The sequence below is a fragment of the Paenisporosarcina sp. genome, assembly GCF_057785155.1.
This window is the reverse complement of sequence record NZ_JBYNRN010000001.1, coordinates 57,672-115,342: the sequence shown is the minus strand read 5'-3', so window position 1 is coordinate 115,342 and position 57,671 is coordinate 57,672. Positions and strand designations below refer to the sequence as shown.

Annotated in this window: 59 protein-coding genes and 1 pseudogene; 50 read left to right on the top strand and 10 right to left on the bottom strand. The window is 36.9% G+C overall.

Features of this window, described 5'->3' with window-relative positions; genetic code table 11:
* Positions 1-143: 143 nt before the first annotated feature.
* Together AC3EA5_RS00630 and AC3EA5_RS00625 are read left to right on the top strand one after the other, a co-directional pair.
* Complete coding sequence (locus AC3EA5_RS00630) at positions 144-1,193, top strand: LLM class flavin-dependent oxidoreductase (RefSeq protein WP_488606628.1); 1,050 nt, start codon at positions 144-146, stop codon at positions 1,191-1,193.
* 193 nt (positions 1,194-1,386) lie between these two features.
* Positions 1,387-1,827: an SRPBCC family protein gene (locus AC3EA5_RS00625; RefSeq protein ID WP_488606627.1), complete on the top strand. Its 441-nt coding sequence runs from the start codon at positions 1,387-1,389 to the stop codon at positions 1,825-1,827.
* 64 nt (positions 1,828-1,891) lie between these two features.
* On the opposite strand, the gene AC3EA5_RS00620 is transcribed toward AC3EA5_RS00625, so the two are convergent.
* Complete coding sequence (locus tag AC3EA5_RS00620; RefSeq protein WP_488606626.1) at positions 1,892-2,383, bottom strand: hypothetical protein; 492 nt, start codon at positions 2,381-2,383, stop codon at positions 1,892-1,894.
* A gap of 154 nt (positions 2,384-2,537) precedes the next feature.
* On the opposite strand from AC3EA5_RS00620, the gene AC3EA5_RS00615 reads away from it, so the two are divergent.
* From AC3EA5_RS00615 to AC3EA5_RS00590, 6 genes are all read left to right on the top strand, one after another.
* Positions 2,538-3,935 (top strand): MATE family efflux transporter, encoded by a 1,398-nt coding sequence (locus AC3EA5_RS00615; RefSeq protein WP_488606625.1) that lies wholly within the window; start codon positions 2,538-2,540, stop codon positions 3,933-3,935.
* Positions 3,936-4,004: 69 nt separating this feature from the next.
* Positions 4,005-5,207: an ATP-binding protein gene (locus tag AC3EA5_RS00610; RefSeq protein ID WP_488606624.1), complete on the top strand. Its 1,203-nt coding sequence runs from the start codon at positions 4,005-4,007 to the stop codon at positions 5,205-5,207.
* A 164-nt stretch (positions 5,208-5,371) separates the two neighbouring features.
* Positions 5,372-6,091 (top strand): sulfite exporter TauE/SafE family protein, encoded by a 720-nt coding sequence (locus AC3EA5_RS00605; protein ID WP_488606623.1) that lies wholly within the window; start codon positions 5,372-5,374, stop codon positions 6,089-6,091.
* Between the two features lie 80 nt (positions 6,092-6,171).
* Positions 6,172-6,747: a bifunctional transcriptional activator/DNA repair enzyme AdaA gene (locus tag AC3EA5_RS00600; RefSeq protein ID WP_488606622.1), complete on the top strand. Its 576-nt coding sequence runs from the start codon at positions 6,172-6,174 to the stop codon at positions 6,745-6,747.
* Positions 6,744-7,661 carry a DNA-3-methyladenine glycosylase family protein gene (locus AC3EA5_RS00595; RefSeq protein WP_488606621.1) on the top strand — a complete coding sequence of 306 codons (918 nt, stop codon included), beginning with the start codon at positions 6,744-6,746 and terminating at the stop codon, positions 7,659-7,661. Before AC3EA5_RS00600 ends, AC3EA5_RS00595 begins: the two co-directional genes overlap by 4 nt.
* A complete protein-coding gene (locus AC3EA5_RS00590; RefSeq protein ID WP_488606620.1) occupies positions 7,645-8,130 on the top strand; it encodes a methylated-DNA--[protein]-cysteine S-methyltransferase in 486 nt (161 codons plus the stop codon). Before AC3EA5_RS00595 ends, AC3EA5_RS00590 begins: the two co-directional genes overlap by 17 nt.
* Positions 8,131-8,197: 67 nt before the next feature.
* Here AC3EA5_RS00590 and AC3EA5_RS00585 read toward each other — a convergent pair whose 3' ends face one another.
* Together AC3EA5_RS00585 and AC3EA5_RS00580 are read right to left on the bottom strand one after the other, a co-directional pair.
* Positions 8,198-8,605 (bottom strand): NUDIX hydrolase, encoded by a 408-nt coding sequence (locus AC3EA5_RS00585; RefSeq protein ID WP_488606619.1) that lies wholly within the window; start codon positions 8,603-8,605, stop codon positions 8,198-8,200.
* Positions 8,606-8,682: 77 nt separating this feature from the next.
* Positions 8,683-9,252, bottom strand: a complete 570-nt coding sequence (locus AC3EA5_RS00580; RefSeq protein WP_488606618.1) for a GNAT family N-acetyltransferase — start codon at positions 9,250-9,252, stop codon at positions 8,683-8,685.
* Positions 9,253-9,409: 157 nt separating this feature from the next.
* On the opposite strand from AC3EA5_RS00580, the gene AC3EA5_RS00575 reads away from it, so the two are divergent.
* The 5 genes from AC3EA5_RS00575 to AC3EA5_RS00555 all read left to right on the top strand — a co-directional run bounded on the left by AC3EA5_RS00575 (position 9,410) and on the right by AC3EA5_RS00555 (position 16,805).
* The gene (locus AC3EA5_RS00575; protein ID WP_394189972.1) at positions 9,410-10,105 is read left to right on the top strand and encodes an ABC transporter ATP-binding protein; all 696 of its coding nucleotides are present in this window, start codon (positions 9,410-9,412) and stop codon (positions 10,103-10,105) included.
* Entirely contained in the window at positions 10,098-14,612 is a 4,515-nt protein-coding gene (locus AC3EA5_RS00570) for an FtsX-like permease family protein (RefSeq protein ID WP_488606617.1), read from the top strand. The genes AC3EA5_RS00575 and AC3EA5_RS00570 overlap by 8 nt, the downstream gene beginning before the upstream one ends.
* Positions 14,613-14,678: 66 nt before the next feature.
* Positions 14,679-15,065, top strand: a complete 387-nt coding sequence (locus AC3EA5_RS00565) for a DUF4181 domain-containing protein (RefSeq protein WP_488606616.1) — start codon at positions 14,679-14,681, stop codon at positions 15,063-15,065.
* A 40-nt stretch (positions 15,066-15,105) separates the two neighbouring features.
* The gene (locus tag AC3EA5_RS00560) at positions 15,106-15,894 is read left to right on the top strand and encodes a hypothetical protein (RefSeq protein WP_488606615.1); all 789 of its coding nucleotides are present in this window, start codon (positions 15,106-15,108) and stop codon (positions 15,892-15,894) included.
* A 38-nt stretch (positions 15,895-15,932) separates the two neighbouring features.
* Positions 15,933-16,805, top strand: a complete 873-nt coding sequence (locus tag AC3EA5_RS00555; protein WP_488606692.1) for a proline iminopeptidase-family hydrolase — start codon at positions 15,933-15,935, stop codon at positions 16,803-16,805.
* A gap of 299 nt (positions 16,806-17,104) precedes the next feature.
* On the opposite strand, the gene AC3EA5_RS00550 is transcribed toward AC3EA5_RS00555, so the two are convergent.
* Entirely contained in the window at positions 17,105-18,082 is a 978-nt protein-coding gene (locus AC3EA5_RS00550) for a c-type cytochrome (RefSeq protein ID WP_488606614.1), read from the bottom strand.
* 159 nt (positions 18,083-18,241) lie between these two features.
* On the opposite strand from AC3EA5_RS00550, the gene AC3EA5_RS00545 reads away from it, so the two are divergent.
* The 9 genes from AC3EA5_RS00545 to AC3EA5_RS00505 all read left to right on the top strand — a co-directional run bounded on the left by AC3EA5_RS00545 (position 18,242) and on the right by AC3EA5_RS00505 (position 25,699).
* A complete protein-coding gene (locus AC3EA5_RS00545) occupies positions 18,242-19,456 on the top strand; it encodes an MFS transporter (RefSeq protein ID WP_488606613.1) in 1,215 nt (404 codons plus the stop codon).
* A 179-nt stretch (positions 19,457-19,635) separates the two neighbouring features.
* On the top strand, positions 19,636-20,655 hold the full coding sequence (locus AC3EA5_RS00540; RefSeq protein WP_488606612.1) for a phosphotransferase enzyme family protein: 1,020 nt from the start codon (positions 19,636-19,638) through the stop codon (positions 20,653-20,655).
* On the top strand, positions 20,648-21,199 hold the full coding sequence (locus tag AC3EA5_RS00535; protein WP_488606611.1) for a nucleotidyltransferase family protein: 552 nt from the start codon (positions 20,648-20,650) through the stop codon (positions 21,197-21,199). Before AC3EA5_RS00540 ends, AC3EA5_RS00535 begins: the two co-directional genes overlap by 8 nt.
* A gap of 296 nt (positions 21,200-21,495) precedes the next feature.
* Positions 21,496-21,843, top strand: a complete 348-nt coding sequence (locus AC3EA5_RS00530) for a PadR family transcriptional regulator (RefSeq protein WP_488606610.1) — start codon at positions 21,496-21,498, stop codon at positions 21,841-21,843.
* A complete protein-coding gene (locus AC3EA5_RS00525) occupies positions 21,830-22,831 on the top strand; it encodes an HAAS signaling domain-containing protein (protein WP_488606609.1) in 1,002 nt (333 codons plus the stop codon). Before AC3EA5_RS00530 ends, AC3EA5_RS00525 begins: the two co-directional genes overlap by 14 nt.
* A gap of 213 nt (positions 22,832-23,044) precedes the next feature.
* The gene (locus AC3EA5_RS00520; protein WP_488606608.1) at positions 23,045-23,290 is read left to right on the top strand and encodes a hypothetical protein; all 246 of its coding nucleotides are present in this window, start codon (positions 23,045-23,047) and stop codon (positions 23,288-23,290) included.
* 533 nt (positions 23,291-23,823) lie between these two features.
* A complete protein-coding gene (locus AC3EA5_RS00515) occupies positions 23,824-24,408 on the top strand; it encodes a GNAT family N-acetyltransferase (RefSeq protein WP_488606607.1) in 585 nt (194 codons plus the stop codon).
* Positions 24,409-24,553: 145 nt separating this feature from the next.
* Complete coding sequence (locus tag AC3EA5_RS00510) at positions 24,554-25,117, top strand: DEAD/DEAH box helicase family protein (protein WP_488606606.1); 564 nt, start codon at positions 24,554-24,556, stop codon at positions 25,115-25,117.
* A 12-nt stretch (positions 25,118-25,129) separates the two neighbouring features.
* Complete coding sequence (locus AC3EA5_RS00505; RefSeq protein WP_488606605.1) at positions 25,130-25,699, top strand: sugar O-acetyltransferase; 570 nt, start codon at positions 25,130-25,132, stop codon at positions 25,697-25,699.
* Between the two features lie 61 nt (positions 25,700-25,760).
* Here AC3EA5_RS00505 and AC3EA5_RS00500 read toward each other — a convergent pair whose 3' ends face one another.
* Positions 25,761-26,207 carry a GDYXXLXY domain-containing protein gene (locus AC3EA5_RS00500; protein ID WP_488606604.1) on the bottom strand — a complete coding sequence of 149 codons (447 nt, stop codon included), beginning with the start codon at positions 26,205-26,207 and terminating at the stop codon, positions 25,761-25,763.
* A complete protein-coding gene (locus tag AC3EA5_RS00495) occupies positions 26,204-27,376 on the bottom strand; it encodes a DUF2157 domain-containing protein (protein ID WP_488606603.1) in 1,173 nt (390 codons plus the stop codon). The genes AC3EA5_RS00500 and AC3EA5_RS00495 overlap by 4 nt, the downstream gene beginning before the upstream one ends.
* Before the next feature lie 254 nt (positions 27,377-27,630).
* Between AC3EA5_RS00495 and AC3EA5_RS00490 the strand changes: the two genes are divergently transcribed.
* The 10 genes and pseudogenes from AC3EA5_RS00490 (at position 27,631) to AC3EA5_RS00445 (ending at position 35,130) form a co-directional block, all read left to right on the top strand.
* Positions 27,631-28,431, top strand: coding sequence for an STAS domain-containing protein (locus tag AC3EA5_RS00490; protein WP_488606691.1), 801 nt, complete (start codon positions 27,631-27,633; stop codon positions 28,429-28,431).
* Between the two features lie 170 nt (positions 28,432-28,601).
* A complete protein-coding gene (locus AC3EA5_RS00485) occupies positions 28,602-29,870 on the top strand; it encodes an ATP-binding protein (RefSeq protein ID WP_488606602.1) in 1,269 nt (422 codons plus the stop codon).
* Positions 29,871-30,131: 261 nt separating this feature from the next.
* A complete protein-coding gene (locus AC3EA5_RS00480; RefSeq protein WP_394190984.1) occupies positions 30,132-30,326 on the top strand; it encodes a hypothetical protein in 195 nt (64 codons plus the stop codon).
* Positions 30,323-30,565 (top strand): spore coat protein CotJB, encoded by a 243-nt coding sequence (locus AC3EA5_RS00475; protein WP_488606601.1) that lies wholly within the window; start codon positions 30,323-30,325, stop codon positions 30,563-30,565. The genes AC3EA5_RS00480 and AC3EA5_RS00475 overlap by 4 nt, the downstream gene beginning before the upstream one ends.
* Positions 30,566-30,581: 16 nt before the next feature.
* Positions 30,582-31,149, top strand: a pseudogene (locus tag AC3EA5_RS00470) (manganese catalase family protein).
* Between the two features lie 211 nt (positions 31,150-31,360).
* Positions 31,361-31,555 carry a hypothetical protein gene (locus tag AC3EA5_RS00465; protein WP_488606600.1) on the top strand — a complete coding sequence of 65 codons (195 nt, stop codon included), beginning with the start codon at positions 31,361-31,363 and terminating at the stop codon, positions 31,553-31,555.
* The gene (locus tag AC3EA5_RS00460) at positions 31,525-31,956 is read left to right on the top strand and encodes a DUF421 domain-containing protein (RefSeq protein WP_488606599.1); all 432 of its coding nucleotides are present in this window, start codon (positions 31,525-31,527) and stop codon (positions 31,954-31,956) included. Before AC3EA5_RS00465 ends, AC3EA5_RS00460 begins: the two co-directional genes overlap by 31 nt.
* 194 nt (positions 31,957-32,150) lie before the next feature.
* On the top strand, positions 32,151-32,303 hold the full coding sequence (locus AC3EA5_RS00455) for an AbrB/MazE/SpoVT family DNA-binding domain-containing protein (protein WP_488606598.1): 153 nt from the start codon (positions 32,151-32,153) through the stop codon (positions 32,301-32,303).
* A gap of 750 nt (positions 32,304-33,053) precedes the next feature.
* Entirely contained in the window at positions 33,054-34,109 is a 1,056-nt protein-coding gene (locus tag AC3EA5_RS00450; protein WP_488606597.1) for a DNA adenine methylase, read from the top strand.
* Positions 34,096-35,130 carry a DNA methyltransferase gene (locus AC3EA5_RS00445; RefSeq protein WP_488606596.1) on the top strand — a complete coding sequence of 345 codons (1,035 nt, stop codon included), beginning with the start codon at positions 34,096-34,098 and terminating at the stop codon, positions 35,128-35,130. Before AC3EA5_RS00450 ends, AC3EA5_RS00445 begins: the two co-directional genes overlap by 14 nt.
* 995 nt (positions 35,131-36,125) lie before the next feature.
* Here the strand turns inward: AC3EA5_RS00445 and AC3EA5_RS00440 are convergent.
* Genes AC3EA5_RS00440 through AC3EA5_RS00430 form a run of 3 tightly spaced genes read right to left on the bottom strand, consistent with a single transcriptional unit; the run spans position 36,126 to position 40,116 of the window.
* Positions 36,126-37,925, bottom strand: a complete 1,800-nt coding sequence (locus AC3EA5_RS00440; RefSeq protein ID WP_488606595.1) for a DUF2357 domain-containing protein — start codon at positions 37,923-37,925, stop codon at positions 36,126-36,128.
* Complete coding sequence (locus AC3EA5_RS00435) at positions 37,925-39,292, bottom strand: McrB family protein (RefSeq protein WP_488606594.1); 1,368 nt, start codon at positions 39,290-39,292, stop codon at positions 37,925-37,927. The genes AC3EA5_RS00440 and AC3EA5_RS00435 overlap by 1 nt, the downstream gene beginning before the upstream one ends.
* A gap of 17 nt (positions 39,293-39,309) precedes the next feature.
* Positions 39,310-40,116 carry a hypothetical protein gene (locus AC3EA5_RS00430; RefSeq protein ID WP_488606593.1) on the bottom strand — a complete coding sequence of 269 codons (807 nt, stop codon included), beginning with the start codon at positions 40,114-40,116 and terminating at the stop codon, positions 39,310-39,312.
* A gap of 483 nt (positions 40,117-40,599) precedes the next feature.
* Between AC3EA5_RS00430 and AC3EA5_RS00425 the strand changes: the two genes are divergently transcribed.
* From AC3EA5_RS00425 to AC3EA5_RS00410, 4 genes are all read left to right on the top strand, one after another.
* The gene (locus AC3EA5_RS00425; RefSeq protein ID WP_488606592.1) at positions 40,600-41,448 is read left to right on the top strand and encodes a hypothetical protein; all 849 of its coding nucleotides are present in this window, start codon (positions 40,600-40,602) and stop codon (positions 41,446-41,448) included.
* 21 nt (positions 41,449-41,469) lie between these two features.
* Positions 41,470-42,285, top strand: a complete 816-nt coding sequence (locus tag AC3EA5_RS00420) for a nuclease-related domain-containing protein (protein WP_488606591.1) — start codon at positions 41,470-41,472, stop codon at positions 42,283-42,285.
* Positions 42,286-42,345: 60 nt separating this feature from the next.
* Complete coding sequence (locus AC3EA5_RS00415; RefSeq protein ID WP_488606590.1) at positions 42,346-43,359, top strand: tetratricopeptide repeat protein; 1,014 nt, start codon at positions 42,346-42,348, stop codon at positions 43,357-43,359.
* Positions 43,360-43,444: 85 nt separating this feature from the next.
* Complete coding sequence (locus tag AC3EA5_RS00410; protein ID WP_488606589.1) at positions 43,445-44,824, top strand: M20/M25/M40 family metallo-hydrolase; 1,380 nt, start codon at positions 43,445-43,447, stop codon at positions 44,822-44,824.
* 182 nt (positions 44,825-45,006) lie between these two features.
* Here AC3EA5_RS00410 and AC3EA5_RS00405 read toward each other — a convergent pair whose 3' ends face one another.
* Positions 45,007-45,552 (bottom strand): hypothetical protein, encoded by a 546-nt coding sequence (locus tag AC3EA5_RS00405; RefSeq protein WP_488606588.1) that lies wholly within the window; start codon positions 45,550-45,552, stop codon positions 45,007-45,009.
* Between the two features lie 398 nt (positions 45,553-45,950).
* Between AC3EA5_RS00405 and AC3EA5_RS00400 the strand changes: the two genes are divergently transcribed.
* The 14 genes from AC3EA5_RS00400 to AC3EA5_RS00335 all read left to right on the top strand — a co-directional run bounded on the left by AC3EA5_RS00400 (position 45,951) and on the right by AC3EA5_RS00335 (position 57,207).
* A complete protein-coding gene (locus AC3EA5_RS00400) occupies positions 45,951-47,438 on the top strand; it encodes an ATP-dependent nuclease (protein ID WP_488606587.1) in 1,488 nt (495 codons plus the stop codon).
* Between the two features lie 4 nt (positions 47,439-47,442).
* Positions 47,443-47,634 carry a hypothetical protein gene (locus AC3EA5_RS00395; protein ID WP_488606586.1) on the top strand — a complete coding sequence of 64 codons (192 nt, stop codon included), beginning with the start codon at positions 47,443-47,445 and terminating at the stop codon, positions 47,632-47,634.
* A 48-nt stretch (positions 47,635-47,682) separates the two neighbouring features.
* On the top strand, positions 47,683-48,648 hold the full coding sequence (locus AC3EA5_RS00390; protein ID WP_488606690.1) for a DUF3895 domain-containing protein: 966 nt from the start codon (positions 47,683-47,685) through the stop codon (positions 48,646-48,648).
* Between the two features lie 368 nt (positions 48,649-49,016).
* Entirely contained in the window at positions 49,017-50,300 is a 1,284-nt protein-coding gene (locus tag AC3EA5_RS00385; protein ID WP_488606585.1) for a GntP family permease, read from the top strand.
* A gap of 42 nt (positions 50,301-50,342) precedes the next feature.
* Entirely contained in the window at positions 50,343-51,119 is a 777-nt protein-coding gene (locus tag AC3EA5_RS00380; RefSeq protein ID WP_488606584.1) for a 3-hydroxybutyrate dehydrogenase, read from the top strand.
* A 189-nt stretch (positions 51,120-51,308) separates the two neighbouring features.
* Complete coding sequence (locus AC3EA5_RS00375; protein WP_488606583.1) at positions 51,309-51,545, top strand: hypothetical protein; 237 nt, start codon at positions 51,309-51,311, stop codon at positions 51,543-51,545.
* 155 nt (positions 51,546-51,700) lie between these two features.
* On the top strand, positions 51,701-51,835 hold the full coding sequence (locus AC3EA5_RS00370) for a hypothetical protein (protein WP_488606582.1): 135 nt from the start codon (positions 51,701-51,703) through the stop codon (positions 51,833-51,835).
* 367 nt (positions 51,836-52,202) lie between these two features.
* Positions 52,203-52,598 carry a VOC family protein gene (locus tag AC3EA5_RS00365; RefSeq protein ID WP_488606581.1) on the top strand — a complete coding sequence of 132 codons (396 nt, stop codon included), beginning with the start codon at positions 52,203-52,205 and terminating at the stop codon, positions 52,596-52,598.
* A 34-nt stretch (positions 52,599-52,632) separates the two neighbouring features.
* Positions 52,633-52,779, top strand: a complete 147-nt coding sequence (locus AC3EA5_RS00360; protein ID WP_488606580.1) for a zinc ribbon domain-containing protein — start codon at positions 52,633-52,635, stop codon at positions 52,777-52,779.
* 118 nt (positions 52,780-52,897) lie between these two features.
* Entirely contained in the window at positions 52,898-53,854 is a 957-nt protein-coding gene (gene mraY / locus AC3EA5_RS00355; protein WP_488606579.1) for a phospho-N-acetylmuramoyl-pentapeptide-transferase, read from the top strand.
* A gap of 479 nt (positions 53,855-54,333) precedes the next feature.
* Positions 54,334-55,587 (top strand): RNA polymerase sigma factor, encoded by a 1,254-nt coding sequence (locus AC3EA5_RS00350; protein ID WP_488606578.1) that lies wholly within the window; start codon positions 54,334-54,336, stop codon positions 55,585-55,587.
* An 83-nt stretch (positions 55,588-55,670) separates the two neighbouring features.
* Positions 55,671-56,045, top strand: coding sequence for a YciI family protein (locus AC3EA5_RS00345; RefSeq protein ID WP_488606577.1), 375 nt, complete (start codon positions 55,671-55,673; stop codon positions 56,043-56,045).
* Between the two features lie 127 nt (positions 56,046-56,172).
* Positions 56,173-56,613, top strand: a complete 441-nt coding sequence (locus AC3EA5_RS00340) for a YybH family protein (protein ID WP_488606576.1) — start codon at positions 56,173-56,175, stop codon at positions 56,611-56,613.
* A 93-nt stretch (positions 56,614-56,706) separates the two neighbouring features.
* Positions 56,707-57,207: a DinB family protein gene (locus tag AC3EA5_RS00335; RefSeq protein WP_488606575.1), complete on the top strand. Its 501-nt coding sequence runs from the start codon at positions 56,707-56,709 to the stop codon at positions 57,205-57,207.
* Positions 57,208-57,671 lie beyond the last annotated feature (464 nt).

The window sequence follows — 57,671 nt, the reverse complement described above, 5'->3', positions numbered from 1 at the left end:
AAACAGTAACATGATATGACAAAGGGTTTAGAAATATGTTGTTTCATAAAAGGATCTAAATCCTTCGGAATGAAAATATCTCGAATTTGAAGTATATTAGAAAAAATAGCTTTTTTATAGAAGCTTTACAGGAGGTCTTTGAAGTGGAAATTGGAATAAGTACGTTTGTTGAAACAACACCTGATGTTCATACAGGGGAAGTGGTAAGCCACGCCGAACGATTACGTGAAGTGGTAGAGGAGATTGTTCTTGCCGATCAAGTTGGCTTAGATGTATTTGGTGTTGGCGAACATCATCGAGAAGATTTTGCCGCATCTTCACCAGCAATGGTGTTAGCTGCAGCTGCTTCACAGACAAAACGTATTCGACTGACGAGTGCAGTTACGGTTCTTTCTTCGGCCGATCCGGTTCGCGTGTTCCAAGATTTTGCGACGCTTGATGGCATTTCAAATGGACGTGCAGAAATTATGGCAGGACGGGGTTCATTCATCGAATCTTTTCCGCTATTTGGCTATGACTTACAAGACTACAATGAGCTTTTTGATGAGAAATTGGACTTGCTTTTAACGATACAGAAGTCTGAAAAAGTAACTTGGTCAGGGAAGCACCGAGCATCCATTAATAATCTCGGTATTTATCCGCGACCGGTTCAAGATCCGTTACCAATCTGGATTGGGAGCGGGGGAAATAGCGAATCAGTTATCCGCGCTGGAGTACTCGGCTTACCCCTTGTCCTAGCCATTATTGGCGGACGTCCAACTCAATTTGCGCCACTTGTTCAGCTATATAAACGTGCAGCAGCTCAAGCGGGTCACGATGTATCGAATCTACCTATTGCTTCTCACTCGCATGGTTTTATTGCAGAGAATACGGAAACAGCTGCGGACAAGTTCTTCCCTCCTACGCAACAAGTCATGAATGTCCTTGGACGTGAGCGGGGCTGGGGTCACTATGATCGAGCAGCTTTCGATGCCGCTCGTAGTTTTGAAGGAGCCCTTTATGTAGGGGATGCAGAAACAGTAGCGAATAAGATCATTGATCTGCGTAAAAACGTAGGCATCACTCGATTTATGCTTCACGTACCGGTAGGCTCAATGCCACACGCCGACGTTATGAAAGCTATCGAGTTGTTAGGCACAGAAGTGGCACCTCGAGTTCGTGATGAGGTGGCGAAGTGGGAAGCAACTCAGTAAAAATTGGATAGTAGATGTATTTGGTTTCTACCTATTTTGCATGATATGAGCAGTGAGGATATCCTCGCTGTTTTTTTTATTGAAAAATTCTTCAAGAATAAAGTGGGAATACGTGGTATCTTGAATCATAGGATAGAAATTGTCTGAAAAAAGTCTATTTGTCACAAAAATCAAACCGAAGGAGTGAGTAAACATGGCTTTTAAAGAAACCGTCTATATTGATGCACCAGTTGAAAAAGTATTTGCAATCACAACGGATTTTGACCATGCTCCGTTCATTATGGAAAACGTAGTGAAAACAGAAAAGTTAACAGAAGGGCCAATGCAAGTTGGAACAAGAGTAAAAGAAGTTAGAAACATAAGAGGAAAAGAAGCCGAAACAGTCCTAGTTATATCTGAATTTATTCCGAATCAAAAATATACGGTAAAAAGTGAGAATTTCGGCATGACAGTGGAATACCATTATCATTTCATGGCTAAAGAGAATGGAACAACTATTGATTTTAATGGACTGATACACACAAAAGGATTAAAAAACGCACTTATTAAACCACTATTTGAAATGATCTTAAAAAAAGAAGATAAAGATCACTTGGTGAAATTAAAACAGTATATCGAACAACACAAAGAATAGACCTTACCAATTAAAAAACGCGGCCGAGATTCCATCTTCGGTCGCATTTTTTGTTAGAAAGAAATTAACCACACCACACAATAATTCGAAAGGGAGTAGTTTGTGCTGGGATGCTTCTAGTAGTAGGGCCATAGATGACAATTAAATTGCGATTTTCAATACTGTGTGAGAACACTTGCCCATTTTTTAACGTAATGGACGTATACGGGGAAAGATTTAATTTTAATTGTCCATCACTACTTATTAATTGGCTATTGAAAAAGTCTACTTTGACGTTTTGATATGGACTTTCTTTGACCATGATGAGTGCGCGATATTGCGGTGGATAAATGAGGGGTACTGGTGCGTTCCCATCATAATAACCCGTTACTTGATCCCCGACAGCGACCATTGCCTGATCCACAAAGTATGTGTCAGGTGATACAACAAAATTGACCGTACCTCCGTCACCATTTGCAACTGAAATAAATGAATAACAACCTTCATCTTCATTTGCACTTGTGAAAAACTCATCAATCGAAGTCACTGTTCCTCGAAAAGAGAAAAATTGAACCAAACGAATACCTCCTTTAAAACAAATCCTTCTATAAGCTATGCTTTCATTTCATCTTGGTGCTTCTAAAATGGGATGTTTTCTAGGTCGGTATAGCAATTTCCGCTATTAATTGGTAAGATATCTAAATTGTTTAACTCGGGAAGAAGGTTTTTAAATGGCTACAATGAAGGCGAATACAGGTCCGAAAGAGAAGTTGAATTTATTTAGCTTAACGTGGCCTATTTTTTTAGAAGTGTTTTTATTTATGTTAATGGGAATTGTCGATACGTTTATGCTGAGTGCGCTTTCGGATGATGCTGTTTCTGGTGTTGGAGCAGCGAATCAGTACATTCATATTGCGATATTGGTTTTAGAAGTCGTGGGAACGGGAGCGGCAATTGTTGTGTCTCAGTACCTTGGTTCGAAGAGGTATCTCGAAGCATCTAAAATTTCAGCGACTGCAGTGTCGTTAAATTTAGTTGTCGGCTTACTAATGAGTGCAGGGTATTTTATATTCGCCAGAAGTATGATGCAGGCGATGAATTTACAAGGCGACGTGCTCGAATATGCAGAACAATATTTATCAATCGTTGGGGGAGCCATTTTCCTTCAAGCGATTATTAACTCGTTAGCAGCAATCATTCGAGTGCATGGTTGGACGAAACAAACGATGTATGTGTCACTAGGGATGAATATTATCCACGTGATCGGAAACTATGTGCTGATTTTCGGGAAATTTGGTTTCCCAGAATTAGGCGTGCAAGGTGCGGCCATTTCTTCTATCGCCAGCCGTTTTCTAGCGTTGCTTGTGTTCTTCTGGTTGCTCTATCAAGTGGTTGAATATCGGGTGAAATTCAGCTATTACTTGAAACTTTCAAAAGAATACATTGGAAAAATTCTTCACATTGGGATTCCGGCAGCCTTTGAGCAAGTGATGTACCAGGCGTGTCAAATTGTGTTCTTATATTATGCAACGTACTTGGGAGCGGAAGCTTTAGCAGCAAGACAATATGCCATGAACATCTCTATGTTTACGTTTTTATTCGCCATCGCGATCGGAATGGGGACAGCGATTATCGTTGGCCGTTTAGTTGGGGCGAATGAACAAGATGAGGCGTATACTCGCTTATGGAAGAGTTTGAAGTTCGCACTCATTTTCACATTAAGCACCGTGACGTTAGTCATCATTTTCCGTAACCAGCTCATTGGCTTGTTTACAGATAATCCTGAGGTTATCAAAATTGCCACATCCGTGCTCGTTCTAAGTATTTTATTAGAAACAGGTCGCACGTTGAATATTGTCATCATCAATTCTCTGCGTGCAGCGGGAGACGCAAGATTCCCTGTGCTAATCGGTGTGTTTTCGATGGTGGCGATGAGTTTGCCATTAGGTTATTTCTTAGTATTCGTATTAGATATGGGTCTGCCAGGAATTTGGTTAGCCATTGCCGCAGATGAATGGATACGCGGGATTATTATGTATTTCCGATGGAAGAGTCGGAAGTGGGAGAAATATGCTTTGGTCGGTCCAGGAGCTGTTGAAAATGAAACGCCATTACCAGCAGAAAATTAAGAGAATGCCCTTACTTTGGATTATAATAGAGGTGGATTAGTAATTTTTTACAACAGAAGGTGTGTTTTTGTGAAACAATTCTATATAAAAAAACAATATTACATTCTCACTTTTATAACTGTCATCATAATGACGAGTGGGTTGCTGGTTGTCATTCCTCGTTATAATGGATTAGAAATAGGATTACTTCTTCATGCAGTATTAGTGGTTTTATTGTCCGTTTCTTTGCTCATATATCCAACTTTCGAAAGTGTTCTTTTCCGAATTAGTATCATTATGACTGGTGCTGCCTATTTTTATGTGCTCTTCTTTTTGTATCCGGAAACATGGTCGACGTTTATCTTTCTATGCTTTATTCCAGCGTTTTCAATCTTGTTTTTTGATAAAAGACTGTTTTATTTCTCATTAATTTTTAATGCAGTTTTAATCACCCTCACATTTGGTTATGTGGTGTTAATTGATCAAGGCACTAATTACTCGCATATCACCATGGATTTGACGGGGAATATTATTAACTTCATTGGTAGCCAAGTGATTTTATATCTGATTTTCTATATATCTTCTGATCGAATCAAAAAACAGCAATTGTATTACGAGGAACTTCAGCAATCAGAGAAATTAAAGACAACGGGTCAATTAGCCGCAGCAGTAGCTCACGAAATTCGAAACCCATTGACAGTGGTAAAAGGATTTTTGCAAATCTACGAACATGATCCTCTCATTCGAATGGGTGCAAAAAAAGATATTTCATTAATGATTGAGGAGTTAAACACGGCGGAATATGTCATTTCTCAGTTTTTAGCCATTGCTAAACCTGATAATGATCAAAAATTGGAAACGGTTGATGTTCAAAAATTACTTCAAAGTGTGTCTGAGTTACTCATGTCATATGGTGTGTTTCATCAAAATATAATCGACCTACAAGTTCCCGGAAATATCTTCATTACTGCTAATCACATCGAATTGAAACAATTGTTCATTAACCTCGTGAAAAATGCTATTGAGGTTTCTAGTAAAGGGGATTCGGTCATCATTCGTGCTGAAAGAATAAAGGATGAGATTGAAATTCAAATTGTCGATTCTGGTTTTGGCATGTCAGAAGAACAATTGAAATCGCTAGGAACACCTTTTTATTCGTTAAAAAGTAAGGGGACAGGACTCGGACTCATGATCTGTTTTAATATCGTTGAAAAATATAAAGGTTCTATTCAGTTTAAAAGCATTGAAGGGGAAGGCACCACAGTGATTGTTCGATTTCCTTCATTTGAATAAAGAGATCTCACCAAGTTGAGTCGCTGTTGAGATGCAATTGTGCGATAAATTGCCGATTTTGTGCGATAAATTTTCAAATTGACCGATAAATGTGCCAATCTATGCGATATAACTGGAAATTGACTGTTTCCAACAGGATTGGGGCGGAAAAGGGAGGTGAGAACGTGGAAATCGCGCTATTCGTATGCATCATATTAATCGCATCAATCCTCCAAACGGCAACGGGCTTTGGTTTTTCAATTTTAGCTACGCCATTTCTTCTATTATTATTTAAACCAATGGAAGCGATTCAAATTAACTTAATCTTATCGCTCGTCATTTCAATTGCTTTAATTGCCAAAATTCAAGATCACGTAGATTACGGCATACTCAAACGATTCATGATTGGGAGTACAGTTGGCTTGCCGATTGGCATATTGATCTTTTTATATGTAGACATAACGAGTTTGAAAATCGGGGTAAGTTTAATCATTCTGCTCTTAACAATCCTGCTCCTACTCCAATTTCGCGTAAATCAAACCAAATCGAGAGATGGAATAGTGGGTGGGTTCTCGGGTTTATTAACAAGTAGCATAGGTATGCCAGGCCCGCCATTGTTGCTTTATTTTGCTGGAACGGATACGCAAAAGGACAAGCTGCGAGCTACCACGTTAGCCTTCTATTTGTTTATTTACTCCATGAGTTTAGGCATTCAAATGCTTTTTATTGGCACGAACAAAACGGTTTGGGTCTCAAGCGGTCTTTCACTTCCGCTCGTCATCGCTGGATTGTATGTGGGTCAGTTGCTTTTCAAACGAATAAATCAGCAGCTCTTTCGAATTTTTACCTATGCGATTTTACTCATGACGGGATTGTATTTATTAATGGATAGTTTCAGACCATAACCGCAAGAATGAGGACGATTGTAAGTTCGTTTTCTTGTTAGAATGAAGAAAATCAATGCGATCGACAGGGAGGGAACAGAATGACGACACTTCATCTTTCATTTGAAGAAATGTGGGAGAAAATTATGGTCTGTGATGCAGCTTACGATGGGCTGTTTTACACGGCGGTCAAAACGACGAAAATCTATTGTCGTCCCTCTTGTCGTTCGCGCAAACCGAAAAAGGTTAACGTGGAGTTCTATCAGTATATGGCCGAGGCTGAAGGAGCGGGTTACCGTGCCTGCAAACGTTGCAAGCCGGAGGTCGAACATTCGCCACACACGGAACTGGTTCAACAAGTGACCAGTTACTTAGTCAATCACTATAAACAGCAACTCACATTACAAGATATAGCCGATTACGTTGGACTGAGTCCTTACCATTTAGAGCGTCTATTTAAACAGGAGACATCCAAAACACCACGTACATTCTTAGAAAAAATACGGATTGATAAAGCGATCTATTATTTAGTCAATTCCAATCACACGAATCTAGAGATTTGCTACGAAGTTGGATTCCAAAGTACGTCCAATTTCTATAAAGTATTTCGCAAGATTCATGGGTGTTCACCGAGTGAGTATCGACAACGTCAAGCTGTAAAGGAAAGCATCATATGAATTGGCTAGATAACGAATCGACGATTGAATTAATTCCACCTGCTCCATTCAATTACGAAGAGTGTTTGCTGTTTTTAGGCAGATCTGAGCAGGAAGTACTTTATGAAATAAAAGACGGAGCGATATGGAAGCTACACCGCGTATCCGGTAGCGTGGTTTTATTCAAAATAAGCCATCATTCAAATAAGCTTAAGGTTGAATTTCCAATAAGCCCACCTTCGCAAGTGGTGCGTCAAGAAATTGCCGAATACATATGGGAATGGTTCGACTTAGACACAGATTTAAACGAATTCTACAAAATGGCTGTTGAAGACCCGATTTTGAATAAGCTAACCATTGAATACCAAGGACTTCGGATGATATGTCTCCCAGATTTATTTGAAGCATTAACGTGGGCAGTGATGGGGCAACAAATCAACCTGACTTTTGCATACACGCTAAAAAAACGCTTTGTGGAACAATTTGGCGAGAGCTTATCTCATGGTGAGCAAACTTACTGGCTATATCCGTCAGCTGAGCGCATCGCAACTCTTGAAGTAGAGGATTTACGGCCGCTCCAATTCACGGGACGTAAAGCCGAATACATCATTGGCATTGCGAGGACATTAGCAAGTGGCGAGCTTACAAAAGAAAAGCTACTAAACATGCAGACGCCGCTCGACATGTATCAAGCTTTAATCCATATGAGAGGAGTGGGGGCATGGACTGCCGATTATGTGCTCATGAAATGCCTACACCACCGAGCTGCTTTTCCAATCGCTGATGTCGGTCTACACAATGCACTAAAAAACCAACTAGGTCTGGAACGAAAGCCAACCATTATGGAAATAAAAGAAATCGCAGCACACTGGGAAGGCTGGCAAGCATATTCCACTTTCTACCTCTGGAGGTCCTTATATGACAGAACGCTATAAAGTCGACTATCAATCCCCAATAGGCGTCATCGAAATCGTCGGTTCAAACGAAGCGATTTACTCGATTTTGTTTTCTGAAGAAGACAACTTAGTCAATTCAATAAGTGACGACACACCGCAAGTCATAAAGGATTGCTACAGTCAATTAGATGACTATTTTAAAGGTGAACGACATGAATTCACCTTCCCGATGATGGTTGAAGGCACACCATTTCAACAATCTGTATGGCAGTCTTTAACCACTATTCCTTACGCAAAAACCGCTTCATACAAACATATTGCCGTCACGATGGGAAATGAAAAAGCCATCCGCGCAGTCGGAACAGCGAACGGTAGAAACAAATTAAGCATTGTGATCCCTTGTCACCGAATCATCGGAGCGAGCGGCAAACTAGTCGGCTATGCCGGTGGATTATGGCGAAAAGAATGGCTGCTTAATCATGAACAAAAATTTCAACCGCTAAAGTAAATGTGGAAATTTAAAAACACCCAACCACGTGGCTGGGTGTTTACTTTATGATGTGGTCAAATAACGATTAAAAAGCAATATAAAAAGGTTGAAGTTCGTCATTTATGCAGTACTCAATTCGTTGTCTGAAGTTTTTCCAAGTGACCATTTCTAATGCTTGATGAATAGGGAAGAAACCTACTTCTAAACTCTCAGGACTAGTAGTTAGTTCGCCGCCAATCGGTGTAGCCAAAAATAACGTATTACAAATGGAACCACTAACATTTTGAAATACGCCACAAAACTTCGTAACTTCAATATCAATTCCTGATTCTTCTTTTGTTTCTCTAATTGCCGCATCCTGCAAGGATTCGCCTTCTTCCACCTGTCCGCCAGGCATTTCCCATCCTCTTCTTGGACCTTTGATCAATAAAATCTCGTTTTTATCATTTATAACGATTGTTGCTGCTGAAACAATATGTTTTGGTATTGGCATTCTCTTATTCTCCATTTCCAATAAAAAATCTATTTTCTCGGTATGTACATCTTTATTTAAAGAACGAAGAATTCACCTCAAGGTTTCTTCGTCGTTTTCGCATAAATACACGTATCGGTCCATCTTAAACCATCTACTGATAAGTCCTCATTTTCTAAAATACCTTCTAAACGGAATCCGAGTTTTTCAGGAATCGCACGACTTTTCACGTTCTCTGCTTCCGTGCGAATCTCCACACGTTTCATCTCAAGACCTTCAAGTGCATAACGGGACAAACGATCAATTGCTTCCACCATGTATCCTTTACCTGTATGTCTCGTGTCAATCCAATAACCAATCTCCAGCTTCTGAACGTCCCAGTCAATATTATGAAAACCAGTTGTTCCGATATATTCCTTTGTCTCTTTATTAAAAATCAAAAACCGTAAACCGGTTCTACGCATAAAGTTAGAAATAGACTCTCGAATATTCGCTTCCGTATCCTCAACAGCTGGGGTTGTTTGTACAAACGGAAGCCAAGGCTTCATTTCGTCAAGTGACGCTACAATCGCTTGATTCACAACTGTTCCATCCCCAACTTGTGGCATCCTCAAAATTAAGCGTTCTGTTTCAAGACTCGTCGCAATTTCTCTTAATATATGATTCATTCCTATACACCCTTTATCCATAAAATGTTATTCACTCATCATAATCGAAAATCTGGTGAAGTCACAAGAAGTTTTTTAATCTCCTTTTTATGGTTTCAATTTCTGTTATATTTGTAATATACAGAATTTACAATTTTTACTACAAGGGGGATTCAAAATGAAAAATTCCATAGAGTGTAGAGAAATAGAAAAGCTTTTTAAAGGTGATGGAATTGAAACATATGCATTAAAAGATGTGAACTTGAAAATAACCGAAGGGGAGTTTGTATCCATTATAGGACCATCCGGCTCTGGCAAATCTACATTATTAAGCATTTTAGGAACACTAGATATCCCTTCTAGTGGAGAAATGCTTTATGAAAACAAACCTACAAATAAATTAAACAATAAACAGATGGCAGATTTTCGTTTTGAAAACATTGGATTTATCTTTCAACAATTTCATCTCATTCCAACGCTAACAGCTCTTGAAAATATCATGGCACCTTTATTTGGTCGCAAAGTCACTTACGATAAAAAACAACGGGCACAAGAGCTCCTTGAAATGGTTGGACTAAAAGACAAAGAGAATTCTTTGCCATCTCAATTATCCGGTGGTCAACAACAACGTATTGCTATCGCACGTGCTTTAGTTCACGAACCGAACTGGTTACTAGCAGATGAACCAACAGGGAACCTAGATACGGAAACAGGGGAAATCATTTTTCAATTGCTCCTTTCTTTAAACAGAGAAAAAGGATGTGGGGTTTTATTTGTCACGCACGACCCTGAACTTGCTAATCGTGCGAATCGAAAAATCGAAATGCGTGACGGGTTACTTATTGCTGATACTGTGGTAAATCAATATGCTTAAATTCATTTGGAATTCGTGGTGGAGAAATAAAGAACGGTTTATATTGCTACTGGTTGGTGTCTTGATATTAAGTACAGGCCTTAGTTATTTAATCGGAATTACTCAAGCAAATAACGGGACTGTAGTTGATGAACTTCAAAAGAGATGGAAGTCATCCTATCACCTAGTCGTTCGTCCGCAAGGTAGTCGGAGTGTTACAGAGGATTTGAATCTTCTAGAGCCTAACTACTTAAGTGGAATGGAAGGCGGAATTAGCCTGGAACAATATGAGCAGATAAAACAAATCGAGAATGTGGATATTGCTGCTCCAATTGCCATGATTGGTTCAAGTACGAATTATGTGGAATTAGAGAACCCGGATATTAAAGAACCCGGAATTTATCGTATTAAAACAGTTGAAAACGTAAATACAGGAGCAAAAATAACAACTGAAGAATTTAACCAATATGTCACAGTCGGTTCTTGGTTTCCACCGGATGCGACTGATTATGGTGTATCTCCAGGGATGCAACCTCTGTCTTACGGTACAGAAGTAATGATTGCAGGTATAGATCCAGAAGCCGAAGCAGCTTTAGTTGGCATTGATCAGGCAATGGCTGCAAGTGATAACAGTCGATATTTTAGCGAGGATGAACCATTTACTGCAAGGCAATTAGATGCGGACATAGAGGAAATACAGATTCCTGTGATTATAAGTAATCAAGACTTTGTAGATGCGAACATCACGTATACAATCGAAAAAATGGATATACCTTTTGAAACCAATCAACATGAAACAATTGAAGACATTCGGAATAAAGGAAAAGAGAGCTATTTAGATACCCTCAAAGGGACACAGGTCGAAGAATATACGTACAATACAACTGACGTTCATAACATGCTTGTAGAAAAGATAGTAAATCCGTCTTATGATGGCATTTTGAGACTACCTGATTCTGTTTGGGTTGCTCTAAAACCTTCAACGGTAAAATATAACCCAGTAACAAGTCCTTTTGGCGAGAGATGGCCTTATACGTATGAAGTCGAGCCGTTTAAGCTCCCGGATGATTCACCTTTTTACACGAAAAATATGTATCGACAATTTAATCCGTATAGCGAGGATAGTTCCAAATGGCCGAAGCTACGTATGAATTTTATTGGAGTCTTTGATCCTCAGAATCTGAAAGTGTCAAAAGATCCTCTAACGGAATTGCCGATGGAAACGTATTTTCCTGCTAAAGCTCAGTGGGTGATGGATTCTTCAAATAACCCAGTTAATCCACCCGCTGACATGAAACCCACTAATGATGCATATGGATTTTTAACGAAACCACCTCTTGTATTAACAACACTTGATGCAGCAGCGCGTATTTTAGGAGATACACCCATTTCGGCAATTCGCGTAAATGTCACAGGTGTAGAAACAATGAATGAGGAAAGTGAAGTTCTGTTGAAAGAGGTTGCAACTGAAATTGAGGAGAAGACTGGTCTAATAACGGATATTACACTAGGATCTTCACCACAGTATGCTTTGACTCACTTACCTGGTTTAGCTGGTGAAGAAGCACTTGGTTGGGTACAACAACCATGGATTAAGTTAGGTTCTTCTATATCGATCTTCCAAGAAGCAAAAATAGGAATGGCTGGCGTCATAGCTAGTGTGATTTTAGTGGCCATCGTTTATGTATTTGCTTCGAATATCATCATGTTATTTGCAAGGAAGAAAGAATTCGCTGTTTTGCTTTCTTTAGGATGGCGACCATCACAATTATCCAAACTTCTCTTTTTAGAGTCGACGATTTTAGGGTCACTGGTTGCGTTAATTAGTTGGTTCATATTAGGGATGTTCTTTGTATCGGGTAGCATAGACACCTCACTTTTACGGGTCTTCTTAATTGGTGTTAGCGGATTAGCGATTTATTGGCTAGGATCACTTATACCTATTTGGTTAATTAAACGTATTAAACCGTACGAGTCCATGAAATCTGGAGAAGTATCAAAACGAACGAACCGAATTGTAAGAGCCGAATCAGTACTTGGAATGAGTATGAATAACTTATTTACACAGTGGCAACGAAGCTTGTTGTCGATTATCGCTATTGCTGTGCCTACGAGTTTATTTATCTTCTTTCTCTTCGTTACGTTTAGATTAAAAGGGGTCTTATATGCAACTTGGTTAGGTGAATTTGTTGCACTTGAGGTTGGTATGATGCATTACGTAGCGATGGGTGTCGCACTTCTGATCGCTATTTTAACCACTACTGAAATCATGTGGCAAAATGTTGCTGAGCGACAACCGCAGATTGCCGTTTTAAAAGCTACAGGCTGGCAAAATAAAGGAATTCGCTTACTTGTGTTATTGGAAGGAGCAATGAGTGGTCTTTTAGCTGGGTTAATCGGTCTAGGATTAGCCTTGATCATCATTTATCGCATGTATGGGGAACTGCCTAAGGGCGAGTTTGTTTTCTTATTTTCTACCATACTCATTCCGATTATAACGGGAGTCATAGGTGCTGTATTGCCTGCTGAGAAAGCAGCGCGCATCTTGCCATACCAAGCAATTAGTGGAATACTCCAAAACTCTAAAAAAGTAGAAAAACAATTCAAGTGGGCTATTAGTGCTGCAGGAGTCGGATTACTAGTTGGGATACTATCCTTATTCATTTATGCTATCCCTGAAAATCAAGGAACATCCGTTGGTAAACTAACAGGATCTTCAGTAGCAGAAGGTACGAAAGGAAATTTATTACCCGTTTCGACTAAGAATAATGAATCCAACAAAGAAGAGGAAGAGGAAAAAGAGGAAACAAGCAACGAAATCTTTGAAGAGATTAAAGGAAATGCTTATCGCTCTTTTGTGTTGGGAGAAGATATAGACAAAGAATTTAAGTTTGGTGAACTGGTTGAACCACCACCCAACCTTGTCGCATCAAGTGAAAAGAATCAATTAATTTCTATTCCAGTCACAATGGAGACGAAAAGTGATAGTGGCGGAATCACGTATAAACCTCAAGGCTTTAAAATAATTGATAAAACAGGGAAAGAATACGCCATTATAGATATGGAAATAACCGAAAAAGGGAATTGGAAGAATAATTTTAATTATACATCGCCGAGTAAAACAAGCGTGATTTTAACATATGAAGTACCAAAAGCAGAATCTCACTTTCTCTTGTTAGCTCGAGTGTGGGCGCTACCAGGAGATTACGTGGCAGAAATCCATATTCCAGAAAACGCAAAAGAAAATATTAACCCTGGTGTAAGTGGAGAATATACGTTAGATGTAAAAATGGATCAAGATAATAGATTCCAAATCAGTGCTGAAATCGATGTAATGAATGAATCACAAGATACTTGGAAAGATATCGGATTTTATTTCATTCCAAATGCATTTACTGAAGAAAATAAACCTGAATTCCTGATTGACGCTGCCGATGTTACGATTACTTCAATTATGGAGTCGGGAGAAGACCTACAGTATGAGTTAACGAACAACAAACTTTTACTTAAGCTCAATAACGATCTTTTACCTGGTGAAAACAAAAAGGTTCAAATACAATACACCTTGGTTTTACCTGAAAACGGTGCTCGCCTCTCTAGAATAAAAGATAATTTTTATTTAGCTCAATGGTATCCGATGTTAGGGCACTACCAAAATGGGTGGAATATTAAAGACTTTGATGTAAAAGGGGAATCCTATCATACGAGTTATGGGGATTACGTGGTGAATTATGAACTGCCAAAAGACTATTTAGTTGTCAGTTCAGGTCAAGATAATCAAATTCAGCCAACTTCTTCAGGAACGATTGAAGGAGAAAATGTGAAAGACTTCTATTTGGGGTTGTTAAATCCTAATGAATGGACGAGTAAGTCTGCCGTCGTAAATGATACGAATTTGAGATTATTTATACCATCCGAAGGACCAGACTTCTCAGAGGATATGGCTATATCAGCAGTTGAAGCTTATGCTTATTTCGAATCAAACTTAGGAGAAAATCCTTTTCATGAATTAGATATCATCGGCAACGGTGGAAATATGGAATATCCAAATGTGATTGAAGTTTCTAACGACTCACAAAGTTTTGAACGCACACTTGTTCACGAAATTGCTCATCAATGGTTTTATTATATGGTTTCAAATGATCCGCATAAAGATGCCTGGTTGGATGAAGGTTTAACAGAGTTTGTGACGTCAATCTACTTAACTGAAAAGTATAATGAATCGATCGGATTTGAATTTGCCAGCGGTCTATCACAACATGGTTCTACTAGTGACATTGTCAATATTCCATTAAATGAATTTGAAGGCGGTCAATACGTATCTACTGTCTATGGGAAAACGCCGCTATTGTTAAGGGACTTTTTCAATGAACATGGTGGGCAAGAAGAAGCACTTCAATTCTTATCTGAGTATTTCAAAGCATATAAGTTTAAGTACGTTGATAGTAAGGTATTTGCCGATTTCTTGAATGAGTATTTTGAAAAGGATAATAGTGAGTTTTTAGAGGAATGGTTAGTGTTGGATTGATATCGAGAGCTACTGAGTAGCTCTTTTTTTATAAATTGAATTTAATAATGTGAAAGGAGATGTTCAATGGAAAACTTTCCGTTCATCGAAATACTAGTAGTCTTTGCTATCTATTTAGCTATCAGCTATTTCTACTTAAATAAGAAACTGGGCATTAAAATCAAAAGAAGAGGATTCCTTTCTGTGCATAGAAATCGATACTTTTTAGCCATCGATTTTCTGTTCATCTTCTTGTTTTTAGGCGTGATAATGGGCTATGCAAACGGTGATTTTACTTTCATGAGATCACATTCTTATCTATTTGCTATGTTTGGTCTATTTATTATGCTCAGCATCAACAGTGGCATAGAAGAATGGTTATTACACAGGAAGGATAAAGCGTTCTATCACGAATGGTTGAGTTCACTGCTTTACTTAATGATTCTTTTCGTCCTTATTATTGGAGGAAATTGAAACGTTCATAACTTTTGACTTGATAAAGGAGGTAGAGGAAGTGAGAGAACAGTTATTGCTCAACAGATTAGACGACATAGGAAAGAACTTAGCTCAAACGGAAGGTGCTCTTTTGCTGTTAGCACTTGGATCTGTCGGTATTGAGTTAGAGCGTCTTGATGCGTATTCTGATTTAGATTTCTTTGTCATTGTGAAGCCTGGTTTCAAACCTCGATTTATTGACCAACTAGATTGGCTTGAATCAGTTTATCCGCTTGCCTATTCATTCCAAAACACGAAAGATGGCCATAAAATCTTTTTTGAAGATGGGATTTACGGCGAGTTTGCCATTTTTGAAGAACAGGAAATGACAAGCATAGCTTATTCCGCAGGAAGAATCGTTTGGCAGAATGCTTTATTCGTCGACCCAAACCTCGGAACTCCTCGTCAAAAAACAGACGTAGCGAGACCTGAAACAATGGATTATGCGTTGAACGAAGCCATAACCAATCTATATGTCGGACTTTGCCGTTATGCGAGAGGCGAGAAGCTGTCTGGAGTGAAATTCGTAGAGACGAGTGCCGTTGACAACATCATTTCAATTCTGCATCTCGTGGAACAAGAAAAAGATTATTTTCCAGATGTTTTTGGCAATGAAAGACGCGTGGAAAAACGATACCCTAAGTTTGCTAAAAGAATGGGCAACATGATGCAAGGCTACGAAAACGTACCGGCTTCCGCATTAGAGATACTCGCATATATAGAGAAAATTTACCCAGTTAACCAACAAATGAGTTACGAAATCAAACGCTTATCAGCCATTTGCCAGCAGGAGAAATCCGATTTATAGGGAATGGTATGAGTAAGGTAATTAGAAAGGACGATTCGATGATGCATACAGAAGAAGGGTTTATTCCTGTAACAGGAGGCAATGTTTATTACCGAAAAACGGGGGATGGGCCAGGGATTCCATTATTGGTTTTGCACGGAGGACCAGGCGGGATGAGTAGAGAGTCAGATCCGATTCGTGAACTTGGAAACGATCGACCAGTTATTCACTATGATCAACTTGGGTGCGGGAATTCAGACCGTCCAGAAGATCTATCGTTATGGACTGTGGAGCGATATGTAGAGGAACTAGGACAAGTTAGAGACGCATTAGGACTAGAAGAAGTACATATACTTGGTCATTCATGGGGTACGATGCTTGCAGCCGCGTATTTATTGACCAAACCAACCGGTGTAAAAAGTGTGATTTTCTCAAGTCCTTGCTTAAATTCACGCATGTGGGAGCGGGACCAACGTGAATACTTAAAGGATTTGCCGAAAGAATCTCAAGAAATCATCGAACGTTGTGAAAGAGATGAAACGACCGATTCTCCAGAATATCACCAAGCGATGATTGAATTTTACGAACGTCATGTTTGCAGATTGCTACCTTGGCCGCAAGAGCTTTTAGCTAATATGGCGAGAAGCAACAAGTCCATTTATGGATTCATGTGGGGCGCATCCGAATTTACCGTAACCGGCACATTACAAGACTTCGACGTTACCGACCGTCTAAACGAAATCGATATTCCAAGTCTATTCACATGTGGACGCTTCGACGAAGCAACTCCGAAGACAACTGAATACTATGCGAGCCTAGCTCCAAATTCCGATTTCCATGTGTTCGAAAACAGCGCACACATGCCAGGAGTGGAAGAACCTCAAGCCTTTGCCAAAAAAATGCGCGAATTCTTGAATCAACAACCGAGGTAACTTCAAAGGGTGCTTTACAAGTGGAGAGAAATGAGTGATTTCTCTCTACTTGTTTTTAATTTTATAGAGCGTTTTTTTCATATTCTCCATTTGGAGGGGCATATTCAAGGATTCGGTTGGTCGATTCGAGGATTCATTGTGCCTATTCAAGGATTCAGCTACCACATTCTAAAATTCGTCTTTTTCACACAATTTCAAGCTCCCATTTCTGTTTGAAATGAAAGCACCATCTATAACAATAAAAAGGTGTCCCAAAAGTCACCTAACATGACTTTTAAGACACCCTATACCAATTAAAATTACTCCTTATGACCAAGCACTTTCTCCCAATCAATCGTTCCATCCTTCACTTGATCGCGAAGTTCTTTCGTCATAGAATCCTTCGGACGACCTCCATTTTTCCAGTCACCCGCGTGATCTCCCCATTCTGGACGATCTTGTGAAAGGATAAAAGCAGCTAAATTACTCGCTTCTTGTTCCGTTAACGTACCGCCTTGACCCTTTGGCATATTATTTTGAATATACCCAGCCATTTTAGACATACGTGCCATTCCGGCACCATCGTTAAATGAACCTTCACCCCATAGCGCAGGACCCGTTAAAGCACCTGTTCCAGAACCATCTTGAGCATGACAAGCGATACAAGATTGTTGGAAAAGTTCTTCACCAGCCGCAACGTCAGGAACTGGTACTTCCTTCATTTCATTTTGCTTCAGCCAAGGCAATTCAGCGCCGACTGGAATTCCTTCTGAAATGTATTGGAAGTAAGCGACCATGGCATCTAAATCTTCATTGTCTTCTTCAAGAGGCTCACCATTCATACTGCGAACCATACAACCATTAATTCGTTCTTCAATTGTGACCACTTCACCCGAACGTGAAATATAAGCAGGATAAGTAGCCGCTACACCAACAAGTGGCGAACTATTCTCATCCATCCCTGCGCCAGCATGACAGCTTGAGCAAGAAAGCTCGTTTACCGCATTCATACCATCCTCAACGGAAGCTGCTTCAGAGCGCAAAACTTTAGACGTATCATTGACTAACTCATGACCACGTAAAATAGCTTCACCCTTAGGACCTTCTGGAACATCATCGAGTGATGGTGGGTTAAACTTGATCTGTCCAGCTACTTCACCAGCCGGTTGCGTTGCGGACTTTGAAGCATTTTGTTCGGCACGATCCTTCTCATCGCCTAAACGAGCCCCTAGTACGCCAATCACAACAAGTGAAATTAAAAATAGAAAACCAATAACCCAAGAAATAGGACGAGTCATAATCCGTGCTCCTTTCAATAAAAAAATATATAATATCTACCTATGTATACCCGTACCCCTATGGATATAACCTTATTTATATAATAATTATTACCATTAGAAATGAACGAATACGTTGGAATTGAAAAAGTGCCAAAATTAAAGGTTGGAGGAATACGAATGTCGATACAATTAGGGATAAAAGAAAACCGCAATCATTTCATATTATTAGTATTATTGAATTTATTTGTCGGAGCCATGGTTGGTCTTGAACGAACGATCATGCCTCTTTTAGGAGAGGAAGAATTCGGCGTTAAAAGTACAGTTGCCGTTCTATCTTTTATTGTCAGCTTTGGATTTTCGAAAGCCATCGTCAATTATTTTGCAGGTATGTTGGCGGACAAATTTGGACGAAAACGTATCTTGATAACAGGATGGGGAGTCGGTTTACTCGTTCCTATTTTGATTTTGATCGCAGATGCTTGGTGGGTCATCATCCTAGCAAACGTTCTTCTTGGGATCAATCAAGGGCTAGCGTGGTCAATGACTGTAAACATGAAAATTGACCTTGCTAAAAGTACAGAACGCGGCACTGCAGTTGGGCTAAATGAATTCGCTGGCTATAGTGGAGTAGCGCTTCTTGCTTTAGTCTCAGGCTATATCGCCACTACGTATTCCGTCCGCCCGGAACCATTTTATCTCGGGTTAGCCATCGCAATTATTGGTTTTATTCTGTCATTTGGGGTAAAAGATACAGCCGATCATCTTGCGCAACACATGAAAAATAGTCCGCCCGTTAAAGCACAAATGGGTGCGGCTGAAGTGTTTAAACGCACGACATGGAAGGATAACAATCTATCTGGATTTACATTTGCCGGATTGGCCACCAATTTTAAAGATGGCATGGCCTGGGGACTCTTTCCGATCTTCTTTTTAACTGCTGGACTAAGTCTCCAAGAAATTGGATGGTTAGTTGCCGTGTACCCGGCAGCGTGGGGGTTTTTCCAACTCTTCACTGGAACATTAAGTGACAAGTTTGGACGCAAATACTTGCTCGTTGCTGGCATGCTCCTACAAGCAGCTTCCCTTTGGTTTATTTTGTCAGTGGAAGGAATCATTTTATGGATGGCTGGTGGGATTTTACTTGGAATTGGAACAGCGCTCGTCTACCCCGTTTTACAAGCAGCCATCGGAGACGTTGCCACGCCGGATTGGCGAGCTTCTGCTATGGGTGTGTATCGTTTTTGGCGCGATAGTGGATATGCCTTTGGCGCTCTATTTGCGGGTTTACTAGCCGATTCCATTTCCGTTCCATGGGCAATCGGACTCGTCGCCTTGCTTCCGGCGTTAGCGGCACTCAATCTCATTTTCCGAACGATCGAAACGCATCCGTAAAACCTAATTCTTTATTCCAATAAAACCTATAACCGTAATGAAACAAAAAATGCCCTCAGTGTGACATAATACTGAGGGCATTTTTATATACTGATTCGTTTAGCTCCTAATGAACCATTAGTAAAAAATGGAGGACTTAATGTAAAATAAAAGTTGTATATCTAAGGAGGAAGTTTCACATGGAACAATGGGTAGAGGATTTATTTTCAACAGAAGTACTACACAAAGCCGCTGCATTTTATAGCGCGGATGCAAATGATGCGAGAAAACTCGGCGACTTTGAAAACTACGTTTATGAAGTCATTAAAGACGGAACACCATACATATTACGTCTCACACATTCTTCACATCGGTCAAAAGAAGAAGTAGAAGGCGAATTAACATGGATCAATTTCTTACATAGTCACGACATTCCAGTATCACTCGTTCATAAATCAGAAAACAACGAACTAGTAGAGGTATTGTCGGTAGGCGATTCTTTCTTCTACATCTGTTTATTCGATAAAGCACCTGGAGCTCCCTTAAAACCAAACAGTCCAGAATTCGGTCCAGAACTATTTAAAAAATGGGGAGCAATCACAGCGAAAATGCATCACCATACCGAAGTCTACCCTGCAACAAACACGGGTCGTAAGCGCTGGGATGAAGACGATCTAATTGAACTCGATCAATACATCGATAACGCACAAGACGCGGTCATCATTGAAGGCAATCGACAATTAGTAAAGGAACTTCAAGAACTACCTGAAACGAGCGATGTCTTTGGCTTAATCCATTCAGACATCCACATGGGTAACTTTTTCTTTCACGACGAACAAATTCATGTATTCGATTTCGATGATGCCATGCATTTTCACTACGTCAGTGACATCGCCATTCCACTTTACTACGCAACGTGGTGGAAGCTTCGAAATGAAAACTTGGAAATTAGATCGGCATTTGGAACCGACTTTTTGAAACACTTCTTAGACGGATACCTAAGCGAACGACCATTGTCACTCGAGTGGCTAGAACGTTTACCGCTTTATTTAAAATTACGAGATTATACTTTATACGGCGTCTTCCATAAAAAAATGGATCTCTCCGTTGGACATGAAGTCGAAAATCAACTCGTTGCCGGCATTCGCCAGCGTTTGATCGACGAAGAATTGATTGTGGAATTAGACTACAAAGAAATTTGGAAGCGAGCGAATGCTTGAAAACGAAGTCATTGACATGATTGAAAAGGATCCGTGGAGAATGGAAGTACTCAAGACCGTTGAAACTCTCGGCTTACCTGATTGCTGGGTATGTGCAGGATTTGTTCGCTCAAAAGTATGGGATGAGTTGCACGGGTTTGAAAAAAGAACAGAACTCGCAGATGTAGACGTCATCTATTTTGATGACACACAACTCGACGAATCCATAGAAAAAGACTTGGAACAACAATTACACACCAAAATGCCAAATGTGCCGTGGTCAGTCAAAAACCAAGCGAGAATGCATATCGTCAACGAGTTTCCACCGTATGCATCCTCAGTAGATGCCATATCCAAATTTCCAGAAACAGTTACCGCACTAGGAGTAAGACTTAATGGACAACAAATAGAGTTAACCGCGCCACACGGACTGGAAGACCTTTTTCGATTTGAAATAAAACCAACACCGAGCTTCGCACAAGAACCTGAACGAAGCTATTATGAACATCGAGTGAATCAAAAAAACTGGCAAGCCACTTGGCCAAAAGTCCAAAATATAATCTGAAACAAGAAGACACTTCGACCTAAAATCGAAGTGTCTTTTTCAGAGACTGCGCGAAACCCACTAACGCCAAATTATCACGGCCTACCGCCAAATAAATGCCTCCAAACGCCACATTATTCACTCCAACCGACAAATTATCCAAGTCGAACGCCAATAAACCACAGCCCACCGCCAAATCTCCATCCCTAATCCTACAAAAACCCAACTCAACTATTGCTATTCAACATACGATAATGTATGATACACAGTATAAACCGACACTGTACGTCATACACTAAAACAAAAGAGGTGAACCAATGAGCCAACTTCTCAACTCCCTAACCACGGAACTCAGACGCGGAACCTTAACACTCGCCGTCCTTAGCCAACTCAAAACCCCTCAATACGGATACTCACTCGTCCAGCGACTTGAAAGCTGTGGCATCACCATCGACCAAAGCACCCTGTACCCATTACTTCGTAGACTCGAAAAACAAGAACTTGTCACCAGCACCTGGGACACAACCGAAAGCAGACCGCGCCGCTACTATGTCTTAAGCGCATTTGGCATCACCACCTACAACCAACTCCGAGCAGAATGGGAAAAAACATCGCATGAACTATTTTTATTAATGAAAGGAGAGAATCACCATGAACCTGATTGACCTGTACATCCACGAAGTCACGCGCCGACTTCCAGAACGAAACCGAGAAGACATCGCACTCGAACTACAGTCGACCATTGCCGATATGTTACCAGACGACCCAACGGAAGCCGAAGTCAAACAAGTCCTCACCCAACTCGGCAACCCAGCTGTCCTAGCAAGTAACTACCGAGACCGTCCCATGCACCTGATCGGACCGAAATACTTTGACGTCTACACCAACCTATTAAAAGTCGTCTTGCCAATCGCCATGACCATCACGCTCATCGTCCTAATCGGAAAAATCATCGTCACCACATCCGGCGACCAATCGATCGGCGCATTCATCGCGACGATTATCAGCCAAGCCGTATGGCAACTCATCAGCACAGCCATGCAAACCGCATTCTGGATTACGCTCGTCTTCGCCATCATTGAGCGAACCGACAAAGTCGCGGACCAAATACCAGTCACCATGAACTTCAAAACATGGACACCCGATGACCTAAAACAAATCACACCCATACCTATCAAAAAACGCATCACCAAATGGCATATATTCGGCAGCTTACTATGGACCGCCATATGGGCAACCGTCTACTTTAACGCCTCAAACCTACTCGGCATCTACAACAACCGAGGCCAAGGACTAACATTCGAATCGCCCATATTCAACCAAGACGTGCTCCAATCGTACTGGCTACTCATCGTGCTAATCATTGCACTCGAAATCGCGCTAGCCATATACAAAGCACTCAAAAAACAATGGACCAATAAAGTCGCCATCTTCAACACCGTTACCCAAATCGTCGCACTCGGCATCCTAATCGTCATCTTCACCAACCCGAATCTCTGGAACGACACATTTATCATCCAATTCAACGAAGCACTGAACATCAACAAAAACGTTGAAACGTGGGCAACCCAAACAAGCCGAATCACCATCGCCGTCGTCATAATCTTCACCGTCATCGACATAATCGACGGATTTAGAAAAGCACGTCTGTAAAACCTAAAGCCCTTTTTGGGTTAATAAAGAAGAGCCACCTTCGAACCATACAAAAGCGGCTGAAGATGCCATTTCAGCCGCCCACTTAAACGTTGAACCATATTTATACAGCGGTTGGAACACACATCGAGTAACAACCATCAAATCCTATCAATCCTCATCCAAAGAGCAAACACAAGCACAGCGAAACTAGCGCTTCCGCTAGAAGTCGATATGCTATTATGGCTAGATGAAATCAAATACAAAAACACCTTCGGCACAAGCATCCTAGCCGAATGGGTAATCGCGAATACCAATAGCGTGACCATCATGGCTTACCGTGATTCAGCGCCAATGATAATCGACATCGTCAAAAACGAAATGACCATGGCTCAAAACTACGGCAAGAGGATCGTTGTCGGAGAGAAACCGGCGTTATCGACGAAGGCACATTTGCAGAAGAATGCGAAGCCTTCATAAACCAACAACTCGCTGAAGTCGCAGCACACTATGCTGGAACTCCCGCATACAAAGGGAATGCCATCCACCATGTCGTTAGCTGGATAACACTGCAACAATAAAAATTAAAGGAACTTCGATGCTTGACTGATCGAAGTTTCTTTTTTATTTTCCTAGAGACGAGGAATGTGTCTTGTACTCACATAGTATTCCTCTAAAAACCCGCTAACGCCAAATTATCACGGACTATCGCCAAATAAATGCCTCCAAACGCCAGATTATCAATTCCAAACGACAAATTATCCAAGTCGAACGCCAATAAACCCCCGCCAAACGCCAAATAACTCACATGATCTAGAAACTCCCTCAATCGTTATCCTAAATATCTTAATCAAATAGACTTATCCGAAATAGGGAGTGTCTCTTTTAATAATTAGGATTGATAAATATTGGTCGATTTGAAATAATTAGTATTAATCAAAAGGGATTAATAGGCTATACGATAGGTGTAATGAATCTTTTTAGATCGTGAATTTATTTGAGAAGGTGACAAAATGATTACATATTTAGGAACACCGAAAATAGAAACCGAACGATTAATTCTTAGAAGGATGGAACTTTCTGATACTCAAAAGGTTTTCGATAACTGGCTATCGGATGAACGGATATCAGACAATCGCGTCAATTCGGAACACAAGACCGTTTCAGAAACAATCGAGAGAGTAACGAAGATAGTCGATGATTATGTCAATAAAGATTTTTGTTGGTGGGCTATTGAGCGAAAAGCTGATGGTGATTTAATTGGTGAAATCGATTTATACGACTTTGATGATACTACCGGAAACTGTGAGGTAAGTTATTCTATTGGATATGAATGGTGGAACCAGGGATATGCGACCGAAGCGTTAAGGGCAGTTGTGGAATTTGGCTTCCGACAAATGAATATTCATAAAGTCGCTGCAGCACATAACACTGATAACCCGGCTTCTGGAAAAGTATTAGTTAAAGCAGGGATGGTTCAAGAAGGAATCATCAGACATATGATTCGTAATGCCAAGAGTCAATACAAAGACTGTACTATTTATGGAATACTTCAAGAAGATTATTCTAAAACATTGATTTCACCGTCATCGACTTAATCGACGGATTTAGAAAAGCACGTCTGTAAAACTTTAAGCCCTTTTTGGGTTAATAAAGAAGAGCCACCTTCGAACCATACAAAAGCGGCTGAAGATGCCATTTCAGCCGCCTTATCCTAACTACATCCTAGAATGGAGAATACATATGAAAAAATTCGTTCTCATTGTCGGCCCGCAAGCGGTCGGCAAAATGACAGTCGGTCACGAACTTGAAAAAATGACACAGTTAAAATTATTTCATAACCATTTAACGATTGAACTGGTACAACCTTTCTTTGACTATGGAACACCAGCGGGGAGTCGCTTAGTCAAATTATTCCGAAGAGAAATGTTTGAGGAATTTGTAAAAAGTGATATGTACGGTGTGATTTTTACATTTGTTTGGGCATTCGATCAACAAGCTGACTGGGATTACGTAAAAGAAACCACAGCGATTTTTGAATCCAAAGGAGCGGAAGTCTGTATAGTTGAACTGCAAGCCGATATTGAAGTAAGACTTGAACGAAACAAATCAGACCATCGTCTCACACACAAAGCCACAAAACGAAACATTGAATGGTCAGAAGAAGAACTAAAAAAAACAGCCCATAAACTTAGACTGAACTCATTAGACGGCGAAATCACAAAAGAAAACTACATCAAAATCAACAACACCCATTTAACCGCAGCCGAAACCGCGAAATTGATTCAAGAAAGATTTAATTTATAAGAGGTGACAACCATGCGAACAGAAAAAGAAAAAATGTTAGCAGGGGAGATGTACAACCCTGCAGACCCAGAATTAGTACGAGATCGAGAGACGGCGAGAAAGAAAATCCGGATCTACAACGAAACACTCGAAACAGAACATGACAAACGCGTTGAACTGTTAAAAGACTTATTCGGTTCAAGTGGGGAAAAACTGTACGTTGAGCCAACACTACGTGTCGATTACGGTTACAACATTCATGTCGGAGAAAATTTCTTTGCGAATTTCGATTGTGTGATTTTAGATGTTTGTGATGTAAGAATTGGAGCGAATTGCTTTATTGCGCCAGGCGTACATATTTATACAGCCACACACCCGTTAAACCCAATCGAACGCAACACGATGTTTGAATACGCGAAACCCATTACGATTGGAGACAATGTATGGATTGGTGGGGGAGCCATCATCAATCCGGGCGTCACAATTGGTGACAATGTGGTTATCGCATCTGGAGCTGTCGTCACGAAAGATGTACCGAACAATGTCGTGGTTGGTGGAAATCCAGCGAAGTTGATCAAGGAAATAACTGTAGAAGAAAACTAAAAAAACACCTTACGCTGCGGGTAGGTTTTAAATCCTAGCTCACAACGTAATGGTGTTTTTACTATTTTGTCTCGCGTACTTCTAAAACTGTCGGTCGTATGGATCCCCAAGGCGCTACATAAACAGTAGCTTGCAAATCACGCGCTTTTTCAAGTTCAGGGCCTACTCCTTGTTCCACATAAAACTGTTCAAGTTGAGGGGCCATTACGCGGTCGAAATACATGCCTTTTATTCCGCCAAAGAACGGTTCGTTTTCCATACGGTCAATGACGGCAAATCCATCTTCCCCTTGTTTTAGGGTGAAATAAACATCGCCTTGTGTAACGCCAGCTGGAGCTTTCAAGTCAGGATATTGAAGCATCACATACTCTCCGTAAAACGGATCGAACGGGTCAAACGGTTCAGCACGTAACACGTATTCTTCCCCAACCCACGAAATCGCGTAAAAGCTAACAACAAGGAGCATCACAAAAAGCGTTTGAACAATCGGCATGATCCACTTTTTCATGATGCAACACCTTCTTTCTTACGCTTCAGCCACCAACCGATGCCGGATAGAACAAATAGCAAGATGGCACCGAGTAGGAAGAATAACGACATATCGAGTCGTTCCCAGGCATACACGAAGTAAATCACAAACTGAACGACGATGAAGTAAACAAATCCTAAAGCAAGTGGCTGATCTTGACGCTGCGCAATCATCAAATACACAAGCGCACTAATCTCTGCAACAACTGCAAGCCCAATGGCCGTTTCGTCAAATAAAAGAAGGCCAATCGCTCCTAAAATGGCGACCCAAACAATCGAGCGGAACTTCATCCAAGTAATCGCTGCAACGACGAGTCCAGCTACAGCAAGGGCAATAGCTTCTGGCCAATTCACATCAACCAGTGTCAAATCGGTCTCGCCTCGAATGGCTAAATAGACGACCAAAATGACTGCTCCTACCATCAAATACAAGGGGCGAAGTCGATATTCAAATTTTGGAACCAATAAGAGAATGCCTACTAACACAAACAATGTCCATACCGGCCATAGCGAACTCTTGTAATCTAGTAAACTCCATAACATTAACCCGGAACCAAACAGTAACAACCAACAAAGCAACATCGGCTCAATTGCTTTACTGAAATAAAACCAACCAAATGTCACGGCGATGAATAAAATCCATTCAACCCATCCAATAGAAGAAATAGCTGACACTAATGTAAATAAGCCAAAGACGAATCCGACAATCACATATGCCTGATGTCGCCAGATGAAATAATGAGCGATTGCAGCTATATAGATCACCCAAGGGACGAGGGAATCAGACATCGAAAAGTGAAACGTTTGTGCGGTAACGATCATACTGGCTCCAAACATGGCTAGCCCTAGTAAACGGAACAGAATCGGCCACCCAAAATGTCTTTTCTCTGCAAAGTGACCCAGTACATAAAATCCCCACATTAAACCAAGCATGATGCCAACTCGCACAAAATCCGGGATTAAACTCCAATTCGCCGCGATAAAACTAAACACAGCTAATGCAAAGAAAATCAATCCGATCGTTAATAACAATGGCACTTTGCGTTTCTGCGGCTGCTTCCGTTCATACGCCACAATCGAATCGTGTGTCGATTCGTCAATAACCCCCGCATCAAGCCATTCTTTTAACTTATGATTCATCCAATCCATCACGTACACCCCCTTAAAATAGTGTTCTTACTTGCATTATAATCCGATTTGAAGCGATAAGATACAGGCAAGAATGGATAATTGAACAGGTGAAAATAGAGAAAGTGAAATCCTTCGCGTTATGTCGTATTGAAATAAAAACCTCTAATATTTTCAATTTACAGTTTATTTAGAAATGGAAGTTTAGTAAACTGAATATGTGCTTAAGTTGACTTATTAGGAGTGATTATCAAGTGGAAGCGATTTTATTAGATATGAAACTAAAATTATATATCCAAGAAAATAAGGATCAATTTGAAAGAAGCTTATTAAACCAAGCAGTGAATGTAAGAGAAAAGATTAACGATATTTTAAAATATGGGGACATTGATTTAATCAATAATGCCCACAAACTCGTTTCCTACATATTGGAAAACAAAGAACAAAAACTACGAGATTTCGCAAAACAGGAGGGAATCGCCTGGGCAACGTACTCATTAACCTTAGCTTTCAAATTAGAGTGGGTACAAGCCATTCGTAGAACCATATGGAATTTTATAGAGGAATATAATAGAGTATCACGAGAAGAAACAACTGATTATTTCTTCCAATTGGAAAAACAAATAAACAATCACGTCGATCAGTTTTTAAACACATTCTTCATTGAGTATTCAACTTACAAAGATTCTTTATTATCAGCGCAACGAGAGCTTGTCGAGAACTTATCGGTACCGATCATTCCGATATCCTCAACAATCTGTATCCTGCCTTTAATAGGATCAATTGACTCATTCCGTACGAGTGTATTAGAAGAAAAAGTGCTCATGGAAATTGGCCGATTACGTATTCAAACACTTATCATCGACCTTTCTGGAATAGCCGACATGGAAGCAGAAGTGATTCATCATCTGATGAAAACCATAAATGGAACTGCCATGATGGGATGCCATACGGTCCTTACCGGATTGAGATCCGAAGTCGTTAGAAAAATGATTCACCTCGGTATCAAATTCGACAAAGATACTGAAACCTACGGAACATTGCAACACGCATTGTGTGTGTATTTGAGTAAATAAACGGTGATCGACTTTAAGGTAAGAGCCCTTCGTCAATATGATGAAGGGCTTATTCATATTTCAGGAAACGCTAAAGTGAGTCAGGAATTCAAAATAATGTAAAATATTCTATTGCCCTAATGGGTATTCTATGCGAAAATAGCTAATTAATCTTATTTAAGGGGCAAACCATGAAAAACCGCATAGAATTTTTCCGGATCATTCCGTTTATTTATTTAATAGTAGGACCCATATGGGTTTTTGGGACAGATTATGTATTAAAAACATCTAACTTATCTGCTGAAAAAATTCAGCTGCTTGAAACGATTAAAGGGTTACTATTCATCGTTATCACCGCTACATTATTATATGTTCTATTGAGAAGCTTAAGTCATTCCAAAAAAATCGAAGAAGAAAAAGAGAAGCTGACTTTGTTGATTGATACAATGCCTGACCTCGTGTCGTTTAAAGATGGTGAAGGGAATTGTTTAGAACTAAACAAATTTGGTGCTGAGTTATTTGAATTAGAAAACTTCGATTTCAAAGGGAAGTCAACCGAACAGTTAGCGGCAAACAGCGAATTCTATCACGATGCGTTGCTTTACTGTATCGATACAGACGAAGAGGCATGGAAGGCTGGTAAAATGAGTCGCTGTGAAGAAACCATTCCCACACGAGACGGTTCATACAAAACGTTTGATGCGTTCAAAGTGCCAATTTTCCATAAAGATGGTTCTAGAAAAGCATTGTTAGTAATCGGGCGAGATATCACCGATTTAAAAGAAACAGAGAACATGTTAAGACAATCTGAAAAAATGTCCGTTGTTGGTGAACTAGCAGCTGGGATTGCGCATGAAATTCGAAACCCACTGACAACCATTAAAGGCTTCATGCAAATGCACCAAGACAAAACCATTAAGATTGAGGAACATATTGACGTATTAGTCGATGAAATCGATCGCATCAATAGCATTTGTACAGACCTATTACTGATAGCAAAACCTACAGAACTCATTTTTGCGAATAAAAACGTCAACACCATTGTAAAAGATGTCGTACACCTACTATCAACAGAAGCGAAACTGAAAAACACAAAAATCAACCTAATTGAAATCGATCAATTTGATGCTTATTGTAACGATAGTCAATTAAAACAAGTGTTTATCAATGTCCTTAAAAACGCCTTAGAAGCAATCACCACAAATGGTGAAGTCAAAATAACAATCGAAGACAAAAAAGAGGATTTCTTCGCAGTGAAGTTTGAAGACAATGGCTGCGGAATTGACGAAACACGATTGAAACACATCGGAGAACCTTTCTATAGTGTCAAAGAAAAAGGCATTGGACTAGGAATGACTGTGAGCTATCGCATTATGGAAACCCATAAAGGGTCGATTAACGTCTCAAGCCAAGTAAATGTAGGAACAAGCGTGGAAATTTTATTACCGAAAGTAAAATGATAAATCTGGAATTCTAATAGCGGATTATGGGTTTATTGGACTGAGCAATATCCAAAAGAATGAAAGAGACGAGCGAAAACGCTCGTCTCTTTTTTGTGGGCCTCCGGCATTGGATTCACATCCGTCAATATAGGTTTGGTTAACGTAGAAAGGAAGAGCTGAAAGCTAGGTGTCTTATGTATGGGCATAATCAGGAACAGGTTGAAAAACTTTAATAATTCCATGAAGGTCTTCATATGGTAATTATGAGGAGTGAGCGATATGAATACGTCTTTTTATCGTGGCGTATATGTGCCTTATGGAGGAAGTCCAAAAGTGTTTGTATTGCCGCCACCTATATGGTGGCAAAAGCAACCGATGTATAGTCCGGAGTTTTCGCCTGAAGATGCCTTTGTACAGGGGTCTGTTTGGCCGATGTTAGTCGATGGATATTCAAAAGAGGAAGGGATCTCATGAGCGAAGATCAGCGAAAAATGTTACTGTCCCTTCAAGTTGCTGATTTTAATGTAATCGAGTGGGTGCTCTATATGCATACGCATCCGGATGATCTTGTGGGGTGTCAAAAGAAAAAAGAAGCGATGAAGATTGCGGCCAAAACCAGAAAATCGTATGAAGCTCTATATGGTCCTTTGACATTTCTCACCCCGATTTCTTGTACTAAAAAGAGCGAGACCCCTTGGCCATGGCAGGTTTGAAAGGATGGGATAGTCGATGTGGATCTATGAAAAAACTCCAATACCCAGTAGAAGTCCGCGATACAAATCCAACGTTAGCAAAATATTTAATGGAACAATACGGTGGTGCAGATGGCGAACTAGCAGCTGCATTAAGGTACATGAATCAACGATATACGGTGCCAGATAAAGTAATTGGATTACTAAATGATATTTCTACAGAAGAGTTCAGTCATTTGGAAATGATTGCAACGATGATTTACAAATTGACGAAGGATGCAACGCCCGATCAATTAGAAGCAGCAGGATTAGGCGCCCATTTTGTGAGTCACGGCCACTCTCTCTTTTATAACAATGCAGCAGGAGTACCATTTACCGCTACGTATATTCAAGCAAAAGGTGATCCCATCGCTGACTTATACGAAGACATCGCAGCTGAAGAAAAAGCTCGCGCAACGTATCAATGGTTAATCGATATTTCGGATGATCCGTATATTAACGATTCATTACGATTTTTGCGTGAGCGTGAAAACGTCCATTCCATGCGTTTTAGAGAAGCGGTAGAAATGTTAAAAGAAGACCAAACACAGAAGAAAATTTTTTAAGCGCCGAGTAAAATGGCGCTTTTTTTGTGTTTAATAAATCATCTCTTAATCTCCTAATAGTTTGGATGCAAATCTATGAATAACAACCAAATATAATGTAGCAATAGCACTTCTGCTCAATCAATCTTCTCCTTTAGTAATGTATACATCAGGAAAGAATACAAAAGATACGTATTGTAGAAAAGCACACCATAAAGGAGAAAAAATAGCGATGGATTTTAATTTAATTTGGCAAACAGTTCTTATATTTGTAATTGGAACCATTCTTTTAAAAATTGGCGGAAGAAAATCAATCTCTCAAATGACGATTCCGCAAGTCGTTATTATGATCGCAATCGGTTCATTACTTATCCAACCAGTCACTGGAAGGGGACTTTGGGCAACGTTTGGGTGGCACTCGTATTAACAACCAGTCTAGCCCTTACCGAATACATCCAATTAAAATTTGATACGACCGAATCTCTTATTGCGGGTAAGGCTGTACCGGTCATTATAAACGGGACTATAAATGAAAAGAACCTAAAGAAACTACGCTTAACTGTAGATAAATTAGAAGCACGTCTAAGACAATCAGGTATTGCTGACATAAAAGATGTTCAATTTGCTACACTCGAATCGAGCGGCCAAATAGGATATATGTTAAAAGAAGAAAAGCAACCTGCAACAAAGGAAGACATTCAAAATCTCATTCAATTAATTCAAACAGGTCAACTAAAGGATCGATCGAACAAAAAATCAACCGAAGCGAATATCTTCACTGAAACCGTCAATAATAATTCTTCTAATGTACCTAATCACCTACAATGAAAACGATTTAATATTCACTTTAGGCTTGTTAAGAGAGCAGTGAAGCTTATTACATAAAAAGAAGCGGCTGAAGATGCTATTTCAGCCGCCACTTGCTTTAAAGTGATATTTACTTTATTTAAAAAAGCTTGATGGTCTAAATGGTATTTTTAGGATAATATTAAGTGAATCTAATTATTCCAATAGGAGGTATTATGAAAAAGATTATAAGAATAATTGACTCTGCAAATCGATTAAATATTCCAAAAGAAATGATCGAAAAACTGGAAATAATAAAAGGTGACTCTATTGAAATTTTTTATGAAGTAAATAAAATTATATTGAAAAAGTTTGATACCAAACAATAATAAATCGGAAATCTATAAAAAATATATGAAGATAATAAATAAGAATTTACTGCTTAGTAAAACTACATCATTATTTGAGTTGTATTATAACCAAAAACTTAACACGGAACGAATGTTCTGATATAATACTATTAATAAAGAGATTTAAAACTGCTCTTTACGTTTGCTAACTTTTTGCTTTATTTGTTAATCGTCTCAATTAAGTTCGTTGAATAAATGCTTCTCCAAATCAATTTTGGAGAGCTTTAAAATGTTCCAAGACTTTCTCACTTCATGATAGGCTGATTTCCACCTTTTCACGAAATCTTCTAATTTTTTACCTATAGTAAGATTCTAAGGGTGAAGGACCAATATGAAATTTCAACAGATTTCTGCACTATTTGTAACACGAAACTTGTTAGGAATATTACTAGAAAAATAAAAGCAACATTATTGGTATTGGAGCATCATAAATACTTCATCTTTTTTCACTATAGATTGCATGTCATCTGGTGTAAAATGGATCATAGGGAAGTCCTCTTATTCTGTAAATTGGTTGTTGAGACTTAATTCTACAAGAAGAGGTCTTCCTTTTTTCTTTATTCATTTACACATGATATTTTACTCTCTCTTACTTTATCATAGACTTCAAATCCTATGAACATTATAATCTATAGGTATCATAATAATATATCAAAACATAAGTGTTTCTTAAGGAAATTATTTTCTAGGATGCACTTTTTATTTTAGTTAATATGGAGTTGGATAAAAATGCGCTATATAGGTTCTAAAGAAAGACTACTTAACTTCATATATGATTATGTTGAAACAAAAGTAGACAACGAAAAACATAATCTGACTTTTGCTGATTTATTCACAGGAACCGGTTCGGTTGCCAAATTTTTTAGAAGTAAAGGATATAAAATAATTGCAAATGATATATTAACTGTTTGTGTTATATGGGCGAAGGCAGTATTAGCATCAAATAGTCAAATTACTTTTGAAAATTTAATGAAATCTAATGAACTTAGAAATAGTGAATCTACTAACTTATTTCAAGAGAATAGGGATGTGGTTCTTAATCATTTAAATAATCTGAAGGGTATAGAAGGGTTTATCTATAAAGAATACTCACCCAAAGGAAATAGAATGTACTTTACTTGTGAAAATGCTTCGAAGATTGATGCAATTAGACTTCAAATTAAAATATGGAAAGACGGTAAATTAATTAATGAGTCTGAAGAAGCAATTTTGATTGCCTCATTATTAAATGCAACAAATAAGGTTGCTAATATAGCTGGAACTTACGGATCATTTTTAAAAGAATGGGATAGAAGAGCATTTAAAGTAATCTATTTAGAAGGTATTGACGATTCAAATAACGATGAATTAGAACATGTGGTATTCCAACAAGAAGTACAACTGTTGGCAGATAAAATCGATGCAGATGTAGTTTATTTAGATCCTCCATATAATTTCCGTCAGTATGGTGCTTATTATCATATACTTGAAACCATTGCAGTTGGTGACTATCCACTAGTTACAGGTAAGACCGGATTAAGGCCGTGGCAGATACAAAAATCGGATTTTTGTTATAAAGATAAAGCGGCACTGGCTCTTAAAGAAGTTATAAATCGACTAAATAGTAGGCATATTTTCTTGAGCTACAATGCAGATGGTATTTTGAAACACGAGGAAATCATGGGTATATTAGAAGAGTTTGGTACAGTTGATTTTAAAGTAATTTCTTTTCGAAGATATAAAAGTAATAACGGTGGTAGTGGTGAAATTCAGGTAAAGGAGCGGTTGTATTATGTCGGAAAATAACAAAGAAATTGAACCAAAAGTGAAATTAAGTAAGAGTAAAAAAACTATAATAGATAAGAATAAGGTTTCAGAAAAAGTAGAGGGTGACAAAAATAATTTACCATTTTGGAGAGAAGAGAAAAGTAAGGGTAGAAAGAAAAAGGAAATGGGAGTTAATGGTATTAATTTAGGGGAAAGGGGTATCTATGATAAAAGAAATAAATTAAATGATCTCACAGGTAGAGAATGGACATTTTTTCTTAATAGTGTCCTTGTAAAGGCATATCCACCAACATTAAAAGATGGAGTAGGCTTTGATTTAAGGAAAATTCATCCCTCTCCAAAACCACCTCAGTTAATGAAAGATATTATTTCATTTTTCACAAAAGGAGATCAATGGATATTAGATCCTTTCGTAGGAGTAGGTGGAAGTCTTTTAGGTGGATCACTCTGTGACCCACCTAGACATGGAGTAGGAATTGATTTAAATCATTTGTATTTAAATGCGTATCAAACTGTTTGTGAGATTGATAATATACCACTTGAGCATACAATACATGGAGACTCAAAAGAAGTGCTAGCCAACTCCAATCCTTTATTAGATAGGAAATTTCAGTTAATTATAACTGATCCTCCCTATGCAGATATGATGTCTAAAAAAAAGACTGGTCAGAAATTAAAGTTTTATGGAAAAGACGATGCGTCACCATATACAGATGATAAACGAGATCTTGGAAACCAAGAGTATGATCAATTTTTAGTGCAATTTAGAGATATTATGGAGCTGGCTGTCGATAAACTCGAAACAGGGAAATATGCAGTTGTATTTTGTAAAGATTTTCAACCAAAACCGGGAAAACCTAATATATTACATGCAGACATTATTAATTCATTAAGTACCATACCGGGTTTAGTTTATAGAGGAATGAAAATATGGTACGATCAAGCAAACGATCTATTTCCTTTTGGATACCCGTATGCTTTTGTAATGCATCAAATGCACCAATATATACTGATTTTCAGAAAAGAAGAAGATAAATAAATTATAAAAGGAATTAAACGGATATTCATACAAAAATAAATTTAAAAGTTGGTTTAACAAAGGAAACCCTAAGTTCCTTCAGTGACTCTTAGTTTAATTTGTTTTAAATCAGATATTTTTATAATAGTAGATGTAGTTTTTCACAGTGCTTTCTAGGATTGCCGTCGAAGTGAGTGTAAGATTATAAAGATTGAACCTTTCAGCCTTCAGTGAGGCGTGGAGAAATACAATTGGGGCATTAACAGCTGGCATTCCTTTCGGGACATGCTTATGTTAATGTCTTTTTCTTTTTATGGCAGCTTGATTCGTAAGATCTGTATACAAATATCACTATGAAGATTACAATTGTTCAGTGAAAGAAATAGTTGATTTGGATTATTCTTTGTTATGTTTTGTAGCTCATTATCATTTCTTTTCTCAAAATTTTCCCGTAACCATACGTTTATTAATGTTTCTTGCAAAGTAATTCAATCTTGTTTTCCAAATCTGCTTTCTTTCTCATTAGGATAATATGGTCATTTACTAGTTCATTTTTTAAAGGCTTGTAAAGCTACTCTTTTGAAAACACTTCCTATCAATCGATTCTCTACCTTCAACTTTTTCATTTCATTATCTTTATTTGGTCCTTTATAGAAGGTAAATAGTTTACGTACTAATTGTTAGGAACGATTTGGTTCCATGTTACAATACCATCTCATCCAAGTTTTTATTGGTGTTGTTTTTTTATACAGAGTACCTCCATCACTTCAGCCACAGGAACACCTTACATTCTCATTCATATTGCTTCTTTCAACAGGATAACTGACTTTGGTACCCAAAGTAAAAACACCTTCAAGTTGGATTTAGGTAGTATATTCCTAGATTTCAACATAAAGGTGTTTAAATTTGCCTCATCTTTAGGGAGGGATTCCATTTCGACGTAGCGGGCGATCGATCCTTGTCTAATTTTTAGGTCACTTCAGATTTTAATGGTGTTTAAATTTATTAAACTAATTTTATAGATTTTTTCTATTGAAATGAGTAAGGATTTTTTTAATGAATTTTGTTAAAGTTTCTCTTTGACTAATATTTAATTCATTATTATTAGTTGGATAAAGCGGTATTGCTCCGATAGATGGGACGATATCCACCTTCTCATTCCAAAACTCTATAGATTGCTCTTTACTCGGTAAGATTACAAAGGAGCCTTCCACCCCTCTAATGGAATCCTTGTATGCATGCATTGTCATAAGATCGATTCTTTTGGCTATCCTCTCATCAAAAGTAACTGAATTTACGTTATCCGAATCAAAATCAGAAGAATTTAATAATTCATTAATCTTATTAATCTTATATTTTGCATCAAACACAACAGTTCCAATTAATTTACTTTCTTTATATATATTTAATAAGAAATCCGGATCCATTCTCATTGAGTATGAACTAAGTAAAATATCGTTCTTTGAAGATTTTAATTTATGTTGATACAATATTTCCAATTTAAAAGAATGAAATTGTGTTGTTATACTTTTGATAAAATTTTTACCGCTACCAAATTCAACTTTAAAATTTCCAGTAGACATTGATTTTAATATCTCTAGAAACTCTGTGAGGACCCATATCTCATAAATATCGTAAACAGGTTTAATTTGTTTATGAAATAATAATTTGTAGAGTTCTGTCCATTGTAAATTTTCTGACATTAATAACTGTTCATAAAAATTAAAGAAATCACTATACCCGTGCGCACTTCGTAGAGCTAAATTACCAGATTCAATATATTGAACACTCTTTACATCTAATAAAATATAGTTTGAGATCATTTCTTCTACTATGGTTAAAAGTCTAAATGACTCTAAGCCGACAAAAGTGTTCTTATTGAAGAGGATAATAAGTTCGTTTAAAGTACCATACGTTTCCTCTAATATATATTTAATAAATCTATTTTCTATTGTGTCATGTGTTAGGTTGGTATTATATTCATTTAAAAAATAAGGAATATTTTCTTGGGAATTATATGAATAAGGTACTCCTGGATCAGTAGTCAACCAATAAGGACTATTAATTATAGATAATAGTGTACGTTGATCAAACTTAGATAATTCACCAATCGGAACCAATTTTTCATGTTCAATTAGTTTTCTAATCGGAGCGTTAAGGATTTCTTGAAAAGAACTTGGGAGTTTGTCATTAGAAAGTGCCGACCTAATGAAGAAAAATTTTCTTAGCAAGCTCTTTTCGGAATAAGAATTACTCTCAACAGTTAAACTTGTAGCACTTTTATCGCTCCATATAATTTCAGAACAAACTCTGTTAATATTATCTATCATTATTTTATAATCTGACAGGTAGTCAACTTTTTTTGCTCTAATTTCTATGGGCAAATTAAATGTATCATTATAGTCCCAATATAATCTTAATGAATCTTTACCTACGAAAGATGTCCAATTTAGTTTTGCATATGCAAAATTCTCAAGGTAACGTACCTTACCTTGTAAAGGATTAAAGGAATTATTATGTAATGTAGGTAAAAAATTGAGTTGTGATAGACCGTTGTATTTAATTTCTATATTATAGGAAATATTTTCAAGGAATTTAAGATCCTCTAATAAAGGTTCATTAGAATAAATGATTGAATTTTTAGCATACAAGTTCTTGTCTTCACTTTTCTCGCAAAATAAAATTATTGTATAGGAGCTTTTAATAATTGTAACAGTTGTCGGAGTTGTTAACTCAAGTGGCTTTGATGGCTCAATAGTGATTGTAAACAATGGAGTCTCTATTTCAACCCTATTAGCAAAGTAAAACTCTTTCATTAAATAAAACTCCCATAATTACTATTCTCCTTGATAAGAGAGTTTAATACTTTAAATATAGAATTGGCAGATCTAGGAAACCTGTAATCTGAATTAACAAATGGGATATGTTCAATTCCGTTTAATCCATTTGGAATTTGACCACTAAGAATTTGGGTATAATGAGCATTTGTAAACGTTGAATGGCAGAAGTATAGTAGGTTTTTAAGCAATGGCTCTAATAATCTTCTTTGCCCATGAATTCTCGGTAAAACTTTTAGTAATATAGCACTATCAAGTAAATATGTTAGTGAATCGTCATTAAAAACAATATGACTATAAAGCCATAATTCTTTACCATTCCCAATAAATTGTATTAAGCGATTAGTTGTCCTATAACTAAATCTAAACGGAGAATTTACTAGTAAACCTCCTAAATGAGCGATTGTTTCTTGTAATATAGTCTGATTTATAGAGGGGTCTCTTAAAATAGAGGATTCATTACGACTTGAAATAAAACGTCTACTGTGAGTAAGGTCATCAGCATTAAAATTAATTCTTGAAAATATCGTGGCAGGAGCCGCCGTAGCAACAGATGTACCAGTTAAATAAGCAATATATTCTTCAGTCGTAGCACCATTCATTTCGATTGCATGTGCTCTATCAATAACTTTTGGACTGAATCTATAGGTGGATTCATCGATATTAACCGTACCAATTACGTATAAGTTTGGAGGAATTTCAAGGTTTTCAGGAACAAAGTATTTTCTTTCTGAATGTGCAGAAACATTAACGTAATAATCCTCTGGAAAGCTGTTCATTTCCAATATTGCTGAAGATTTATCTGCGATATCTACATAATTTTTTGCAATTACTCGAGAACCAGCATTATGCAAATTAATTGTGTCGGCCTCATATAATCCACTAATAGGTGAGTACCTTCTACTTTCAATTACACTTAAGAAGTCTGAAAAATAATGTTCTGCTTTGGCAAGATTCATCTCGTCTAACACTAAAAAGAAGGGCTCATTCGGTTCGTGTATAGCGTTTAATATCAACTGTAAAACAGGAGTAATTGAATAAACGCCTAGCAAAGGGTTATAGTATCCCAGTATCCCTTTATTGTCTAACCAGTCTGGCCTTACAGAAACAAATGCATATCTATGATTTTCTGCAGAAGGCGTTGGCGTTGGCGTACCTGCGACAGTGACAGGATGGGTGGGTGTCACCATATATTCCGTGAAATACTGAGCTAATTTTGTTTTGCCACTACCGGATATTCCAGTAAAAATTGTTATTGGTGATGTTTTAAGAGATAAATATAAATCAATTACATTTTCATCATTAAACATTAAACCTGTATTTTGTAAATACAATTGCAAGCTCATAAACTTACTCTCCTAACTCAATGTAACAAATAATTTCCAGTCTGATTCAGATACTGAATCAGATCTTGTTCAGTAAAAAAACGATTATAGGGGTAATTAATAATTAATGGCGAAAATCCATTATAATCTATTCTTTCAAGTGTCGGTGCGATCAACATTGAAGCTATAAATACGAGTCTTCTTTCATGATCTCTATTATAAGTCTTTACTCTTCTTAAGAAAGGTATTATGTTATGTTCGGAAGGGTTTAACAATCCAATTAATTGTTCAATTTGTGTATCAGATCTATTTGTCAGGCTAACTAGATCTGGCCATGGTAACTCAAATAATTTTTCTAATGCCAGAGGGTATTGTATTAAGTGTTCTGAAAAAGCTAATAATTTATTACTCTCTAAAGAATTATCAAATATTTTATTCGACAAGTTATTTGGAATAAATAATAGTAATTTATAAAGATTTTTTAACCTACGATTAAATTTTAATCTAATTTCCATATTAGTAGAGTTTTTATGTGCTCGATAAAGCCATGCCTCTTTAGCAAAGTTGGAAGGTGTTGTAGAACAATATAAAATGAAGTCGTGTCCAAGTGGATTAATAGACAATCTGGAATCAGAAAGTCCATAAACACCTTTCAAATCTACCCACACTTGATTAGGAAAACTATGATGCCCAGTTAGAAAAGACCTTATTTTTATCTCAGCGTTTATTGCGCTTCTCATACTCGACTCCTGAATATGAAAGCTGTAATCTTTCCAAGGTTTAATCGAGGGCAGACTGGGCAGTGAATACCCAGAAAAAGTATGTCTTAATGCTGCAATTGACACTTAGTTTCCTCCCCTCCCATAATAACTATTAAAAAACAATTAACAATATGTTACCACATATTTCTAATAATTATAAATTATGATTTTATATTTTACATGAAATTACTACTCATACTAAAAAATGTAGACGTTCTTTATCAAGTGATGAATAATTCTAACTTTAAAGGACCAATGAGAAAAAAACTAGTACTAGTGTTTGATGAACTTGGTATACATGAAAACTTAGAATTGACTTTTAATATGAAAACAGATAATTAAGCATTTGGTGTTGCCCCACTAAACTAACGATAATTGTTTGAGTAAGACTTTTAAAAATGATTAATGGGAATTGATTTTAGCGATCCCATACCAGCGTTCCGATTACATTAGTTTTCATTCTTTTTATCAGGTGCTTTTTCTGAATAAATTATAGTGTATGTAACACTCGTATTTTATTTTATGACATGCCAAGCCCATTAAGTGAATATTAATTGATAATGGGAGTTGAAAAAGATAAACATATTTCATTATCAAGGACAAGAAGAAGATCACTACACTCATATCTTAATGAGCATGTTGGATTACAAGGATAAAGAAATACTTCCTCAATTTCTAATAGGTTTGATAGGCGAATTTGCTACGAATTTTCATTTCTCTAATTTAACAATACATAATCGTAAAAAGTTTTCCCCACAGTCAAAAAAAGAATATGAACTAGTTATTGGTATTGCTCCGTATCTAAGTAGAGTTTCCCATAATGAACTAGAAGACAATTCCGGTTCAATACCAGATGCTTGGATATGTGGAGAAAATTTCAATTTACTGTTTGAATTTAAAATAAGAGGTGTATTAGACGAAGGTCAAATAACGGCTCATAAAAGATTAATCAATCAAGAAAATGTTCAAGTGATGAGACTTACTTGGGATCATGTAATGGATAGTTTAAAATCCATTGAAACGAAAGACGAAGTCCTTCAGTTTCTATTAAATAATTTCTTAGAACTTAAAAGGAAATTTATATCCAAAAGACGTTCATCTGGAATGCCAAAAGAACTTATCAGTGCAGTAACAAAAAGGAATGAACTCCATTTTGTTATCACAGGAAGCAAGGCATATAATCCATACAAAGTAGAGCTTGTAATTAATGGACTAAAAGAGATATTAAGAAACGACCTTTCAGGTATAACAGAAGCTCGAAAATTTATTGCTCAATATGTGGAAGACCATAAAGAAACACTTCCATTAGAATATAAAGGTGCTATTACGGAGATTAGTGACTATTGTGTTGCACCTGGAAGAGCTGAAAAAAAGAATTCATGGAATCAATGGAGACTTGGATCGTTTTTAAAATGAATTATATAAGAAGGTGGCTTGATGTTTTCGAAACTGTTCTCCAAGAAACAAACTGTGGTTTCAGCACCCACTAGCGAGAAGGTTAAACCTAAAATTGCTCCTGAAAGAATTGGGGATTTAGGTGAGTATAAAATCAATATCCAGTTAGATCAGTTGCCTAAAGATTGCAAAACCCTTAGTGATTTAATGCTGCCTAACGCTAAGTCAATGTCGGGATACTCTCAAATTGACCACATTATTATAAGTCCTTACACGATATTTGTAATTGAAACTAAAAACTATGCTGGAACCATCTATGGAGATGTTAAAAGACCTAAGTGGTTAGTAAATGGCAAGTTTCCATTGATGAATCCATTTCACCAAAACTATGGACATATAAAAGCTATACATAATTTATTACCTCAAATCGATATATCTCAATTTGTATCTATGGTTTCATTCACAAAGAGAAGTACTTTTAAGGTAAATGAGGAATTAAGAAAGATTCAATCCAACGAATTGATTGTATATGACACGGAACTTAGCGAATTTATTGCTAGGAAGATAAATGTGTTAAAAATGACAATGAAATCAGTCACTTTTAGTGAAGAACAAATCAACGAAATGCATGTTGTATTATCCTCGAAAAATGTATTGGATTCACATCTGCGAGCAAACCATGTTAAACGTATTAAATCGAGTGCAGGTATTGAAGAATCAAAAGCATCACAAATTACAAAAGTTGTCTGTCATACATGTGGAATTGAAGTGTCTGAGAAAGTAAGTGATTTTTGTAGTGCAAATAAAGCTAGATTTAAAGGGAGTAGCTATTGTTTTGAGCATCAGAAACATTTATGAAGGGTAATTATTTGTATTCTTGAATCTGCGTTTATCAAGTATATAAGGATGTTTGATATTATGCTAAAAAAAGTTAATAACTTAACTAATGAAGAAAAGCTACTTCAGCTTAGGGAAGATATAAAAAAAGAAAATGCTCTTAAGCCGGGTGTTTATACTTATAAAACGTCATCTTTAACTAAAAGGCTACTTCAATTAGATAAAAGAATGAATTTACTATCATCTTATGAAAAAGTAGCAGCCATTCAAACCTTAATGAGTTATGCATTTTATATAAAAACGGAATCTGATAAAAACCAAGAAGCAGCTAAACATGAATTTGAAAGTATTTTAACACTCGATCAAAATAATTCCTCTGCACATTATCGACTCGGTTATATATTCTATAAAGAAAAAAATTGGCTTAAAGCAATTAAACATTTCGATGCAGCTATTCGTTTGAATCTAAGAAGCGATTTGTTTGAATTAGAAGATGATCAACTCGTGAAGGCTAATCTGTTCATTAGTTATTGTGCATTACAACAAGCGCATGAATCTTTGGAGGAAGCTAATATTCTTCAACAAGATATTGGTGAAATTACGAATTATCATGGTGTAAAAATAGAAGATATATCAAAACAAATTAAACAAAAACTTTCAAAAACTGAATATATACTGAATACAAATGGGGAGCAAGAACAAGTATCAAAAAAGGAATGTGATGAATTAGTTGAACACAGGAATCCTAATCACTTGTACCTTTACTTCAGTGACAATGAGATCATGTTATATGGGGTGAATGAAACAAGGATTTCTAAAACATATGCCGATTATTTAAAGTATTTGCTTGAGAAGGGATCAGCGGAATCACCCATTAAGATGAACCGCTTTCCATTAGAGTTTGATTCAGAAACTAATCAAGATTTAGTTAGTCCAGGAACCGTTAAAACGAATATTTCACGTTTGAGGCATGTATTAAGAGTTGCAGGATTCAATGATATCCTGTTATATAAAGATGGTTATTATATTTCGGGTATCACCTATCAAATTGCATACAGGGAAGATCAATTCTTTCATTCAAACCTTGCTGAGTAATTCAGGAAGGTTTTTTTTCGGTTACAAGCGTGTAACCGGCTGTATTGTTTAATTAGAGTAACAAAAGAAAAGGGGTGTTGCTCTAATGGCAAACACATGGTCAGAATTATTAACTCGTTATGGATTTGTAACTACGCAAAATGGTCTGGCATTGGGTGTAAAGGAATTATCAAAGGAGAATCGAGAGTATTTGGAACTTTTACTGAAAAACGCTGACGTACATTATCAAAGCTTTCCGAACTCAATCGAAATCCTTGGTGAAGTTATTGATGAAGAAAAGTGGCAAGAGGTACAAGGTAACCTTACGGATAGTATTACGGAAATGAGTTTTAATCCTGATGAATTACCGATAATAAAATTAGATCTATTTATCGCTGGGTTAGTATCGCAATTTATTAGATTAGACTTACCTACTATTTATTCATGTGATGGTCATGATAAACGTATGCCATACATTCACTTAATAAATGCAGAGATGGCAAGAAAAGCAGAAATTCTTTTAAAACATTTAAATATCAATTGTCACCGAAGAGGTAAAAAGCTAAGTATCCGTATCAATCGAAAAGAATTACCAATTGTTGCAGGAACTCTATCTAAATATACGGGTTTAGATGTGAAAAAGATCATGTTAAATTCAGACTCACGAATAAGTATTGATGTTTTTAATGATCAACTAGAAACGTTATTAAATATTCCTGGTGAGAGTGGAAGAGAAAGTAAAATAAGGAATCATGTCTTAAAAGAAATGATTCCTTATATCGACTTTGTGACTACTGATTTTTACGGGAACATTTTAGGTGAAAAAAGATTTGGATCTGGTCCGACAGTTATATTGAATGCACATCTTGATACAGTGGAAAAAATTAAAGAGTCTCGAACTATTTTAAAAGAAGAAAACATTTGGACCAGTACCGAGGGAATTTTAGGTGCCGATGACCGAGCTGGTATTAATGTCATACTGGCTACGCTAAAATCTCTTCAATCAAATGAATTTAATGGTACCTTGAAAATTATTTTTACCGTAGAAGAAGAGATTGGTTTAGTAGGTGCTCGAAAAGTAAATGAATCATTCTTATGGAATACAGAAATGGCTTTTGTGATTGATCGTAGAGGGACAAATGATATTGTTACACATAACAATTCACAAGAGTTTTGTAACCATGAATTTGGTCTCTCATTAGAAAGAATTGCAAACACGAATGAATTGGGTCCTTGGAAGTCAGTGAAAGGAGGATCTAGCGATACAAGTATTTGGGCATCTCATAATATTCAAAGTGTCAATCTTTCAGCTGGTTATTTACATGAACATACGAACTTTGAACAGCTTGATGTAGATGCTAACTACAATTCTTATTTATTTTTAATCGAAATTCTTATTAATGCTCAAAGAATTTGGAGTGAGCAAAGAAGGAGTTTGACAAAATATAAATCTACGCCACAAATAAAAGAAACGCTTTTTTATTAAAATGTAGCATTGTGTAGAATTTTTGGGATTAGAAAAAGAGCAAAGCCTACTTAGGATTTGCTCTTTTTGTTTACTCAAGATTTTTACTTTTTAAATTTCGAGAATTGGCAATGTCTAGCGAATATTCAAAGTGCCACCCACTAAAAATCTTGAAGATATATTTGTTTAAGTACGTACAATTTTCATCTTACAGACCAACCTTTTTGCAACAAATAATTTAATGAAAGAGCTGGCTCTTCTCGGTCGTCAATTGCGTCTATCGAATTTCTTCCTTCACCATGGGATTGGCGGTAATGGATATAGAAATTAATCATTCCAGAAGGGACAGTGACTTTTTGAGACAACCACTTATTTAATTCGTCTTGATTAACGAAAATGCCCTCGATATTATCTTCAAATTCTGTTACATACTTTGTGTTTTTGTCCGCTTTCACCAACAATACATAATAATCACATGAAGAAAACATTGCCTGAGACCCTTTATTCCATGCCGATACACGATTTGGTTCATATTCGATACCTTTTCTGAAAGATTCATAATCCCTTGAAGAGCTAATGTACACCTTAAATGTACTTGCTTCAAGTTCACAGGTTAATACATTATATTTTAAGCTAATAAAACGAATCCCTTTGTTTTCTTTAAGTAATTTTTTTTTAGTGTAATCCACCATTTCATCTCGTGTAAATGTCCGTTTTTTCTTCTTATTCTCAAGTCCTACAACTTCCATTTGTCCTATTCCCCTTTCCTCTTGTTCAACAAATATAAATTTCCACTTAACCATTCATAATCCTTAAGAAATCCTGTTTAGAGGCACCTGGTACGACTCAATGTCCTCTAGATTAACTTTTGTTAAAATTACGCTTCTAACGATAAACCCATTCATAAAATCAATAAAAGCGAGGTATTTTTTTTAATCATCTCAGCCATATTGTTCCAATAAAATTTTAAATTGAATAGTAAGGTTGACACAGCAGATTAATGAGGTTTTTGAAATTTTGGAAAATTTAATATTCTATTGTGTAATATGTTACCATTAATAGTAAGGTTTCACATGTTAAATTAAAGCTAGGAGATATCATGCAAGAAAATAGATAAGTTACCAGTTTAATGAAAAGGAATGATTAAATGAAATTGCAAAGTTTTTCAATAGAAAACTATAAAGTTTTCCGTGAAAATTTCTCGCTCAGCATTACTGACAGTTCTATTGTTATTCTAACTGGGAAAAATAATACAGGAAAATCGACAATTCTAGAGGCTATTAACTGTTTTTATAAAAAGGAAGCTAAAGCCACTACTATTCCTTTAGATTGCTATTCGGAAGAAAGCAAAGAAATTGTTTTTAAGGGTATTTTTAAAATTGATGAGGAACTAGTAACAATTATAAAAAAATATTCTAGTGGTGGTACGCCTAAATTTTTTGACGATCAAGATAACGAGATAAAAGGGCAACATCAATTAAAAAGAAATCTAGATGAAATTCTAGATAATAGTCCATTTTATATAACTCCTTCAATGACTACAAACGATTTAAATACACAAGTTCAAAGTATTTATGAAGAAGCAATTAAAAATAAACTACAAGAAATTGAAACAGTGGATTTTGATGAGGCAGTAGTAACGGAAGAACAACGTTTAAAAGCTGAATTTGAAGAGCTAAAGTTAGCCGTTCCTAAATTTGTTAATTCGTTAAAACAAGCATTGGATACTTCATTAATGACTGTCAGTGAAGAAGTCTCGGGCTCATTAAGAAATCTTTTTTCAAATGAATCTATCTCGCTTAATATTAACGGGGGAGAAAGTGGAGGTATTAGCTCAAGTGAAATTGTGAAATCTATGAAATCAAACTTATTAATAAACCAAGATGAAAGATCTGATATGCAACTTACTAATCAAGGTACTGGTATGCAAAGAATGACATTAATATACCTTATACAAAATATGATTGAGAACAGTCTTATAGGAAGTAGAAATGATAAAATGCTTTTAATTGATGAACCTGAAGCATTTCTGCATCCAGAAGCAGTTAGAGCGTTAAGTAATTCACTATATAAAATTGGTAGAAATATGCCTCTAATTGTTTCCACACACTCTCCAATATTAATTAATCTTGAGGAAAGACACACTTCTATTCAAATTTTAAAAATTGGGCATTCAAATGTTATTGAACTTTACAAATCTAATTTTGAAAGATTTGATGACGATGACCTCAAAAATTTGAAAATTCTTAATTATATAGATTCTTATGTAAATGAATTTTTCTTTGCGGATAATATCCTAATTGTTGAAGGTGATACGGAGTATATGGCGTTCAAACAATTAGCTAAAATTAATAATGATAAAATTCATATTATAAGAGCTAAAGGTAAGTCACCTATATCCACTCTCATGAAAATATTAAACCAATTTGATACCAAATATACAGTTTTACATGACTGTGATAATAATCCGAGTTTTACGGTTAGTTCATTAAAAGCTCAATTAACTAATTGTAAAAGTATTTTTAATAATAGAATTGATAAAGAAATTAGAATTTATACGTCTAACTATACTTTTGAAGTTGCCCTAGGCTTGGGGGATATTTCAAGTAAAAATAAAACTCTCGAAAATTTTTGAAATAATGACTGGTTCATCAAATGATAGTTTATCAAAAAAGGCTAAAGAAAAAATTGAGAACATTTATAAATTAATCCTCAACGAAAATGAAGCTATTGAGATACCAGATGGATTTTGTAAAATTGAAACTGTTGAAGATTATGAGAGATTTTTTACTCCAATTATCGAAGCGAATTTTGAATTGTCACCAAAATAACAAGAAAATATTTTCTACATAGATTTAATTTGAAGGGAATGATAATTGATGCTAACACTTGATAAGGGACAAAGGGATATTGTATGGAATAACCTATCTCAGGAACAAATAAAATTTCTAAATGGAAATGTTAAGCGTGGAAAAAAAACTGCTTTTGCAAATGAAATGGCTCGAGATAAAGGCATTGTTTTACCCGATAGCGCATCAAGCGAAGAAATTGAATCATTGTTAGAAGGTTGGGTGTTAGAAGACTACATCGACAATGGTTTTGTGAATCCATTAACGCCTTGTCAGTGTGGTAGAGCTTTAAGATATCAATATAAAGTAAAACATAATACGAGCAATGAATATCGTACTTTCGGAATTAATCATTTTGAAGAACATTCAGGAATTTCCCCAAAAATTATAAAAAATATTCTAACTGGATTTAATAAAATAGATTACGAATTAGATGATCTTCTTAATAAAATATATACTGGCTGGACTTTTGATGATGTGATAGGGAAATTACCAAATGGTTTTGTTCTTGCTAATGAATATCAAGCCCTGTTATCTATTAATCTACCTTTATTAAATCGCCAGATTAATAGACTTAGAAAAGAAATCCATTCTTATTCAGAAGAACAAGAGTTTAAGCAATTAAGAAATAATAATAAAAAATTAAATGTAAATGAAAACAATATTATACAAAGAAAATCAAGGGAAATAAAATCACCTAATAGAACAGAAAACCTTTTCTTGAATTTCGGGGAAAATGCACCCTCAACTTGGAAAGACAACAGCAATTATGAACAAATGGCATTAGAATTATTGAAAGAAGGCACTACAAGTGTAAGAATTATTTGCGAAATTTTAATAAAAAGTCATCAAGCCCCTCAAGAAAGATATTTAACAGGTAAACCAAAAATTTATGCTAATATATGCATGTATTTCGAAAAATTAGTTAAGGAAGATGTACTAATAGTTGAGGCTAATAAAGACATGCAGGATAGACGTTACTTCTTTAAGTCTTAAATTATTCTCAACAAACATGATTAAAATTTTTTTAAATAAGATATCCGTTGTCTCCCTATAAAATTTAGGGGGATTTTTTGTTATGGAAGGACTCAAGTGACTGATGTGTTATAAAATAAATCACTGAATTATTTGAATTAATACTATTATAAAATATTAATTATTTATGCATACTTTAATGTGAACTGGGTATTTTAATTTATGTGAAACGATAATTCCCTTAATATAAATATGGATTTTCAAGGAAATCTGAGTATTTGTATTTGTTTGCGTGTAGCAATAAAACAAATTAGAAAGATATGTAAGAATAATATATTTTTGCTAGATGCAAAGATTTATTTACTGTAAATACAACGAGGTGATTTCATTTGTTAAGTATAATTGTGGGTTTGGTCCTGTTAATGGCTTTGGCATATCTGGGATGGTCGATTATTTGGGTAGCGCCACTGGCTGCGGCTGTGGTTGCTTTAATGAGCGGCTTAGACGTCTTTGATATGTATACAGGAACCTATATGGAAGGTTTGGTTGGGTTCGTTCAAAAATGGTTCCCGATTTTCTTGCTTGGTGCAGTTTTTGGGAAGCTAATGGAAGAAACGGGTGCTGCGAAAGCAGTTGCTCAAAAGGTTACGCAACTGATTGGTAAAAAGAAAGCCATTCTTGGTGTGTTAATCGCATCGGCTTTATTGACATACGGTGGCGTAAGTTTGTTCGTTGTTGTATTTGCAGTTTATCCGATTGCGCTGGAGTTATTCCGTGAAGCGAATGTGACCAGAAGGTTGCTTGTTCCAGCCTTTGCACTTGGCGCTTTTACTTTCACGATGACATCAATGCCGGGAACACCACAGATCCAGAACTTAATTCCGATGGAGTATTTTAATACGTCTCCAACAGCGGCTCCAATCATTGGGATCGTGACGACATTAATCATGGCGGTTGGTGGGTATCTTTGGTTAGCGTACAGGGAGAAAACACTTTCTGCTAAGGGTGAAGGGTTCACGGAAACCGATGAATCTAAAGAAGAAGCAAACAATGATGAAAGCGTGCCGAATTGGATGTTGTCTTTAATTCCCCTTGTCATTGTGGTGGTTTTGCTCAATGTTTTCAAAATGGAACCAATCTATGCATTAATACTGGGTGTATTGAGTATTATGGCGATCAATTTTAAGGATTACAAAAAATTCATCTTCTCTATTAATGAGGGAGCAAAGGGTTCGGTTATGGCGATATTGAATACAAGTGCTGCTGTCGGTTTTGGAGCAGTCATTGCGATTGTTCCTGCATTTGACGACATCGTTTCCTGGCTCCTGAATGTATCGGATAATCCATTGATAGCTGAGTCACTTTCGGTTCAAATTATGGCGATGATTACGGGTTCTGCTTCAGGTGGTATGGGAATTGCCCTTAGTACGCTTGGAGACACGTTCTATGAACTTTCTCAAACAACCGGGATCAGCCCAGAAGTATTCCATCGAATGGCTGCGGTTGCTTCCGGTGCATCAATACTTCCGAATAACGGCGCGTTGTTAACGCTAATTGCTGTGACTGGAATGACGCACAAAGAAACGTATAAAGATGTCTTTGTGGTTGCATTAGTGATTCCTACAATTGCTGTAATCGTGGGTATCATAATGGGTGGTATGGGATTGGTGTAATCAACATTGGTTAATAAATAATTTTTATTGGAGGAATAAATCATGGTACAAAGTAAAGTAGTCATTATAACTGGTTCAGCTCGAGGAATTGGTTTTGAAATAGGGAAACGTTTTGCAGAAAATGGAGCGAAAGTCGTTCTATCTGATATCAATGAAGAAATGGTGAAAGAGTCCGCAGAATCGCTTAAACAATTAGGTTTTGAGTCAATCGGTGTAAAAGCAGATGTAACAAGTGAACAAGAACTTCAAAACTTGGTAAACACAGCGAAGGAAACGTACGGGACAGTTGATATTGTCATTAACAACGCTGGTTTGCAACATGTTTCACCAATTGAAGAATTCCCTACTGAAAAGTTTGAAATCATGATCAAAATCATGTTAACTGCTCCGTTTATGCTAACCAAAGCGGTATTCCCGGTGATGAAAGAACAAGGCTTCGGCCGTATCATCAACATTGCTTCCATCAACGGAGTCATCGGTTTTGCAGGAAAAGCAGCTTATAACAGTGCGAAACATGGCGTAATCGGATTAACGAAAGTGGCAGCACTTGAAGGGGCAGAACACGGAATTACAGTGAATGCATTATGCCCAGGCTATGTAGATACGCCACTAGTACGAGGACAAATGGAAGATTTAGCGAAAACACGTAATGTACCGTTAGAAAAGGTTTTGGCAGAAGTTCTACTTCCTTTAGTACCACAAAAACGCCTGCTTGATGTAACAGAAGTTGCTGACTATGCTTTGTTCTTGGCTAGTGATTCAGCCAAAGGTGTTACAGGACAAGCGGCAGTCATCGATGGTGGCTATACAGCACAATAAATTGTAAGAAAATAAATAAAAAAAACTCCAACAACCTATCCGTTGTTGGAGTTTTAGTCTTTATAAATTCTATTTTTATAATTTGAATAACAAACTGATAGGTTTACCTGTCTAATTGTTACAACCTTCATATCGCTGAATAAAGTTCCTTAAATGACATATCCTAATTTTTATTCAGGAGGTGAAAATATGACAAACCAACAAAATACCGATCAACAAGGAAACAAAATTTCTAAAGGTGTTAAAAACACGGCTGGAGCTGCATTTCATGCAGTGCACAAGGCATTGGAAAAGACTGAATTTGCAGCTATGAATACAGTGGATAAAACGGCTAAGATGGTTAACGGTTCAACTAATAAGGCCAAAAAGAGTACTGTCAATTCTCCTACCAATTCGAATACAAGCAATGGATCACAAAAACAGTAATAAGAAAGCACCCGCGAATTAGGTACTGAACAGCAATAAATAGTGTAAATATGAAAGAACTCCAACAACCAATCCGTTGTTGGAGTTTTTATTGTTTAGAAATTCAATTATATTGGTCACAAAATGATAAAAATTCAAAACAATAGGGGGATTTTATGAAACCTTTATCTAATGCTGAATATAATGGTCAATGTGCATTTGCGGTGAGCTTGGGCAAGAAGGTTGTTTATTGTAATGGGAAATATAATATCGTGAAAGATGGAAAAATTATAATTTTTCAAACCCTGTAGCCAAATTTTCATGGCAGGTTCTGCCTGGCAGGGAACAAAAGACGCAGTCAAGTTGGTCATCAAGATGATTAGAGAATAACCTTCGTATTGCTTTCAAACTTTGCGGACATATTTTCAGCAAATATACAAAAGACGATTTTGCCTCTAAAAAGGTAAATCGTATTTTGCGTTATAATCATAAACTCTAATGTATTATAAAAAATTAATATAGTTGAAAAGGATATAGCCAATAGATAGGGAATACTTACATAATAGACATTCCCTTTAAGTATCTAATCTGTATTGGGCATAAAAGTGGATTTGTTACTCTTGGTTAGGATGAAAGAGAATGTGGTAGAAAAATATAACATCAATATAGGAGGTTATTATGGGAAGATTAGTTCATTTTGAAATTCATGTGAATGACATGGAACAAGCAAAGAAATTTTATGGTGGCGTATTTGGATGGTCATTTCAAGATTATAGTGAATATGCAGGAATGCCTTACTTTGGAGTGGTGACAGGTGATGAAAATGAACCTGGAATCAATGGTGCTTTAATGCAACGTCAAAGTGCGCCACCTGAACGTGGTCAAGCTCTAAATGGATTTGCTTGTACAATGAGTGTGGAAAATTACGATTTAACGGAAGCTAAAATAATTGAAAATGGTGGCAAGGTCGCAATGGCCAAATACGCTTTGCCTGGGATGGCTTGGCAAGGATACTATATTGATACCGAAGGCAACATATTTGGAATTCACGAACCCGATGTGAACGCAAAATAAAATAAATAATAGCACCTATAGTAGGAAAATAGAAATGGAAAAACAATTCAAGAATTGCCAAAGTTGCGGAATGCCACTTGCTCGTGATGAACATGCTGGCTGGACGGAAGCGAACGGAATAAAGCAAGCTGCCGAAGATATAATTTCGGCAGCTTTTTCTATTATGTGGAGGATTAAGTAAGTCTCTATTAAACCTAAATTTATACATATTAGAATGTTGAATTCTGTTAAATAGAGGAAATGAATGCGCTTTGTAGAACTTACTTATAGAGAAAGAGAGAAAAGGAGTTTTGAAAAAAATGATTAATCAAATAATCCCAGCGTTAATCTCTTTTGTAGTTGTTTTAATTTTATCTCCCCTGTTAATAGCTGTTTTGAAAAAACTTAGACTCATTCAACCAATCAGAAAGGAACTTCCTTCAAATCATCAGTTAAAAAAGGGCACTCCGTTAATGTTTGGGATTATTCTCTTTGTCGGAATTATCGTATCAATCCTTTTTTCTCCAACTCCATTAATGTATTTCTTGTCTATAACCTACATTCTTTTTAGTTTTATTGGGTTCTTGGACGATTTTTGGAAAGCTTCTCGTCAAGATCCAGGAGGGGTATCGGGTAAGACCAAACTTATTTTTCAATTTATTTTTACAGGTGCCTTACTTCTTTACATGATCAACGAACTCGGCGTAGACACCAACATTCATATTTATAAAAATATTTCTTTGGAGCTTCCAATGTTGTTTTATGTTTCTGTCATCACATTATTTGTCGTAGGTTCTGCAAATGCCATTAACTTCACAGATGGCTTAGACGGTCTTTTAGGAGTTGTTGCAATCCCCACATACTTTTTCTTTTTTGTGATTTCAGAAAGAGCAGAGGTGCAACTTTTTAGTCTAATTATGATTGGATGTTTACTTGGCTTTCTCGTTTACAACATATTTCCTGCTAAAGCTTTTATGGGGGATACGGGTTCATTAGCTATAGGTGGATCGCTATCATTTCTTGCTGTTCTTGAGAAAGTTGAGATTTTAATTCCCATTTTGTTCATTATATATTTTGCTGAAGTACTTTCAGTTACTTTACAAGTCTCGTCATTTAAACTTACTCGTAAGCGTATTTTCAGAATGACACCGATTCACTATCACTTCGGCATAAAATATGGGTGGTCCGAAAATATTATTGTCACGGTTTTCGGATTTGTTTCTTGGTTTTTTGTTTTTGTCGCTTTAGCTTATTGGAACTTCTTTCTAAACCTTTAAATGAAGTTGTAATGAAATATAATATCTGTTCATATTTGAGGAAAAAGTGCCATCCATCCAATCGGACTGAAACCCGACAATCTTCCTAAAACAAGACTGTCGGGTTTTTCAATTTCATATGAAAAAATAGCATTAAAAATTATCAGGAACAGATTCCGAATAGGACGAGTTTTACTACATGTTCATAGACATTCTTATTCCAATAACCAAAAATTTAACAGAATATTTGGATATTTATGTTAAGATAAAGTCAAGTATATAAAGAGATTCACTTAAACTACCCGGTTTTTAGGAGTGAGATCTTATAAAAAATTAAATTTTTGTTTGGATTGGTCAATTAAGTGTAGCGTATCTATTTGAAAGTTAATAAAAAATGAATCTATTTATTGGAATTAGTAGATAGCAGACAAAAAGTGTTTTTAGAATAAATATTCATTCGTTCCCTTTATAGAGGAGGTAATCGAAGGAGGAACAAGCATATGAATGAATCTTTCATTCACCAAAGGATTGAATCTGTTTGGAGGTTGGAATCTGCTAAAATAATTGGTTCCTTAACTCGGATGCTGAAGGATATCAGTTTAGCGGAAGATGTTGCGCAAGATGCACTGATTATAGCGATTGAGCGTTGGGCAGTCTCTGGTATTCCAGATAACCCTGGTGCCTGGTTGATGACTGTGGCTAAAAGAAAAGCCATTGACATACTTCGACGGAAAAAACGACTGGAACAAAAATATGAACAAATAGCTTATGAAATGAACACACATAATGATTATGACTTCTCCGAAGAAATTGATGAAGATATTGAGGATAACGTGCTGAGGCTATTGTTTATGATTTGTCATCCGGTACTATCAAAAAACGCCCGTGTAGCTCTTACATTGAGATTGGTTGGGGGACTTACAACAGAAGAAATTGCACATGCGTTCCTTGTACCTGAAGCGACGATTGCACAGCGAATTGTTAGGGCAAAACGGACGCTTGCTACGGCCAATGTTCCTTTCGAGATTCCTCAGCAGAGTGCTTATGCAGAGCGGCTTTCTTCTGTATTGGAAGTAATCTATCTTATGTTCAACGAAGGTTATTCGGCTACTTCAGGTAATAATTTAATACGAATGAATCTATGTTATGAAGCATTAAGAGTGGGAAGAGTTTTAGCAGATCTCATTCTTATAGAACCGGAAGTTTATGGTCTTATTGCTCTAATGGAGATACAAGTATCCCGTTTTAAAGCACGAACGAATACGGAAGGTGAAATGATTTTATTAATGGATCAAAATCGGTCATTGTGGAATCAGGAGCACATTGAACGAGGTGTTGCTGCACTTAAAAAAGCGGAAGACTTGGGTGGTACATTCGGAGTGTATGCATTACAAGCTTCTATAGCTGCGTGCCATGCAATAGCAGACACGCCAGAAAAAACAAATTGGGAGCGAATTTCAGTTCTTTATGAGGCACTTTCTAAAATTTCTCCTTCTCCAGTCGTTGAGCTGAATCGGGCAGTTGCGATTTCGATGGTTTATGGACCATTGGCTGGTTTAGAGATTGTCGATTCTTTACTTTTGGAACCGACATTGAAGAACTATCATTTACTTCCAAGTGTAAAGGGGAATTTTCTCTTAAAGCTAGGAAGAAAGATGGAAGCTTCTGAAGAATTTCAACGTGCTGCGTTGTTAACACAAAATGTACAAGAACAGAAATTTTTATTGAAACAGGCTAAAAATTGTACGAAATAAAAAATATTCTTTTTGTCGATTTTTTGGTTTGCTGATCGTTGTATGTATAGATACAAAATTTGAATGAATGAGGAGAGATGATCATGATATTTTTATGTATGGGCTATTTTAACTCTGAAAAAATGCATGCACGACCAAATGCAGAAATTGAGGCTTTGATGGATGAATGCCAACCGCACACGGAGAAATTTTATGAAAGCGGTAAGGTGCTGCTTGATGCGGGGCTAGAATCAGAGATTAAGAACTTGCGCCGTGTGAACGGGAAGGTAGTTGTCACAGATGGTCCGTTTACAGAAACGAAAGAGCTGATAGGCAGTATATTCATTTTTGAAGCCGAGAATATGGACGAGGCGATTCAAATTGCCTCTATTCATCCGACAACACAAGTAAACAAAGGAGAAGAGTTTGGGTGGCGCATCGAGATTCGTCCTGTCCATTACTTTAAGAATGATAAATAAGTTACCGTAAATAGGATATCTCGTATGTATAAAAGATGGTGAACGTGAGGCATAGTTTAAAGCTTATAAAAAGTGAGAAACGTTACCACTCGAAAAGAAATACATTTTTTTCAAGGAGCTGATTTTTATGACGAATGGAGCGAGTTTAGTTCAGGATGTTCTGGAAATTTACAAAGGTGCCGTTTATGAACTAGATACGAAAAAATTCCTATCAATCTATTCTGAAGACGTACATATTTATGATTGCTGGGGAAATTGGGAGAGTAAGGGAATCTCTTTATGGAAAGAAAGTGTGACTGAATGGTTTAATGGTGTGAATGAAGACGGATATTTACTGAAAGTTGATTTTAATGATATATCGATTCAGGAAAATACTAATATTGCATTCGTGCATTGTGCTGTGACTTTCGCTGCTTTCAAAGGAAATACTGAAGATAAACATCGTCAAATGACAAACCGTTTCACATTTGGCTTGAAAAAAGTAAATGGCTCTTGGCTAATAACACACGAGCATTCATCATTGCCAATAGATATGCAATCTGGAAAAGGTATCTTTAACCTAAAATAATAGAGTTGTTGAGGCAAAAATAAGTGAAAATGTTTTGCAGGTTTAAGGATAATGTAATCAAACAATCCTTGAAATGAAGAGGAGGATTTTTACATGAGTGATCTGAAATTAATTGAAACATACAAAGGTTTTTTAGAAGAATATTCACCTGAGCAACTAAGGCATATACCAGATCAAGGGGTTTGGTCTATCAATCAAATGTATGATCATTTAATTGTCGTAGCTCATGAGTACTTGGATAGCGTTGAAGCCTGTGCGTTAGCTGCTGGAGAGCAAAAGCAGGGGAAAACAGAGTTTGGCGAATATTTATTTAACATCGGAGGCTTCCCACCAATTAAAATCAAATTACCAGATGAAATGAATGCCCCACCGGACAATACAAAAATGAAAGAAGACATCATGCTCGAGCTCGATAAACTGATGACAAGAATGAAAGAATTGAAAAAGAAAGTAGTTGAGATAAACCCGAATTACAAAGATAAACATGGAGGGTTTGGCTGGCTAAATGCACAGGAGTGGTTTGATCTTGTAGGTATGCATTTTCGTCATCATCTGCGTCAGAAGTATGAACTGGATCAACAACTTTTGGTATAAACTCTGGAACAAATGAATGAACGCATGGACTATGGATTTGCAAAAGTTAATGAAATACTTGTTGGAATCGGCGGCAAATTGAAGAAACCAAAAAACAACTAATAGCTTCAGATGACACAGGAAAATCAGAAATAAAGCTCCTAACACATAAAGTTATTCAGCTGGAAAAGAAGTGGTTATTATCGGAAATAAACTGTAAATATAGGAAGTTTTCCAAGAGCTAACTGCCTTTAAAGGGTGGTCGGCTCTTTTTTAGTGATAAAATTGAATTCTATATTCAGTGTAGGTACATGGAATAAACGAACGTGCTAAAATTTTCTAAAAAGAGACCTCTGGCAGAGGACCCGGTGCAATATTGAATTATGTACCACAGGAAGGACGCTTGTAAAAAAAAATTGAGAACTATTCTCCAATCAGCGGACTCTTATAAAAGTCCCTATTTGGAGAACAGTTCTTTTGTTTGT

Bases quoted from the DNA above. Each gene is read 5' to 3' on its own strand.
- mraY (WP_488606579.1), top strand. From the start codon at position 52,898: ATGATTAATCAAATAATCCCAGCGTTAATCTCTTTTGTAGTTGTTTTA.
- AC3EA5_RS00410 (WP_488606589.1), top strand. From the start codon at position 43,445: ATGGCAAACACATGGTCAGAATTATTAACTCGTTATGGATTTGTAACT.
- AC3EA5_RS00495 (WP_488606603.1), bottom strand. From the start codon at position 27,376: ATGGATTGGATGAATCATAAGTTAAAAGAATGGCTTGATGCGGGGGTT.
- AC3EA5_RS00485 (WP_488606602.1), top strand. From the start codon at position 28,602: ATGAAAAACCGCATAGAATTTTTCCGGATCATTCCGTTTATTTATTTA.
- AC3EA5_RS00415 (WP_488606590.1), top strand. From the start codon at position 42,346: ATGCTAAAAAAAGTTAATAACTTAACTAATGAAGAAAAGCTACTTCAG.
- AC3EA5_RS00345 (WP_488606577.1), top strand. From the start codon at position 55,671: ATGATATTTTTATGTATGGGCTATTTTAACTCTGAAAAAATGCATGCA.
- AC3EA5_RS00570 (WP_488606617.1), top strand. From the start codon at position 10,098: ATGCTTAAATTCATTTGGAATTCGTGGTGGAGAAATAAAGAACGGTTT.
- AC3EA5_RS00395 (WP_488606586.1), top strand. From the start codon at position 47,443: ATGACTGGTTCATCAAATGATAGTTTATCAAAAAAGGCTAAAGAAAAA.
- AC3EA5_RS00335 (WP_488606575.1), top strand. From the start codon at position 56,707: ATGAGTGATCTGAAATTAATTGAAACATACAAAGGTTTTTTAGAAGAA.
- AC3EA5_RS00480 (WP_394190984.1), top strand. From the start codon at position 30,132: ATGAATACGTCTTTTTATCGTGGCGTATATGTGCCTTATGGAGGAAGT.
- AC3EA5_RS00375 (WP_488606583.1), top strand. From the start codon at position 51,309: ATGACAAACCAACAAAATACCGATCAACAAGGAAACAAAATTTCTAAA.
- AC3EA5_RS00595 (WP_488606621.1), top strand. From the start codon at position 6,744: ATGAATTGGCTAGATAACGAATCGACGATTGAATTAATTCCACCTGCT.
- AC3EA5_RS00445 (WP_488606596.1), top strand. From the start codon at position 34,096: ATGTCGGAAAATAACAAAGAAATTGAACCAAAAGTGAAATTAAGTAAG.
- AC3EA5_RS00405 (WP_488606588.1), bottom strand. From the start codon at position 45,552: ATGGAAGTTGTAGGACTTGAGAATAAGAAGAAAAAACGGACATTTACA.
- AC3EA5_RS00525 (WP_488606609.1), top strand. From the start codon at position 21,830: ATGAACCTGATTGACCTGTACATCCACGAAGTCACGCGCCGACTTCCA.
- AC3EA5_RS00555 (WP_488606692.1), top strand. From the start codon at position 15,933: ATGATGCATACAGAAGAAGGGTTTATTCCTGTAACAGGAGGCAATGTT.
- AC3EA5_RS00400 (WP_488606587.1), top strand. From the start codon at position 45,951: ATGAAATTGCAAAGTTTTTCAATAGAAAACTATAAAGTTTTCCGTGAA.
- AC3EA5_RS00585 (WP_488606619.1), bottom strand. From the start codon at position 8,605: ATGCCAATACCAAAACATATTGTTTCAGCAGCAACAATCGTTATAAAT.
- AC3EA5_RS00625 (WP_488606627.1), top strand. From the start codon at position 1,387: ATGGCTTTTAAAGAAACCGTCTATATTGATGCACCAGTTGAAAAAGTA.
- AC3EA5_RS00535 (WP_488606611.1), top strand. From the start codon at position 20,648: ATGCTTGAAAACGAAGTCATTGACATGATTGAAAAGGATCCGTGGAGA.
- AC3EA5_RS00545 (WP_488606613.1), top strand. From the start codon at position 18,242: ATGTCGATACAATTAGGGATAAAAGAAAACCGCAATCATTTCATATTA.
- AC3EA5_RS00600 (WP_488606622.1), top strand. From the start codon at position 6,172: ATGACGACACTTCATCTTTCATTTGAAGAAATGTGGGAGAAAATTATG.
- AC3EA5_RS00340 (WP_488606576.1), top strand. From the start codon at position 56,173: ATGACGAATGGAGCGAGTTTAGTTCAGGATGTTCTGGAAATTTACAAA.
- AC3EA5_RS00510 (WP_488606606.1), top strand. From the start codon at position 24,554: ATGAAAAAATTCGTTCTCATTGTCGGCCCGCAAGCGGTCGGCAAAATG.
- AC3EA5_RS00390 (WP_488606690.1), top strand. From the start codon at position 47,683: ATGCTAACACTTGATAAGGGACAAAGGGATATTGTATGGAATAACCTA.
- AC3EA5_RS00420 (WP_488606591.1), top strand. From the start codon at position 41,470: ATGTTTTCGAAACTGTTCTCCAAGAAACAAACTGTGGTTTCAGCACCC.
- AC3EA5_RS00365 (WP_488606581.1), top strand. From the start codon at position 52,203: ATGGGAAGATTAGTTCATTTTGAAATTCATGTGAATGACATGGAACAA.
- AC3EA5_RS00450 (WP_488606597.1), top strand. From the start codon at position 33,054: ATGCGCTATATAGGTTCTAAAGAAAGACTACTTAACTTCATATATGAT.
- AC3EA5_RS00465 (WP_488606600.1), top strand. From the start codon at position 31,361: ATGGATTTTAATTTAATTTGGCAAACAGTTCTTATATTTGTAATTGGA.
- AC3EA5_RS00615 (WP_488606625.1), top strand. From the start codon at position 2,538: ATGGCTACAATGAAGGCGAATACAGGTCCGAAAGAGAAGTTGAATTTA.
- AC3EA5_RS00590 (WP_488606620.1), top strand. From the start codon at position 7,645: ATGACAGAACGCTATAAAGTCGACTATCAATCCCCAATAGGCGTCATC.
- AC3EA5_RS00370 (WP_488606582.1), top strand. From the start codon at position 51,701: ATGAAACCTTTATCTAATGCTGAATATAATGGTCAATGTGCATTTGCG.
- AC3EA5_RS00380 (WP_488606584.1), top strand. From the start codon at position 50,343: ATGGTACAAAGTAAAGTAGTCATTATAACTGGTTCAGCTCGAGGAATT.
- AC3EA5_RS00500 (WP_488606604.1), bottom strand. From the start codon at position 26,207: ATGAAAAAGTGGATCATGCCGATTGTTCAAACGCTTTTTGTGATGCTC.
- AC3EA5_RS00505 (WP_488606605.1), top strand. From the start codon at position 25,130: ATGCGAACAGAAAAAGAAAAAATGTTAGCAGGGGAGATGTACAACCCT.
- AC3EA5_RS00520 (WP_488606608.1), top strand. From the start codon at position 23,045: ATGCTATTATGGCTAGATGAAATCAAATACAAAAACACCTTCGGCACA.
- AC3EA5_RS00360 (WP_488606580.1), top strand. From the start codon at position 52,633: ATGGAAAAACAATTCAAGAATTGCCAAAGTTGCGGAATGCCACTTGCT.
- AC3EA5_RS00475 (WP_488606601.1), top strand. From the start codon at position 30,323: ATGAGCGAAGATCAGCGAAAAATGTTACTGTCCCTTCAAGTTGCTGAT.
- AC3EA5_RS00440 (WP_488606595.1), bottom strand. From the start codon at position 37,925: ATGAAAGAGTTTTACTTTGCTAATAGGGTTGAAATAGAGACTCCATTG.
- AC3EA5_RS00575 (WP_394189972.1), top strand. From the start codon at position 9,410: ATGAAAAATTCCATAGAGTGTAGAGAAATAGAAAAGCTTTTTAAAGGT.
- AC3EA5_RS00550 (WP_488606614.1), bottom strand. From the start codon at position 18,082: ATGACTCGTCCTATTTCTTGGGTTATTGGTTTTCTATTTTTAATTTCA.
- AC3EA5_RS00540 (WP_488606612.1), top strand. From the start codon at position 19,636: ATGGAACAATGGGTAGAGGATTTATTTTCAACAGAAGTACTACACAAA.
- AC3EA5_RS00350 (WP_488606578.1), top strand. From the start codon at position 54,334: ATGAATGAATCTTTCATTCACCAAAGGATTGAATCTGTTTGGAGGTTG.
- AC3EA5_RS00565 (WP_488606616.1), top strand. From the start codon at position 14,679: ATGGAAAACTTTCCGTTCATCGAAATACTAGTAGTCTTTGCTATCTAT.
- AC3EA5_RS00580 (WP_488606618.1), bottom strand. From the start codon at position 9,252: ATGAATCATATATTAAGAGAAATTGCGACGAGTCTTGAAACAGAACGC.
- AC3EA5_RS00455 (WP_488606598.1), top strand. From the start codon at position 32,151: ATGAAAAAGATTATAAGAATAATTGACTCTGCAAATCGATTAAATATT.
- AC3EA5_RS00515 (WP_488606607.1), top strand. From the start codon at position 23,824: ATGATTACATATTTAGGAACACCGAAAATAGAAACCGAACGATTAATT.
- AC3EA5_RS00530 (WP_488606610.1), top strand. From the start codon at position 21,496: ATGAGCCAACTTCTCAACTCCCTAACCACGGAACTCAGACGCGGAACC.
- AC3EA5_RS00490 (WP_488606691.1), top strand. From the start codon at position 27,631: ATGAAACTAAAATTATATATCCAAGAAAATAAGGATCAATTTGAAAGA.
- AC3EA5_RS00435 (WP_488606594.1), bottom strand. From the start codon at position 39,292: ATGAGCTTGCAATTGTATTTACAAAATACAGGTTTAATGTTTAATGAT.